Below are 57,671 nucleotides of genomic sequence, written 5' to 3' on the forward strand. Positions count from 1 at the left end.
CCGGTCTGGTCGGTGCCGACGGCGCGACCCATGCGGGCGCGTTCGATCTGGCCTATCTCTGCTGCCTGCCGAACATGACGGTGATGGCGGCCGCCGACGAGGCCGAGCTGGTCCACATGGTGGCGACCGCGCATGCCCACGACAGCGGCCCGATCGCGCTGCGCTATCCCCGCGGCGAGGGCGTCGGCGTCGAGCTTCCCGAGAAGGGCGAGGTTCTGGCCATCGGCCGCGGCCGGGTGGTGCGCCGTCCCGAGGGGGCGCGGGTGGCGCTGCTGTCGCTCGGCACGCGGCTGTCGGAGGCGCTGAAGGCGGCGGACGCGCTGGAGGCCGAGGGCGTGGCGGTGACGGTGGCGGATGCGCGCTTCGCCAAGCCGCTCGACGCGGAGCTGGTGGTGGATCTCGCGGGCAGCCACGAGGTTCTGGTGACGGTCGAGGAGGGCTCGGTCGGCGGCTTCGGGGCGATGGTGCTGCATCTGCTGGCCGAGCGCGGCGTGCTGGATGCCGGCCAGGTCCGGGTGCGGACCCTGACGCTGCCGGACATCTACCAGGACCACGACAAGCCGGAGAAGATGTACGCCGAGGCCGGCCTCGACGCCGAGGGCATCCTCAAAGCCGTGCGTGCCGCGCTGCCGCCGCGCGCGGTGGAGGAGCCGCGCGAGAGCAGCGTGGTGAATCTGAAACGATAAGCTGCCCCCAAGCCCTCCCCCCTCTGCGGGGGGAGGGTGGCCCCCGAAGGGGGTCGGGAGAGGGGAGCGCCGGTGCCGCTTGGTCGCCGTCGACCCGAACTCTCCGGAAGCGTCGTCCCCTCTCCCGCCTCGCATCCGCGAGGCACCCTCCCCCGCGGAGGGGGAGGGTTTGAGCGTTGGCGACCTACTTGATCACCGCGCAGGCGATCCGTGGGCCGGCGCCGCCGATCGGCTGGGTGGTGTGGTCGTCCTCGTTGGCGTGGACGATCAGAGCCGAGCCGTCGCCGTCGCGTAGGCCCCCCTCGCCGGTCAGCGGCGTCTCGCTGGAGACCTCCGCGTTCACCGAGCCGTCGGCGGCGGCGTAGACGTTGGGGAGGTCGCCCTCGTCCGGGCCGTCGGGGTTGAGCAGCCCGTGCTTGCTCTGGTCGTGGTTCACGTGGGACTTCGACTTCTCGAACTTCTCCGGGTCCGAGCAGTCGCCGACCGCGTGGAAATGGATGCCGTGCCAACCGGGGGGCAGGCCGCCGGGCTGGACCGTCACCCGCATGACGAGCGAGTTCGCCCCGTCGCGGATCATGATCTTGCCGATGGTCTCGCCCTTGCCGTTGGTGATGGCGCTCTCGTAGGTCTGCGGCGCCGAGGCCTCCTCCTTCGCGGGTTCCTTCGTAGGCTCCTTGGCGGGCGCCTGCGCCAAGGCGGGCACGCAGAAGGCCGCGAGCGCGGCCGCGGCCAGCGGGAGGCGTCGGTTGGCACGGGTCATGAGACCGCTCATCTGTCCTCGCATGGGTCGTTCGTCTCCCGATGGCGACCGCCCGGCGCGGGGCGACCGCTTGTGACCTTGCTTGTGCCCTCGGGGGGAACCGGATTATCCGACCCCGGCGCGGGCGCTCGAAGCCGCACCGCGCATTGGACCCGCTCAAGGTAAGGCGTGGCGGGGCTGCGCGACAGGGGCACCGGGGCGGCCGCCGTCACGATCCGCCCTTCACGAATCCGCGGGGCCGCGAAGAGAGACTTGAGAGAACGAGGATGACGGGCGAACGCCTCCGTGCCGACCGGGTGCTGGTCGAGCGCGGCCATTTCCGCAGCCGGGCGCAGGCGCGGGCCGCGATCGAGGCCGGCCTCGTCTTCGCCGACGGCTGCCCGGTGACGCGCCCCTCCGCCCCGATCGCCGCGGATGCGCGGATCGAGGCCGCCGCCCCGCATCCCTACGTCTCCCGCGGCGGGCTGAAGCTTAGCCCCGCCCTCGACGCGTTCGAACTCGATCCCGCCGGCCTGCCCTGCCTCGATGTCGGCGCCTCGACCGGCGGCTTCACCGACGTGCTGCTGCGCCGCGGCGCGGCCCATGTCCACGCCGTCGATGTCGGCCGTGACCAGTTCGACGCCGCCTTGCGCACCGACCCACGCGTCAGCTTGCGCGAGGGCACCGACATCCGCGCCCTCGACGCGCTCGACCCGGTCCCGCAATTTGCCGTCGTCGACGTGAGCTTCATCGGCCTGCGCCTCGTCCTGCCGAAGGTCGCGGAGTTGCTGGCGGGGGAGGCGGCGCTGGTGGCGCTGATCAAGCCGCAATTCGAGGCCGGGCGCGAGCGGGTCGGGCGCGGCGGCATCGTCCGCGACGAGGCCGTGCATGCGGATGTCTGCGAGGCGGTGCGGACCCTTCTCACCGATCTCGGCTTCACCCCCCTCGGCCTGATCCCCTCCCCCATCGAGGGCGGCGACGGCAACCGCGAATTCCTGATCGGCGCCAAGAAAACGAATGATGCGAACCCATCATGTCTGAATCTGAGACCCTGACCATCGCCCGTCTCGGCGCCCGCGGCGATGGGATCGCCGAGGACGGCCTGCCCGTGCCCGGCGCCCTGCCCGGCGAGCGCGTGCAGGTGCGCCGCGAGGGCCGCCACGGCACCCTGGTGGCCGTCGAGACGCCCTCCCTTGAGCGCATCGAACCGTTCTGCCCATACTATTCGGCCTGCGGCGGCTGCGCCGTGCAGCACCTCGCGCCCGAGCCCTACGCGGCGTGGAAGCGCGGCATCGTCGAGGGCGCGCTGGCCCAGGCGCGGATCGAGACGGAGTTGGCGCCCCTGCTGGACGCGCGGGGTGAAGGACGGCGGCGCATCGTGCTGCATGTGCGCGAGATCGAGGGCCGGGCCGAGGCCGGGCTGATGGCGGCGCGCAGCCACGCGCTGGTGCCGCTCGACCATTGCCCGATCACCGTGCCGGGTCTGCACCGGGCGCCCGCGGTCGCGGAAGCGCTCGCCGCCCCGCTCGGCCACGGCCGCAAGCCCCTCGACATGGCGGTGACCGCCGCGGGTGCCGGGCTCGACGTGGATATCCGCGGCCACGGGCCGGTGAGCGAGGGCGTGCGCGGCGTGCTGACCCGGCTCGCCGGCGAACTCGACCTCGCCCGGCTGTCGCTGCACGGCGATGTCGTGGTGGAGCGCCGGGGACCCGCCGTCGGCGAGGGCATGGCCCGGCGGGTGCCCCCGCCTGGCGGCTTTCTCCAGGCGACGGCGGCGGGCGAGGCGGCGCTGACCCAGCTCGTGCTGGAGCCGATGGGCAAGGCCAAGCGCGTCGCCGACCTGTTTTGCGGCAGCGGCCCCTTCGCGCTCGCGCTCGCGGCGACCGGCCGCGAGGTTCATGCCGCCGAGGGCGACGCCGCCTCGATCCAGGCGCTGACCCGCGCCTATCGGGCGGCGGCCGGGCTGTCGCGGATCACGGCCGAGGCGCGCGACCTGTTCCGCCGTCCGCTGCTCGGGCCCGAACTCGACCGCCTCGACGCGGTGGTGTTCGACCCGCCGCGGGCGGGCGCGGAGGCGCAGGCGCGCCGGCTCGCCGAATCCAAGGTGCCGCTGGTGGTGGGGGTCGCCTGCGACGCCGGCACCTTCGCCCGCGACGCCGCCATCCTGATCGCGGGCGGCTACCGGCTGGAGCGGGTCACGCCGGTCGATCAGTTCGCGTGGTCGGGCCATGTCGAACTGGTCGGCATCTTTCGCAAGACCGCCCCTAAGCCGAGGCGCCTTCGCTAGGCTCTTGTGCTGCATCGGCTTTTTCCGAAAGCCGGTTCCCACCTTTCGGGCCGATGCTCGAAGTCAGGGGTTCCAAGGGCGAGCCCTCGGCGGGTCCGGGCGGAGCCCGGATTCTTCGAGCGCTTCCGCGAGATCCGCAGGATCGACGCGGAAATCCCGCAGGAAATCCGGCTTCTCCGACACCACCCGCGGCCCGAACACGGCGTGGTAGGCCAGCCCGCAGGCCACCGCGATCTCCCAGTAGAACGGGTCTTCCCAGCCCTCGGGCACGAGGTGGATCACCGGGGTACCGGGGCGGCAGAACACGGTGTTGGCCATGCCGGCGCCGGCGATGCCGACGACGACCTCGGCCTGCGCGAACCGGATCGCCTGCTGGCGCGGGCTCAGGGTCTCGGGGTCGATCACGGTGAAGCCGTGGCGGGCGAGCAGCGTCATCACGCCCTCGCGCGCCACCAGCGCCCGGCCGCGGTCCGGCTGGCGGTCGATGAACAGGCGGCGCTCCGGGGGGCGTCCGAGCCGGCGCAGCCGCTGCCACAGGCGCGGCATCCGGGTGCGGCGGCGGATTTTTTCGCGCAGGAAGCGGAGCGCATCCGGGGACTTGCGGTCGTTCGGCAGGCCGCAGGGGGTGGCGTGGTGAAGGCGGGCGAAGTGGTAGGTCTTGGTGCGGTCGAGGAAGCGCACGGTGACATCGCGCGGATCGCCGAGGAACAGGGCGACGGAGCGCGCCCGCGCGGCATCGACATGGGGCACGTAGGCCACGAGCGCGACGGTGACCGGTTGGCCGGGATAGCGGGCGCGGAGCGGGGCGAGTGCCCGCAGGCGCGGCAGGTCGTCGATCAGCCAGTGGCCATAATTGAACGAGCCGCCGGAGTTGAGGAGGAAGGTCAGGCCGTCCGCGCCGATGGTCTCGTCGTCCTGCTCCGGGTCCGGTCTCGGCCCCGGGGTGACGTGGCGCTCCTGCGGGCGGACCGTCTCGAACAGGATTTCAAGGTGCCCGTCCTCCAGCGTGTAGAGCGCGTTGCCGGAGAGACGGATGTCGCAGGATTCGAGCAGCAGCGTCGGCGGTACGGCCGAGAATTTTTCCGCGAAGCGCGCCGCCTGGGCCCCGCGAAACGCCGCGCCGCCGCCGTGCAGGCGGGGCACGCCGGGATCACGGGCGGGGCAGCCGGGAAAGACCGTGTCGAGGACGCGGGTGTGGCGCGCGATCCGGCCCGAGAGACGGGCCAGCAGGCCGGCATCGCCCGGAAACCCGCCCTCGCCATAGAGACGCGCGGCCTCGCAGGAGAGGACGAGGTTTTGTTCGCTCAGCCAGTTCGGGGGCGCTGGTTGCGTCGGCTCGCCCGTCAACCGTGCCCTCCCCCGTCGGCTTCGCCGCGCGGGTTAGCACGGCGCGAAGCCCAGCGGGACGCGCTCAGAACAGCTCGCCCTGAACCATGGCGCGGGGCGGCGGCTCCGCCCGGGTGCGGCCGACCGGCTCGATCAAGGCCGGATCGTCGTGGCGGGTGCCGTTGACGCGCTCGCTCACGGCGTCGAGCCGCAGCCATTCGTCGGGGCAGGGACGGCAGAGCCGGGCGGCTTCGGGGGCGTCCACCCGGGGGTCGAGCCACGCTTCCACCGCCTCCGGGCTCAGGATCGCGGGCATGCGCTCGTGGATCGCGCTGAGCGTGCCGTTGGCCGAGCAGGTGACGATGGCCCCCGTATCGACCTCCGAGCCGTCGGCCCCGGCCCAGGGCTCCCACAGGCCGGCGAGCGCCATCGGCGCGTCATCCGTTCGACGCACCGCGAAGGGCTGCTTGACCGCGCCCTTGCCGGTGCCCTCGCGGCGCCACTCGTAGAAGCCGTCGGCAAGGAAGACGCAGCGGCGATGCCGCAGCGCCCCGCGGAAGGCCGGCTTCTCGGCGGCCGATTCGATGCGGGCGTTGAACAGCACCGGAAAACCGCTCGGGTCCTTGAGCCAAGTAGGCCACAGGCCCCAGCGCACGAGGCGAAAATGCCGCTCGCCCTGCTCGGTCAGCACGACGGGCACCGGCTGGGTCGGGGCGATGTTGTAGCGGCCGGGGAAGTTCGGTCGCTCGGAATAGCGGTAGACCGTCCGGTAGACCTCCGGTGCCTGGGCGATGAAGAAGCGTCCGCACATTTTTTGGATTTGGGGTGCGGAGGGACCGAGGATCAAGGCGTCACAACGCGCCCCGCACAGAAATGGTTTTTCTTGTTTGGCCTCAAGCGCCGACGGCCGCGTCCGCGTCCTTAGGCTTCTCGCTCCGCTGGACGCCTCGGCTGGCGCCGAGGCCCGCTCCGCGCGGCGCTCTTCGCGCCGGGCATACGGTGCCATCGCTCGGATCGAGCGATGGCTCTCGCTCCGACCATATGTCCCGTTGCGCCCGGCCGCCGCGGCGCTACGTTGGCGGCCATGACATCCCCCGCGACGGCGACCGGTTCCGAGCCCGTCCTGCAGGTGCGGGCCGTGCCGGGCCTCGCCCGGTTCGAGGCCGCCGAGTGGGACGCCTGTGCCACCTCCCCCGAGACCCTCTCGGCCGGTGACGAGACCTTCAACCCGTTCGTCTCCCACGCCTTCCTCTCGGCGCTGGAAGAGTCGGGCTGCGTCTCCCGCCGCACCGGTTGGCTGCCGTTGCATGTGCGGGTCGAGCGCGAGGGCCGGCTCGTCGGCGCCGCGCCCTGCTACCTGAAGTCTCACAGTCAGGGCGAATACGTGTTCGACCACGGCTGGGCCGACGCCTACGAGCGGGCCGGCGGCAATTACTACCCGAAACTCCAGGTCAGCGTGCCGTTCACCCCCGTCACTGGCCCGCGCTTCCTGATCGCGCCGGGCGAGGATGCGGATGCGGCCGCCTCCGCCATCGTTGCGGGCCTTAGGGCGCTGCGCGAGGAGACGCAGGCCTCCTCGATCCACGCCACCTTCCTGCGGGAGCGCGAATCCGATCAGGCGGAAGCCCTCGGGATGTTGCCGCGGATCGACCAGCAGTTCCACTGGATCAACGAGGGTTATTCCACCTTCGACGATTTCCTGAGGGCCCTGGCCTCGCGCAAGCGCAAGGCGATCAAGCGCGAGCGGCGCGACGCGCTCGCCCAAGGCATCACCATCGAGCACCGCACCGGGGCGGAGATCACGGAAGCCGACTGGGACGCGTTCTACGCGTTCTATCAGGACACCGGCGCCCGCAAATGGGGCCGGCCCTATCTCAACCGGCACTTCTTCTCGCTGATCGGCGAGCGGATGGCGGATCGCATCCTGCTCGTCATCGCCCGAAAGGACGGGCGGCCGATTGCGGGCGCCATCAACTTCATCGGCGACACCGCGCTCTACGGGCGCAACTGGGGCTGCCTGGAGGACCACCCGTTCCTGCATTTCGAGGTCTGCTACTATCAGGCGATCGATTTCGCCCTCTCGCGCGGCCTCAAGCGGGTGGAAGCCGGCGCGCAGGGCGAGCACAAGCTTGCCCGCGGCTACCGCCCGGTCGCGATGCACTCGGCCCACGATTTCGCCGATGCGGGCCTCGGCCGCGCGGTCGGCGACTATCTCAAGCGCGAGCGGGCCGCCGTGCGCGCGGCCATCGACGAATACGCGCAGATGTCGCCGTTTCGCCGCGGCGGACAGGACCACGAGGATTCATGAGCCCGATCGACCGCATCCGCACCTACGCCGACGAGTTGACCGCCCTCCGGCGCGACCTCCACGCCCATCCCGAGATCGGCTTCGAGGAGGTGCGGACGTCGGGGATCGTGGCCGAGCACCTCGAACGCTTCGGCATCGAGGTCCACCGGGGCTTGGGGCGCACCGGCGTGGTCGGCGTGCTCCGGGGGCGGCCGGGCGCGCGCCGGATCGGCCTGCGCGCCGACATGGACGCCCTGCCGATCACCGAGGAGACCAACCTCCCCTACCGCTCGACCACGCCGGGCAAGATGCACGCCTGCGGGCATGACGGGCACACCACCATGCTGGTGGGGGCCGCCCGCTACCTCGCCGAGACCCGCGACTTCGACGGCACGGCGGTGTTCGTGTTCCAGCCCGCGGAAGAGGGCTTAGGGGGCGCCCGCGCCATGATCGCCGACGGGCTGTTCGAACGCTTTCCGGTCGATGAGATCTACGCGCTGCACAACGCGCCGCAGGGGCCGCACGGCGTGTTCCAGACCCGCACCGGGCCGATGATGGCGGCGGCCGACTTCTTCGACATCCGCATCACCGGGCGCGGCGCGCACGCGGCGATGCCGCAGCAGGGCATCGACCCGATCGTGATCGCCACCGGTCTCGCCCAGGCGATGCAGTCGATCGTCAGCCGCAACAGCGACCCGCTCAAGGCCGCGGTGGTCTCGATCACGCAGATCCACGCGGGCGCAGCCTACAACGTCATCCCCGAGGGCGCGCATCTGGCCGGCACCGTGCGGACCTTCGACGCCACCTTGCGCAAGCTCGTGGGCGAGCGCATCCGCGAGCTGGCGCAGGGGTTCGCCGCGGCCTACGGCGCCACCATCGAGGTCGATCTGCGCGACGTGTTCTCGGTGCTCGACAACAGCGCCGAGCAGGCGCGAGCCGCGGCCGAGATCGCGAGCGAGCTGTTCGGCGCCGACAAGGTCGATGCCGACACGATCCCGCGCATGGGCAGCGAGGATTTCGCCGACATGGTCGCGGCGGTGCCCGGCGCCTATGCGTGGCTCGGCGCGACGCCGGGGCCGGGCCTGCACAATGCGAGCTTCGATTTCGACGACAGTTTGATTCCGCTGGGCGCGGCGTATCTGGCGCGGGTGGTGGAGCGGCGGGCCAGGGCCTGACTCGGGCTTCTCATCCCCGCGCGGCCGGCCGGATGCGGCGCCTCTCCTCCCCTTTGCGGGGAGGAGCCGGAGGCGGGCCTTCTGCCCGACCCCCACCCCTGACCCCTCCCCGCAAGGGGGAGGGGAACGCGCTCTTCGTGGCTCCCTCTGCCCAGCGGAGACGTTGTGAGGCCTTCAGGCCGGCACGGCCGAGCCGGGCGGGGCCGCCTGCGGGCCGGTGGGGGCGCGGGCCGGGCTTGCGGCGGGCGTTTCCGGGGCCTTCGTCACGACATCCGTCTTCCCGGCATCCGTCGGGGCATTCGTCTTCGCCGCATCCGTCGTCGCGGCGTGGGCCTTGCGGTCCTGGATCTCGATGAACACCCGCTTCACGTCCGGGCTCTTGGCCTTGATGCGCCGCTCCAGCCGGCCCACCGTCTGCTCCACCTCGCCCGCGGGAATCTCGTCGGCGAAGTCGAGGCTGAGGTTCACGAGGATGTCGGAGGGGCCGAGATGCTGGGTCAGCACCTCGTTGACGTGGCGCACCGCCGGCTCCTCGCGCACCGCGGCGTCGATCGAGCGGACCACCTCCGGGTCGGCGGCCTCGCCGATCAGCAAGCCGTGGGTCTCGAACATCAGGAAGATCGACATGCCGATCAGCACGACGCCGATGCCGATCGAGGCCCAGCCGTCGAGCACCGGCATGTCGAGCAGATGCGCCGCCACCACGCCCGTCATGGCGATGAGAAGGCCGATCAGCGCCGCCACGTCCTCGACCAGGATCGTGTAGAGCGACGGGTCCTTGCTGCGCTGGATCGCGGTGATCGCGGTGCGGTCGCCCTTCTCGGCCCAGAAGGCCTTGAGCGCGACCATGCAGGAATAGCCTTCCGCCATGATGGCGAAGCCGAGGATCGAGACGTTCACCCAGAAGCCCGAGAGGTGGAAGCCGAGGAGGGTCGCGTCGGCGGAGGGCTCGGGATGCTGGATCTTGTGGGCGCCCTCGTAGATCGCGAAGATGCCGCCGCCGAGGAAGATGAACAGCGCGACGATGAAGGCGTAGAAATACACCTCGCGGCCGTAGCCGAAGGGGTGCTTGGCATCCGCCGGCTTCTCCGCCCGCTTGAGGCCGACCAGCAGCAGGATCTGGTTGGCGGTGTCGACCAGCGAATGCGCGCCCTCCGCCAGCATCGCCGTCGAGCCGGTCAGGAAGGCGCCGACGAACTTCGCCGCCGCGATGGCGAGGTTGGCCCCCGCTGCCGTGTAGATCGCACCCGTGCTCTCGGCCATTCTCGCGCTCCCGCTCGGCGCCCCGGAAGCGTCGCCGTCGTCATGGGGCATCCAACGCGCGCATGGGCCGCATGGTTCGACGCGGATGGGCCGGGATGATTTTTCGCAGTCGACGGCTCGGGCCGGCCCGTGCAACGTGCCGGGCGAGTGGAGAACGCTGCATGACGTCGCCGTATGATCCCGACAACATCTTCGCGAAAATCCTGCGCGGGGAGATTCCGGCCCATAAGGTCTACGAGGACGCGCACACGCTCGCCTTCATGGACGTGATGCCCCAGGGCGAAGGGCACACTCTGGTGATTCCCAAGGCGCCGAGCCGCGGCCTGCTCGATGCCGAGCCGGCGACGCTCGCCGCGCTGATCGCCAGCGTGCAACGGGTCGGGCGTGCGGTGAGACAAGCGTTCTCGGCCGACGGGCTCACCGTGTTCCAGTTCAACGAGCCGGCGGGCGGGCAGACGGTATTCCACCTGCACGTTCACGTGATCCCGCGCCGCGAGGGCGTGGCGCTCAAGCGCCACGAGGGCGGCATGGCCGACAACGCGGTGCTGGCCGAGCACGCCGCGCGAATTCGCGCCGCACTGGACGAGATGGCGTGACGACCCGCTCAAGCCCGGCGGTCTGATACGGTTTCTGCTTAATTCGAGCGGGGACCGTATCGGCAAGCCCGCGCGGCCCTTGAGCGAAGCCCAAATCCGCCATCCCGAAGGGATCGAGCGGATTCGGTATGAGTCCAACTCATACCAAGCGGCACGGAACCGGACCGATGGTCCTGTTCCGTGCGTCCGGCGCACGCCCGCCGTCGCGGGGGCAATCGGCGATGCGTCAGGATCATCGCCGATGGCTATCAGGCCGCGCTGGCCTTGCCGGCGCTGAGCGTCGTGAGCACCGAGCGCAGGGCCGCGTTCTCGGCTTCCAGCTCGGCGATCCGGCGCAGCAGCACGGTGATGGACGCGTCGGGCATCGGTGCCGGATCGGCGGCGGCCGGTTTCGCCGGGTGTTCGGCGAAGGCGATGCCGACGCCGCCGTCGCGGCGCCAGCGCAGGGTGGCCCGGAAGGTCTCATCCTTCTGCGGGATGTAGAGGTCGAACACCTCGGGCAGGGTGCTGGTCTCGGAGAGCTCCAGTCGTGCGCCGGTCTCCGACATATCGCGGACCAGGCAGTCCATCGAGGACGCGCCCTTGTTGAAGAGGATTCGCCCCTTCAGGAAGGTCCGCTTGCGGATGTCCTGGCGCTGCTCGCTGCTCATGGTGTCGGCCTCCGGCCCCGACGATTCCCGCGAACCTACGACACAGCCCTTAAGGAAAGCTCGACGGAATCCGCGATTCGGCGGTCAGGAGGCCCGGTCGTCGAGCGCCTGGAACAGGTAGAAGCCGTTGAAGCGCACGGCAGTGGCGGCGGCGCGGTCGTCGAAGCCGGGGGGAGGGGCGGCATCCGCGTCGATCTTGCCGCCGAAGATCCAGCGGCGGCCGCCGACGAAGCGCGGCACGGCGCGGCTCTCCGGCACGGCGCAGCAAAGGGCCTCGCCCCCCTTCCGCCGGAACACGTTGTAGCTGCGCATCGGTGGCCTCCGCTTCGCCGCACCCTCGGCCGGGCGGATAGCCCGGCAATCGGTCCGGTTTGTGTCGGCAGGACACAGGCAAGTCGGCAAGACCGGCGGCGCGTGCGCGGGCGCACGGAGCGGGCTCACGGTGCGGAACGGTTTCGCGCGAACTGCTGCTTATCGGGAGGCCTGCTTCCCGCCTTCACCCCGTCGGCACGTTCCGCTCCAATTCGTCCAGCCACGCCCGCGCGGTGGAATCGGACGGCGCGCGCCAGTCGCCCCGAGGCGACAGGGCGCCGCCCGCCGAGACCTTGGGACCGTTGGGGAGCGCCGAGCGCTTGAACTGGCTGAAGCGGAAGAACCGGTCGAGGAACACGGACAGCCAGCGCCGGATCGTCGACAGATCGTAGGCGACCCGCTTGGCCTCCGGGAAATCCGGCGGCCAGTCGCCGGCCCCTGCGTCTCCCCAGGCGTGCAGCGCCAGGAACGCGATCTTGGAGGGCGCGAAGCCGTGGCGCAGCGTGAACCAGAGATTGAAGTCTTGCAGCGCGTAGGGGCCGATCTTGGCTTCCGTGCTCTGCGGCCCCTCCCCCTCGGTGGCCGGCACGAGTTCGGGCGAAATCTCGGTGTCGAGCACGGCCCGCAGCGTCCGGTTCTCGTCCGCGCCGAACTGCCCGGAGGCGATGACCCAGCGGATCAGGTGCTGGATCAGGGTCTTGGGCACGCCGGCGTTGACGCCGTAATGACTCATCTGGTCGCCGACGCCGTAGGTCGACCAGCCGAGCGCCAGCTCCGACAGGTCGCCGGTGCCGATGACGATGCCGCCGTGCTGGTTGGCGAGCCGAAACAGGTAATCGGTGCGAAGCCCCGCCTGCACGTTCTCGAAGGTGACGTCGTAGACCGCCTCGCCCCGCCCGAACGGATGGCCCATGTCGGAGAGCATCTGCCGGGCGGCGGGGCGGATGTCGATCTCCTCGAACGTCGTGCCGATCGCCCGCATCAGCGCGTGGGCGTTGGTCTTCGTCTCGTCCGAGGTGGCGAAGCCCGGCAGGGTGTAGGCCAGGATGTCCTTTCGCGGCAGGCCGAGGCGGTCGAAGGCCTTGGCGACCACGATCAGCGCGTGGGTCGAATCGAGCCCGCCCGAGACGCCGATCACCGCCCGCTTGGTGCCGGTGGCGGAGAGCCGCTGGGCGAGGCCCGCGACCTGAATGTTGTAGGCCTCGTAGCAATCCTGGGCGAGGCGGGCCGGATCGGAAGGCACGAAGGGAAAGCGCTCGACGCGCCGCCGAAGGCCCAGATCGCCGGACGGCGGATCGAGGCGGAAGGGGATCGTGCGGAAGGAGATCGCGCCGCGTGCCCGCGCATTGTCGTCGAGGCTGCCGGCCTGGCGCCGCTCCTGGGTCAGGAGGTCGAGGTCGATGTCGGCGAGCGTCGCCACGGGGCCTTCGGGAAAGCGCTGCCCTTCGGCCAGCCGCACGCCGTTCTCGTCGATGCTGGTCTGCCCGTCCCAGGACAGGTCGGTGGTGGATTCGCCCGTGCCCGCGGCGGCGTAGACGTAGGCGCACAGGCCCCGCATCGAGGCGGCACGGGTGAGGAGCTCGCGGGAATCGGCCCGGCCCACGGTGATCGGGCTGCCCGAGGGGTTTGCGATCACGGTCGCGCCCGCCAGCACCGCCTCCATGCCCGGCGTCTGCGGCACCCACAGGTCCTCGCAGATCTCGATGGCGAGCCGGAAGCCGGGCACGTCGTCGGCCTCAAACAGCAGGTCGGTGCCGAACGGCGCCTCGACGCCGGCGACCCGGATGGTCTCGCCGGTCAGCCCGGCGCCGGAGGCGAAGTGGCGCTTTTCGTAGAACTCCCGGTAGTTCGGCAGGTAGCTTTTGGGCACCACCCCGAGGAGCCGCCCGCCGTGGATCGCGAGCGCGGCGTTGTAGATCCGGTGGCGCCAGCGGACCGGCGCGCCGACGACGAGGACGGGGGTGAGGCGAGCGCTCGCCGCGACCAGCCGGGCGATCCCGGCCTCCACCGCGTCGAGCAGGGCGGTCTGCAGGAACAGGTCCTCGATGGCGTAGGACGAGACGCAGAGTTCGGGGAAGACCGCGAGCGCCGCGCCTTCCGCATGGCACGCCTGGGCCAGCGCCAGGATCGCCTCGACATTGGCCGCCGGGTCGCCCGGATGGCTGCGGCCGGTGCAGGCCGCGACCCGGGCGAAGCCGTGGGCGTAGAGCGAGCGGAAGGGCTTTTGCGGGGTGCTCTGGCTCACCGTAACCTCGACGCTCGCCTCGGGCCTTGCCCTCCCCATGAACGGCGGAAGGCGTAGTCAATCAACGGGTTGGCGGCGTATCCTCACCCTTGCCGGCAGCAGCGAAGGGCAAGTCCCAAAAAAGACCGCCAAGGGTCCAACCGGCCACGAGGATATCCGGTTCGGAGGCGTTGCGCATCGCACCCGCGGGACGGGCGATCCGAGGGGAGGGCAAGCGTTCGTTAACGACGATCCGCCTAACTGGGGGAGAACCGCTCCAGGGGGAGCCGGACCTTGTTTCGAGTCATCTCACAGATCATGCGCGCTTCCGGACGGCCTCCGCATTCGCATCGTGATCCGTCGCGGCCGAGCCGCGGCGGGGATCGCCTGGACCTCTCGGCGGGCGGCCTCGCCCACCGACTCATGAACCTGCGCGCCAACCTCACCCGGCGCCTCGTCGGCGCCCCGCCCGCCCCGCCGCGGGCGCTGCCGCGCGCCCTTCCGCACCCGCACGCCGCCGAAGCGGCCCTGCCCGGCCCGGACGGCTTCGAGGCCGCCGCCATGCCGAGCTGGCTCGTGCCGCCGGGCGCCATGCTCGGCCGCGCCTCTGCCCCCCAGGGCTCGCCGCATTCCTGGGAGCCGCAGGAGCCCGCCTTCGAGATGCCGGCTCCGGCCCGCCCGATGACCGCCTACGCCGATCCGGCCGATCCGGCCTTCGAGAGCCGGATCGACAGCCGCGCTTCCGGACCCGGGGTTCTCGTGCGCACGCCCCGCCGCCCCGCCGCCATCGCGCCCGAGGCGGTGCCGCTGCCGGCGGTCCATGCGATGCAGCAGGGGCTCGCCGAGGCGATGCCGCAGCTCAATCCCGAGCCCGCCGTGCGCTTCACCCGCACGCCCGACCCGGTGCTGATGGAGCGCCGCCGCCGGGCGCTGGAGGCGGAGCGCGAGGCGCAAGATCGCGCCCAGGCCCTGCTCGACGCGCAGATCGCCGCCCAAGCCGCCGCCGAGGCCGCGGCGCGGGAGGCCGAGCAGGCGCGTCTGGCCGCCCTCGAGGCTGCCGAGCGCGAGGCCGCCGAGGCCGCCGCGCGGGCGGAGGAATCGGCGCGCGCCCTTTCGGCACAGTCGGTCGAGGCCCTGCCGAGCTGGCGCCGCCCGTTCGTGCCGCCGCCGGGCGTCAGCTTCTTCCGCACCCCCGACCGTCGCCCGAAGCCCGTCGTGCCCGTCTCCCTGGAGCCCGCCGCCGTCGCGTTCGCGCCGGAGCCCGTCACGATCGACGCGGTCGCCCTCCCCGCCGCGGCGGCGTTCGAGGCACCGTTCATCCCGCCGGTCCCGGCCGAGCCGTCCGATTGGGCCGACGTTCCCGATTGGTCGGAGCTGCACGGCTGGTTCGGCCCCGCCGAGGGGCAGGTGGTCGAGGTCCGGGTCGTCGAGGTGCCGGCGCCCGAGGCCCAGGCTCCCGAATGTCACGCCTCCGCATTCGACGCCCCCGCGTTCGACGCCGTCACCGCGGCGGCTCCTGCCGCGGCGCTGTCCGCCGAGCTGGCTCGGATCGAGCCGGCTCGGGTCGAGGTGGCTCCGGTCGCGGAGCGGCCCGCCTTCCAGGTCGCGCCGCGCCGCCGGCTCCATGCCATGGCGGCCCGCGCGGCGGTCTTCCCCGCCGACGCCTACGAGGCCGCGACCGGTCCGGGCTTCATGACGGCCGCGGCGCCCGCCGCCGTCGCGGAGGCGGCCCCCTCCCCTGCCCCGCAGGATGTCGTCGTCCCGCCGGAGGTGTTCGCCCCGCAGCCGGTCGCCCAGCCGGCGCAGGCTCAGCCCTTCGCCCAACCGGTCGCCCAGCCGGCGGCGGCGGTCCAGCCGCTGACGATCCCGGCCCGCCCGGTCCTCCTGCGCAGCAAGGCCGCGCCCGCCGACGAGGCCGCCCTGATCGCCGAGGCGTTCGAGGAGCCCGTGATCGAGGCGAGCCTCGAGCCCGTCGTCGAGGAGGCCGTCGAGCAAGCCGCGTCTGCCCCCGTCGCCGCCGAGCCCGAGAACCGCCCCCGCGCGTATCTGCCCGAGCGCCCGGCCCTGATCCCGGCCGGTCGCCATCTGGAGATGACCTTCGTCGGCAACGCCGACTACACGCTGCCCTCGCTCGAATTGCTGGCCGAGCCGCCGCTGCCCGACGGCGAGGAGGTCGATGCCGACGAGTTGGAGCAGAACGCCCTCAACCTCCAGCAGACCGTGCAGGATTTCGGCGTGCGCGGCGACATCCTCGCCGTGCGCCCCGGCCCCGTCGTCACCCTCTACGAGCTGGAGCCGGCTCCGGGCACCAAATCCTCGCGCGTCATCGGCCTGTCGGACGACATCGCCCGCTCGATGTCCGCCGTCTCCGCCCGCGTCGCCGTGGTGCCGGGCCGCAACGTCATCGGCATCGAGCTGCCGAACCCGGTGCGCGAGACCGTCTACCTGCGCGAACTGCTGGCCTCGGTCGATTTCGTCGAGACCAAGCACAAGCTCGCTTTGTGCCTGGGCAAGAACATCGGCGGCGAGCCGATCATCGCCGACCTCGCCCGGATGCCGCACCTGCTCGTCGCCGGCACTACCGGCTCGGGCAAGTCGGTCGCCATCAACACCATGATCCTGTCGCTGCTCTACCGGCTCAAGCCCGAAGAGTGCCGCCTGATCATGGTCGATCCCAAGATGCTGGAACTGTCGGTCTATGACGGCATCCCGCACCTGCTCTCCCCCGTCGTCATCGACCCCAAGAAGGCGGTCATCGCCCTCAAATGGGCCGTGCGCGAGATGGAGGAGCGCTACAAGAAGATGTCCAAGATCAGCGTGCGCAACATCGACGGCTACAATGCCCGCATGAAGGAAGCCCGCAACCGCGGCGAGACCATCACCCGCACGGTCCAGACCGGCTTCGACCGCACCACCGGCGAGGCGGTCTACGAGGACCAGGACATGGACCTCAACCCCCTCCCCTACATCGTCATCGTGGTCGACGAGATGGCCGACCTGATGATGGTGGCCGGCAAGGACATCGAGGGCGCGATCCAGCGTCTCGCCCAGATGGCGCGCGCGGCGGGCATCCACCTGATCATGGCGACGCAGCGTCCCTCGGTCGACGTCATCACCGGCACGATCAAGGCGAACTTCCCGACCCGCATCTCCTTCCAGGTGACGAGCAAGATCGACTCGCGCACGATCCTGGGCGAGATGGGCGCCGAGCAGCTACTGGGCCAGGGCGACATGCTGTTCATGGCCGGCGGCGGCCGCACCACCCGCGTCCACGGCCCGTTCTGCTCGGATTCGGAAGTCGAGACCGTCGTGGCGCATCTCAAGCGCCAGGGCCGGCCCTCCTATCTCGAAGCCGTCACCGCCGACGACGGCTCCTCCGACCAGCCGGAAAAGCCCGCCAAGGGCTCCAAGGCCGCGGCCAAGGCCGAGAAGGACGATTTCGCGGAAGTCGAGGAGGCCGACGCCCCGGTCTTCGACATCGGCGCCTTCGCGGCGACCGCCGGGGCCGAGGGTGGCGAACTCTACGAGCAGGCCATCGCCGTGGTGCTGCGCGACCGCAAGGCCTCGACGAGCTACATCCAGCGCCGTCTCCAGATCGGCTACAACCGCGCCGCCTCGATCATGGAGCGGATGGAGATCGAGGGCATCGTCGGCCCGGCCAACCACGCCGGCAAGCGCGAGATCCTGGTCGAAGGCCTCGCCGGTGCGCCGTCCGGCGGTTACGACGACGAGTGACATCAAATCCGGCCCCCGTCGCATATTCGCCACAGGGGCCGGCTCTATCGCAGGCCACGATTTCGGACCCTCCGTGCCGAGGCCTGCCCGCCCCGGCCGGGGCCGCACCGCCCGGCCCCCCGCCCGCACCCTGGGAGATGCCCACACGATGACTGGCCGACGCTTCCGCCCCGCCGCCGGTCCGCTGCTCGTGATGGCCGCGCTGGCGCTCCAGCCGCAGCCCGCGAGCGCCCAGGTCTCGTCCTTCCTCGACGGCCTGTTCGGCCGCAAGGAAGAGCCTCCGGCCCCGCCCGCGGCGCCGGAGCCCGAGCCGGAAGCGGCCCCCGCGGCGCCGGCCAAGAAGGCGGACAAGGCGTCCAAGCCCGCCAAGGAGAAGGCGGCGGCGACCGACAAATCCCAGGACAAGACCGGCAGCATCAAGGCGGCGGGCAAGCCCGCCGCGCCCGCCCCTGCCGCGGCGCCCGCCGGCACCCGCGTCGCGGCGGTCGGCGCGCCCAATCTCGGCGCCTCGTTGCAGGATGCCGACCCGGCCCAGATCGTCGCCGGGGCCAACGCCTACTTCAACAGCTTCCAGACGCTGACCGGCTCGTTCATCCAGATCGGCGCCGACGGGCGGCGCATCGGCGGCAAGCTCTCGCTGGTGAAGCCCGGGCGGCTGCGCTTCGAGTACGACCAGCCCTCCCCCCTCGAAGTGGTGGCCGACGGCACCTCGGTGGCCGTGCGCGACCGCAAGCTCGGCACCCAGGATCTCTACTTCATCTCGCAGACGCCGCTGAAATTCCTGCTGCGCGAGAAGATGGACCTCGCCCGCGACCTGACGGTCACGGAAGTGACGAACGATCCGGGCGGCGTGCGCATCGCGCTGGAAGACCGCTCGACGCTCGGCGGCACCTCGAAGATCCAGCTCTACTTCGACGCCGAGATGAAGACCCTGTCGCAGTGGCGGATCACCGATCCGCAGGGCTACCTCACCACGGTGCAGCTCACCAACCTGCAGAAGGGCAAGGCGGTCGACGGATCGCAGTTCTTCATCAATTACGGCCGCGCCGAGGACAAGGCGATCCAGCGCCAGCTCCAGAGCCAGAATCCCTGAGAGCGGTCCCCGGGTGATCGGCCCGGCTCCGAGCCGCGCCGTCATCGCCGAGGGGCGGACGCAATCCATGGCCTCGCCCCTTCGCTGGGGCGCGGCGATGACCGAGCGGACGCCGCCGCCTGGCCGTCCCCGCCGATGGCACGCTCTCGATGGCGTGCGCCCTCCCTCGCAAGGACGGATGAATCGAGCCTCGAGCGAGAGCATCGGCCGGTGGGATGAGGACCGGCTTTCGGAGATGCCGATGCATCACGGAATCGGGGCGCATCGTGCCGAAGACGCGACCCGGCCCAATGCGCTCGGGTGATGTCGAAATATCATCGGCGCCGTAACATAGGCTATAGTCCCTCCGGGGCGCATCATAGGTTATCGTCAAGACTGCGGCAAAACGGTGGGAGGGCCGCATTCCTCTAGGAATACGCTCGGTCTGGTGGTCTAGCTTAAGATTCTCTTCAAGTCTCGGCCGCTCAATGAAGCGTCGCCGCTGAGGGCGGCGTCATTCGAGACGCGAGCCGGCCCTATGCCCGTCCCTTCCGCCGCGCCGGTCCCTCCCCTCGATCCCGTCGGGGCGGCGCTGGCCGAGATGGCGACGCCGCTGCTTCTGCTCGACGCGGGCGGGACCGTGACCTTCGCCAACGTGCGGGCCGCGTCCCTGTTCGCGGGCGCTGCCTCGGCCGGGCCCGTCCTCGCCGCGCTGCTCATGTCCCAAGGGGCGGTCAAGCCCCGTGCCCTGGACGACGCCCTTCGCGCCGGCCGCCCGGCCCGGGAGCGCCTCGCCTTCGCGGACGGGCGCCTCGTCGAGGCGGCGCTCGCGCCTCTCTCCAGCGGCGGCTTCGCACTGACCTTCGACGACGTGACCGAGCATGTGCGCAGTGCGGCGCTCGCCCGGCTGGAGCCGCTGACCGGCTTGTGCAACCGGGCCGAGCTGCACGAGCGGCTGGGCGCCGCCCTCACCGAGGCGGAGCGGGCCGGCGCGCCGCTCGCCGTGCTGCTGCTCGACCTCGACCGGTTCAAGGCCGTCAACGACACGCTGGGCCATCCGGCCGGCGACGCCCTGCTGCGCAAGGTCGCCGAGCGCCTGCGCAACGCCGCCCGCCAGGAGGATGTGATCGCCCGCCTCGGCGGCGACGAGTTCGCGATTCTCCAGATCGGCCGGGCCGGGGCCGACGCCCTGCGAGCGGCCGAGGCGCTGGCCGCCCGCCTCGTCGAACTCGTCGGGCGCACCTACGTGCTCGACGGCCAGATGCTCAATGTCGGCGCGAGCGTCGGCATCGCCCTCTATCCCGCCGATGGGCGCGGCGCGGACGACCTGATGAAACACGCCGACCTCGCGCTCTACCGCGCCAAGGCCGATGGGCGAGCCACCTACCGCTTCTTCGAGCCGGCGATGAACGCCGCAGTGCAGGCCCGCCGCAGTCTGGAGATCGACCTGCGCCGGGCGCTGGCGCTGAAGCAGTTCAGCCTCGCCTTCCAGCCGCAGGTCAGCCTGGAGACCGGCACGGTGTCCGGCTTCGAGGCGCTGCTGCGCTGGCACCATCCCGAGCGCGGCCCGATCTCGCCCGCGACCTTCATCCCGCTGGCGGAGGAAATCGGCGTGATCGTCGGCATCGGCGAGTGGGCCCTGCGCACCGCCTGCCGCGAGGCGGCGTCCTGGGCGCAGCCGGCCTCGATCGCCGTCAACCTGTCGCCGGTCCAGTTCCGCGGCGGCAAGCTCGTCGAGACGGTGACGCTGGCTCTGGCCCAGACCGGCCTCGATCCCGCCCGCCTCGAACTCGAGATCACCGAAGGCGCCCTCCTCGACGACACCGACGGCGTGCTCACCGTGCTGAACGGCTTGCGCGGGCTCGGCGTGCGGATCTCGATGGACGATTTCGGCACCGGCTACTCGTCCTTGAGCTACCTGCAGAAATTCCCCTTCGACAAGATCAAGATCGACCAGTCCTTCGTGCGCGGCATGGCCGGCAGCGCCGAGTGCGGGGCGATCGTGCGGGCCATCGCCCGCCTCGGCGCCAGCCTGGGCATGCGCACCACCGCCGAAGGGGTCGAGACCGCCGACCAGCTCGACGCGATCCGGGCCGAGGGCTGCTCGGAAGTCCAGGGCTACCTCACCGGCCGCCCGATGCCCGCCGACCAAGCCGCCGCCCTCCTGACCTGACCCGCCCCGCGAGGCCCTCATGACCGACGATCTGCGCCGTCTCGTCTATTACAGCCGCAACCGCACCGCGGGCGCGCCCGAGGCCGTGGACGGCACGATCCGCGGCATCCTCGAGACGAGCCGCGTCAACAACGCCCGCGTCGGCGTCACCGGCGCGCTGATGTTCAATGCCGGCTGCTTCGCGCAGGTGCTGGAAGGCCCGACCTCGGCGGTGGAGGCGACTTTCGAGCGTATCCAGCAGGACGAGCGCCACGGCGACGTCGCGCTGCTCGCCTACGACGTGGTCGAGAACCGTCTCTTCACCGACTGGTCGATGGCCTATGTCGGCGCGAGCCAGGCCGAGGTCGCCCGCTACGGCGACCTCGCCGATTCCAGCGGCTTCGACATCGCCCGCATGACCGGCGACCGCCTCTGCGCCGTGCTGCACGGCCTCGCCCTGGAGGAGGAAGCCGCGGCGGCGGCCTGAAGCCCGGCGGTTCCCGATTCCTGCGGCCTCGGCTATCGGAGCGGATCGCCACCGCTCCTCAGGCTGTCCCCGTGCGCCTCACCGTCACGACCTGGAACATCAACTCGGTGCGGCTGCGCATCGAGTCCGTGCTGCGCTTCCTGCGCGAGGTGCGGCCCGATGTGCTGTGCCTGCAGGAGACCAAGTGCCCGGACGAGCTGTTTCCGCTGAAAGCCTTCGAGGGAACGGGCTACGAGAACGTCGTCTACGCCGGCCAGAAGGGCTATAACGGCGTCGCCATCCTCTCGCGTTTCCCGCTCCTGACCCGCGAGGTCATGAGCTTCTGCGGCAAGCCGGATGCCCGCCACATCTGCGCGGCGCTCGGGCCCGAGGCGGGCCAGGCCGCCGGCCTCGTGCTGCACGATTTCTACGTTCCGGCCGGGGGCGACGTGCCCCATCGCGAGCTGAACCCGAAATTCGCGCACAAGCTCGACTTCTTGGCCGAACTGCGCGCCTGGGGCGGGCGCCGCGTCGCCGGCCCGGCGATCCTCGTCGGCGACCTCAACGTCGCGCCGCTGGAGCACGATGTCTGGTCGCACAAGCAGCTGCTCGACGTGGTGAGCCACACCCCCGTCGAGACCGAGGCGCTGGAGACGCTGCGGGGCGAGGCCGGCTGGATCGATGCGGCCCGCCTCCTCACCCCGGAGCCGGAAAAGATCTACACGTGGTGGAGCTACCGCTCGCCCGATTGGGCCGCGGCCAACAAGGGAAGGCGCCTCGACCACGTCTGGGTCTCGCCCGATCTCGCCGGCACGGTGCGCAAGGTCGAGGTGTTTCGCGCGGCGCGCGGCTGGGACAAGCCGTCCGACCATGCCCCGGTGACGCTGACCCTGGAGCTGTGAGGCGGAACGCAGGGGCCCCCTTCGGCATTGGACTTTCAACCCAACAGTCCAAACGGAGACAAGCCCCGCATGCGTGGCATCCTGCGCCAGATCCTCGTCGTGTTCCTGCTGCCCAAGGCCATTTCCTGGGTCCGCCGTCGCTACGGCGGGGGCCGCCACGTCGGTCCGTCCCACCGCTCCTACTGATCGCCGTCTCCGGCCCGGATCGCCCGATCCGGGCCGTTTCGATTTCGACGACGGCCGTAGCCGAACCAGATCGCCAGCCCCACGGCGAGCCAGAGGGCTAGCCGCAGCCAGGTGTCGCCCGGCAGGCTCGCCATCAGCGCGAGGCAGGCGAGGATGCCGAGCACCGGCACGATCGGCCCGCCCGGCACCCGGAACGGGCGCACCCGCTCCGGCTTGGTGTGGCGCAGGATCAGCACGCTGGCGCAGACGAGGATGAAGGCCAGCAGCGTGCCGATGCTGACGAGTTCGCCGAGCACGTCGATCGGCAACAGGGCCGCCACCAGCGCGGTCGCGATCCCGATCAGCGCTTGCGACGCCCACGGCGTCTGCCATCGCGGATGCACACTCGCAAAAAAATCCGGCAGCATCCGGTCGCGGGCCATGGCGTAGAAGATGCGGGCCTGCCCGTAGAGGGCGGTGAGCGTCGCGGTGGTGAGCCCGAGCAGCGCCCCGACCTTGATGGCGAGCGCGAAGCCGGTGAGCCCGGTGGCGTCGATCGCCTTGGCGATCGGGTCCGGCACGGCGAGGTCCCGGTAGGGCACGAGCCCGGTCAGCACCCCCGCGACCGCGATGTAGAGCAGGCTCGTGACGATCAGCGCCCCGATGATGCCGATGGGCGCGTCGCGCTGCGGATTGCGGGTCTCGCCCGCCGCGGTGGCGATGGTCTCGAAGCCGACATAGGCGAAGAACACGACGCCGGCCCCGCGGAAAATCCCGCTCCAGCCGAAGGCGCCGAACGTGCCCTCGTTCGGCGGCACCAGCGGCGACCAGAGTTCGGGCCGGAGATGGCCTACGCCGATTCCGACGAAGGCCAGGATGATCGCGACCTTCAGCGCGACGAGCATCGCGTTGACCCGCGACGCCCCGCGGTTGCCCGCGATCAACAGGACGGTGAGCGCCAGCACGATTCCGGCCGCGGGCAGGTTGACGACCCCGCCCTCCCCCGGCGCGGCCGCGAGCGCCGCGGGGAGCTTCCACCCCGCATCCGCCATCAGGCTCTGGGCGTAGCCCGACCAGCCGACCGCGATCGTGGCGGCGGCGAGCGCGAATTCGAGCACGAGGTCCCAGCCGACGATCCAGGCCGCCAGCGCCCCGAAGGTGACGCGCGCATAGGAATAGCTCGACCCCGCCACTGGCATCGTCGCGGCGAGCTCTGCGTAGCAGAGCCCGACCAGCCCGCTCGCGATCCCACCGAGCACGAAGGACAGCATCAGGCCGGGCCCGGCGTAATGCGCGGCCGCCGTGCCGGTCAGCACGAAGATGCCGGCCCCGACCGTGGAGCCGATGCCGATGCAGATCAGGCTGAGCGCAGAAAGAGTTCTGGCGAGGTCCGGCTCGGCCCTCGGGGCCTCGGCGACACGTTCGCCCGCATTCAAGGAGGTGTCGGTCATGCAGTCCTCGATTTCTGCCGACACCAAGCAAATTCCGCGACAGGCTGCATCCGGCGCGGGACAGGTCCCGCTCTTTTGTGAGCGCCGCCCACCCCTGGCGCTTCCCGCGGTTTCGTGTATGGTCCGCCCGCCTCGACCCGGCTGACGGGCGGGGCTTGTGCCGCTTGCGGCTGACCGTGCTGGACGACATCCCGGCACCGGCCCGACCGCGAGCTTTCGAGCGCCAAAAAACCCCGTTGCGGGCGGCGCTCCCGACCAAACCCCATCTGAAAGGCAAGCCGATGTCGATCACGGCCGAGCGCAAGACCGCGCTCATCAAGGAATACGCGCAGGGCGGCAAGGACACCGGTTCGCCGGAGGTCCAGATCGCGCTGCTCACCGAGCGGATCACCAACCTGACCGCCCACTTCAAGACCCACGGCAAGGACAACCATTCCCGCCGCGGCCTCCTGAAGCTGGTCTCGCAGCGTCGCTCGCTGCTCGACTACCTCAAGCGCAAGGAAGAGAGCCGCTACCGCTCTCTGATCGAGCGCCTCGGCATCCGCCGCTAAACCCTCCGCGCGGTCCCTCGGGACCGCGTTTCACTATGGATCGTCCGGGCATGGGGCTCGGCCGGTCCGCCAGGGCGGCTTCGAGGCGCGAGGCGCCGGGGCAGGATCGCGAGACGCTTCTTTCTGAACGGAAGCGTCTCGCCGTCTTGCCTCTGGCGGCACCGGGCCAGCCCCGCACGCATGAAGGCAGGAAGACAAGAATGTTCGACGTACAACGCGAAGAGCTGATCTGGGGCGACCGCAAGCTCGTTCTGGAAACCGGCAAGACCGCCCGGCAGGCCGACGGCGCCGTGGTCGCCACCTACGGCGAGACCACTGTGCTGGCGACCGTGGTCGCCGCCAAGGAGCCCAAGGCCGGCATCGATTTCATGCCGCTCACGGTCAACTACCAGGAGCGCGCCTATGCCGCCGGCCGCATTCCGGGCGGCTACTTCAAGCGCGAGGGCCGTCCCTCCGAGAAGGAGACGCTGGTCTCCCGCCTGATCGACCGGCCGATCCGCCCGCTCTTCGTCGAGGGTTGGCGCAACGACACCCAGGTCGTCGTCACCGTCCTCTCCCACGATCTCGAGAACGATCCGGACGTGGTCGCCATGGTCGCGGCGTCCGCCGCGCTCACCATCTCCGGCGTGCCGTTCATGGGCCCGATCGGCGCCGCCCGCGTCGGCTACCTCAACGGCGGCTACAAGCTGAACCCGCTGGTGACCGAGGTCGCCGAATCGACCCTCGACCTCGTCGTCGCCGGCACCCAGGACGCCGTCCTGATGGTCGAGTCGGAGGCCAAGGAGCTCTCCGAGGACGTGATGCTCGGGGCCGTGATGTTCGGCCACAAGCACTTCCAGCCGGTCATCGAGGCGATCATCCGTCTCGCCGAGAAGGCCGCCAAGGAGCCGCGCGACTTCTCCCCGCCGGAGAACGCCGATGTCGAGAAGGCGGTGCTCGACATCGCCGAGACGGAGCTGCGCGACGCCTACAAGATCACGGTCAAGCAGGACCGCTACAAGGCCGTCGACGCGGTGAAGGCGAAGGTCGTCGCCGCGCTCTGCCCGGCCGAGGGTGAGCAGAAGTTCTCGCCTGAGAAGGTCAAGGCCGCCTTCAAGGAGGCCCAGTCGAAGGTGGTCCGCTGGAACATCCTCGACACCGGCTCGCGCATCGACGGCCGCGACGTGAAGACCGTCCGCTCGATCGTCTCCGAGGTCGGCGTGCTTCCGCGCGCCCATGGCTCGGCGATGTTCACCCGCGGCGAGACCCAGGCCCTCGTGGTCGCCACCCTCGGCACCGGCGAGGACGAGCAGTTCATCGACGCGCTGGAAGGGACCTACAAGGAGCGCTTCCTGCTCCACTACAACTTCCCTCCCTATTCCGTCGGCGAGACCGGCCGCATGGGCTCGCCCGGCCGCCGCGAGATCGGCCACGGCAAGCTCGCCTGGCGCGCGATCCGTCCGGTTCTGCCGCCGGCCCACGAATTCCCGTACACGATCCGCGTCGTGTCCGAGATCACCGAGTCGAACGGCTCGTCGTCGATGGCCTCGGTCTGCGGCGGATCGCTGTCGCTGATGGATGCGGGCGTGCCCCTGCGCCGTCCGGTCGCCGGCATCGCCATGGGCCTCATCCTCGAGGGTGAGCGCTTCGCGGTGCTGTCCGACATCCTCGGCGACGAGGATCACCTCGGCGACATGGACTTCAAGGTGGCCGGCACGGACGAGGGCATCACCTCGCTCCAGATGGACATCAAGATCGCCGGCATCACCGAGGAGATCATGAAGATCGCCCTCGCCCAGGCGAAGGACGGTCGCGCCCACATCCTCGGTGAGATGGCGAACGCCCTGACCGCGGCCCGTCCGGAGCTCGGCGAGTACGCGCCGCGCATCGAGACGATGCAGATCCCCACCGACAAGATCCGCGACGTGATCGGCACCGGCGGCAAGATCATCCGCGAAATCGTCGAGAAGACCGGCGCCAAGATCAACATTGAGGACACCGGCATCGTCAAGATCGCCTCGTCCGACGGCAAGGCGATCAAGGCGGCCTACAACTGGATCCGCTCCATCGTCGCCGAGCCGGAGGCCGGCACGATCTACGACGGCACGATCGTCAAGATCATGGAGTTCGGCGCCTTCGTGAACTTCTTCGGCGCCAAGGACGGCCTCGTCCACATCTCGGAGCTGGCCCCGCAGCGCGTCGCCAAGGTCGGCGACGTCGTCAAGGAAGGCCAGAAGGTCAAGGTGAAGTTCCTGGGCGCCGACGAGCGCGGCAAGATCCGCCTGTCGATGAAGGTCGTCGATCAGGAGACCGGCGAGGACATCACCGAGCGGCTCAAGGCCGAGCGCGCGGAGCGCGGCGAGCCGGAGCGCGAGGAGCGCTCCGACCGGGGTGATCGCGGCGACCGCGGCCCCCGCCGCGACCGCGGCGAGCGCCGCCGCGAGGCGGGCGAGTAAGCCTCCTCCCTCGGATCATCCGACGACAGTGAAAGGCGCGGTCCCGAAAGGGGCCGCGCCTTTGTCGTTCGAGCGGGCGCCCCGTCGAAGCCGCAGCGCCTGTAACAGCGGCCGAAGCTTGGACTTGCGGCTGTGCTCGATCCGGCCGCGCGAGGCCGGTGCGCCGAACGGCGACCGCTTCCGCGCGCCCAGGCGGGTCGGTAGAAGAACCTCCCTTTCTCGCAGGAGCGCGCCATGGCCGACGACCTCGTCTTCTACACCTCGCCGATGTCCCGCGGCCGGATCGTGCGGTGGATGCTGGAGGAGGTGGGGCGGCCCTACCGCACGGAACTCGTCGGCTTCGGCCCGGCGATGAAGGCGGAGGCCTACCGGGCGATCAATCCGATGGGGAAGGTGCCCGCGCTGACCCACGGCGCGACGGTGGTGACCGAGTGCGCGGCGATCCTGACCTATCTCGCCGACGCCTTCCCCGAGGCTGGGCTCGCGCCGGAGCCGGCGGCACGGGCCCGGGGTGATTATTACCGCTGGCTGTTCTTCTGTGCCGGCCCGGTCGAGGCGGCGGTCACCAACACGGTTCTCGGCGTGACCGTGCCGGACGATCCCCGCAAGCGCGGCATGGTCGGCTACGGCAGCCTGGAGGCGGTGCTCGACACCCTCGAAGGTGCGGTCTCGGGCCGGGAGTTCATCGCGGGGGAGCGCTTCAGCGCCGCCGACCTGTATCTCGCCGCCCATCTCGGCTGGGGCATGCAGTTCGGCACGATCCCGCGGCGCCCGGCCTTCGAGGCCTATGCCGACCGCCACGCCGCGCGACCCGCGGCGGTGCGGGCGCGGGAGATCGACGACGGCCTGCTCGCCCAGCAGGCCGCGTCATAGCTGCATTGTTGGCAGCCTTGCAGGAACGCCCGCGCCTGCGCCGCGTTCGCCCCGCGAATCCTGACCCAACGAGGACGCGGATAGAACCATGAACGAGATGATCGAAGACATCTTCAGCGGCACGCCGAACCTGAGCATGACCGAGCGGGCGGTGTCCGTGGCGCTCGGGCTCGGCATTGCGGCGGCGGCCGCCCAGCCCCGGCCGAACAAGTGGTTGTCGCTGGCCGCCCTCGTGGTCGGCGTCGGCCTCGCCGTGCGCGGCGCCACCGGCCACTGCGCCGTCAAATCGCTCACCCACGGCGATCACGACCGCCTCGCCTGAGTTGGTCTGAAGCACGTAACGAGAAAGGGGCGCTCCTCGCGGGGCGCCCCTTTTTCTTGTCCGGATCGTTCGGCTCCGCCGCAGGGCGGAGCCGGGATCGCCTCAGTAGGTCCGGCTGCTGGTGCGGCTGGCGATGAAGCCGTAGATCGCGAGCACCACGCAGGCGCCGACGATGGACCCGATGAAGCGGGCGCCTTCGTTCGGGCCGTACCAGCCGACCGCCTGACCGATGAAGGTCGCCAGGACGGCGCCGACGATGCCGAGGATCGTCGTCATGATGAAGCCGGTCGGCTCGAACCGGTTGCCCGGCATGATGAACTTCGCGATCACGCCGGCGACGAAGCCGATGATGATGGTCCAGAGAATGCTCATGTGCGACCTCTAAAAGCCTGGAACGCTTGCCGAATCGAGGATTGGACGAGGCCGGGCGGCCTAGCCCGGCATCAGCCTTGGCCGTTGTCGGTTGACAAACGCGCGAGCGGAGCGGGCGGTTGCCTCGGACGCTGCGCGGTGCAGCAAAAATCGCGAGGCCTTTACGCGGAACCGCTCCCGGCGGCAGAAGGGGCCGGGCATTTTCGCCGACCAGAGGCCATCGCCGACATCATGACCATCGAGCGCTACGAGACCGGACCCCGCATGTGCCAAGGCGCCGCCCATGGCGGGCTGGTGTTCCTGGCGGGCCAAGTGGCCGCCGACCCGGTCGGCAACGGCGTCACCGTTCAGACGCAAGCCGTGCTGGAACAGATCGACCGGCTGCTGGCGCAGGCCGGCAGCCACAAGTCCCGCATCCTCTCGACCACGATCTATCTCGCCGACATCGCCACTTTCGCCGAGATGAACGCCGCCTGGGACGCCTGGGTCGATCGCGAGAACCCGCCGGCGCGTGCCACCGTCGAGGCGAAGCTCGCCGCCCCCGAATATCTCGTCGAGATCGTGGTGGTGGCCGCGCGGGGCGAGCCGTGATCCGGCGGAGCCTCCTGCGAGGGCTTTCGGCCGCTCTCGCCGCCCTCCCCCTCCTCGTTGCCGGCGGCGCGCGGGCGGAGGAGCGCGTCGTCAACATCTACAACTGGTCGGACTATATCGACCCGAAGGTGCTGGAGGACTTCACCAGGGAGACTGGCATCAAGGTCGTCTACGACACCTACGACAACAACGAGGTGCTGGAGACCAAGCTGCTCGCCGGCAAGTCCGGCTACGACGTGGTGGTGCCGTCCGGTCCCTTCCTCCAGCGGCTGATCAAGGCGGGCGTGTTCCTGCCGCTCGACAAGACCAAGATCCCGAACCTGAAGAACGTGTGGCCGGAGATCGCCAACCGGCTCCAGGCCTACGACCCCGGCAACACCTTCGCGGTCGATTACATGTGGGGCACGACCGGGCTGGGCGTGAACGTCGCGGCCGTGCGCGAGCGGCTCGGCCCCAACGTCCCTCTCAACAGCTGGAGCGTCGTGCTCAATCCGAGCACGATGGCCAAGCTGAAGGATTGCGGCGTCATGCTCCTCGATTCGCCCGAGGACCTGATCCCGTCGATCCTGCCGTTCTACGGCTACAAGGTCGATTCCAAGCGCTGGGACGACATCACCACGGTGACCGACGCCCTCTACAAGGTTCGCGGCGCCGTTCGGAAGTTCCATTCGTCCGAATACATCAACGGGCTCGCCAACGGCGATCTGTGCCTCGCGGTCGGCTATTCGGGCGACGTGCTGCAAGCCAAGAAGCGGGCCGAGGAATCGAAGAACGGCGTCGAGATCGCCTACTTCATCCCGAAGGAGGGCACGCAGATGTGGTTCGATACCTTCGCGATCCCGAAGGATGCGGCCCATCCTACGGAGGCCTATGCCTTCATCGACTACATGATGCGGCCCGAGGTGGCGGCGGCCAACACCAACTTCGTGTCCTACGCCAACGGCAACCTGCCCTCGCAGAAGTTCGTGAAGCCGGAGATCCTGAAGGACCCCGGCATCTATCCGGACGAGGCGACGATGCAGCGGCTCTCCACCAACACCGCCTGGAACGACACGACGCAGCGCTTCGTCACGCGGGCGTGGACGCGGGTGCGGACGGGGCGCTGAGCCCCTCCTCGTGACGGGGTTCCCAAAGGATATCATCCCTTTGGCGGGGCGCTGGGGCAGACCCCCGGCCAACGAAAAGGCCCCGGCTCTCACGAGCCGGGGCCTTTTCGTTAGGTTCGATCCTCCCGAAGGAGCGGCCGATTACTCGGCCGCCGCCGGGGGCAGTTCGCTGAGTTCGGCGGCGTTGGCCGCGTTCTCGGAGGAGCGCTGCTGCAGGATCAGGCTGTCGCGGCGGCGCGCGATGGAGCGGATGTCCGCCGCGAGCGAGCCGGTGCCGGCCGGGATGAGCGAGCCGACGATGACGTTCTCCTTGAGGCCTTCCAGGGTGTCGACCTTGCCGTTGACCGCCGCCTCGGTGAGGACGCGGGTGGTCTCCTGGAACGAGGCCGCCGAGATGAACGACTTCGTCTGCAGCGACGCCTTGGTGATGCCGAGCAGGACGGGCACGCCCTGGATCGGCTTCTTGCCCTCGGCGAGCAGCTTCTCGTTGAAGTCGGCCAGTTCCGTGCGGTCGATCTGGTCGCCCGTGAGGATGTCCGAATCGCCGCCGTCGGTGATCTCGACCTTCTGCAGCATCTGGCGAACGATCACCTCGATGTGCTTGTCGTTGATCGACACGCCCTGCAGTCGGTAGACCTCCTGGATCTCGTTGACGAGGTAAGCGGCGAGCTCCTCCACGCCCTTGATCGCCAGGATGTCGTGCGGCGCCGGGTTGCCGTCGACGATGTAGTCGCCGAGCTCGACCACGTCCCCGTCCTGAAGGTGGATGTGCTTGCCCTTCGGGATCAGGTACTCGACCGGATCGGATCCGTCATGCGGCGTCAGCGTGAGCCGGCGCTTGTTCTTGTAGTCGCGGCCGAAGGCGATCGAGCCGGACTTTTCGGCGATGATCGCCGCATCCTTCGGGCGACGCGCCTCGAACAGCTCCGCCACCCGCGGCAGACCGCCGGTGATGTCGCGGGTCTTGGCCGAGTCGGTCGAGACGCGGGCGAGCACGTCGCCAGCCTTCACCTTCGCGCCGGGATCGAGGCCGATGATGGCATCGACGGGCAGGAAGTAGCGGGCATCCGAGCCGCGCGGCAGCTTGATCGGCTTGCCGTCGCGGTCGAGCACGAGCATCGCCGGCTTGAGGTCGGACGTGCGCGAGGAACCGCGCCAGTCGATGACCACGCGCTTGGCGATACCGGTCGACTCGTCGGTGGTCTCGGTGATGGACTGGCCATCGTAGAGATCCTCGTAGCCGACGATGCCGTCCACCTCGGCCACGATCGGACGGGTGTAGGGATCCCATTCGGCGATCCGCTGGCCGCGCTTGATCGTGTCGCCCTCGTCGACCCGCACCTTGGCGCCGTATTGCAGGCGGTGGACCGCCCGCTCGGCGCCGTCGGGGCCGACGATCACTACCGCGACCGAGCGGCCGGTGGCGATGAGGTCGCCGTCCGAGTTCTTGGCGAGCGCCCGGTTGCGGATCTTGATCGTGCCCTCGAAGCTCGATTCGACGAAGGACGAATCCGCGATCTGCGCCGCGCCGCCGATGTGGAAGGTGCGCATGGTGAGCTGGGTGCCCGGCTCGCCGATCGACTGCGCCGCGATGACGCCGACGGCCTCGCCCATGTTGACGGGCGTGCCGCGGGCGAGATCGCGCCCGTAGCAGGTGGCGCAGACGCCGCTCTTGGTCTGGCAGACCAGCACCGAGCGGATCTTCACCTCCTGGATGCCCGCGGCGGCGATGGCCGGCAGGTGCTTCTCCTCGATCGTCTCGTTCGTCTTGACGATGACGCTGCCGTCCTGCGCGATCAGATCCTCGGCCGTGGCGCGGCCCAGGATGCGGATGGCGAGGGGGGCGACGACCTGGCCGGCATCGATGATGGCGCGCATCTTGATGCCGTTGGTGGTGCCGCAATCGACTTCGCGGATGACGGCGTCCTGCGCCACGTCCACGAGGCGGCGGGTGAGGTAACCCGAGTTCGCGGTCTTCAGCGCCGTGTCCGCGAGGCCCTTGCGGGCGCCGTGGGTGGAGTTGAAGTACTCGAGAACGTCGAGGCCTTCCTTGAAGTTCGAGATGATCGGGGTCTCGATGATCTCGCCCGAGGGCTTGGCCATGAGGCCGCGCATCGCCGCGAGCTGCTTCATCTGCGCGGGCGAGCCACGGGCGCCCGAGTGGCTCATCATGTAGATCGAGTTGACCTGCTTGTCCGCGCCCTTCTCGTCCTTACGGACGGCGGAGATGCGGCCCATCATCTCGGCGGCGAGCTTGTCCGAGCACTTGGCCCAGGCATCGACCACCTTGTTGTACTTCTCACCCTGGGTGATCAGGCCGTCGTTGTACTGCTGCTCGTAGTCCTTCACCAGCGTGCGGGTGTCGTCCACGATCTGCCACTTGTTCTCCGGCACGACCATGTCGTCCTTGCCGAACGAGATGCCGGCGCGGAAGGCGTGGCTGAAGCCGAGCGCCATGATGCGGTCGCAGAAGATCACCGACTCCTTCTGACCGCAATGGCGGTAGACGGTGTCGATCATCGCCGAGATTTCCTTCTTGGTCATCAGCTTGTTGACGACGTCGAAGGGCACCTTCGGGTGCATCGGCAGCACGCCGGACAGGATCACGCGGCCCGGCGTGGTGTCGTAGATGCGGGAGACCGGCTCGCCGTCCGGCCCGAGGCCGCGCCAGCGCCACTTGATCTTGGAGTGCAGCGAGACGGTCTTGGCCGCGAGCGCATGCTCGAGCTGACCGATATCGCCGAACACGCCCTGCATCGGGTTGGTCTTGTCGTCGGGAATATGCGCGCCGACCGCGCCGTCGGCGACGATCGACAGGTAGTAGAGGCCGAGCACGATGTCCTGCGACGGCACGATGATCGGCTGACCGTTGGCCGGGTGCAGGATGTTGTTGGTCGACATCATCAGGACGCGCGCTTCCAACTGAGCCTCGAGGCTCAGGGGCACGTGCACGGCCATCTGGTCGCCGTCGAAGTCGGCGTTGAACGCAGCGCAGACCAGCGGGTGCAGCTGGATCGCCTTGCCCTCGATCAGCTTCGGCTCGAAGGCCTGGATGCCGAGGCGGTGGAGCGTCGGCGCGCGGTTCAGCATCACCGGGTGCTCGCGGATCACCTCATCGAGGATGTCCCAAACCTCCGGCTTTTCCTTCTCCACGAGCTTCTTGGCCTGCTTGACGGTGGCCGAGAAACCCTTGGCGTCGAGGCGCGCGTAGATGAACGGCTTGAACAGCTCCAAGGCCATCTTCTTCGGCAGGCCGCACTGGTGCAGCTTCAGCTCCGGGCCGACCACGATGACCGAGCGGCCCGAGTAGTCGACGCGCTTGCCGAGCAGGTTCTGGCGGAAGCGGCCCTGCTTGCCCTTCAGCATGTCGGCGAGCGACTTCAGCGGACGCTTGTTGGCACCCGTGATGACGCGGCCGCGGCGACCGTTGTCGAACAGCGCATCGACCGCTTCCTGAAGCATGCGCTTCTCGTTGCGGATGATGATGTCCGGCGCGCGCAGCTCGATCAGCCGCTTGAGGCGGTTGTTGCGGTTGATGACGCGGCGATACAGGTCGTTGAGGTCGGAGGTGGCGAAGCGGCCGCCGTCGAGCGGGACCAGCGGGCGCAGGTCCGGCGGGATCACCGGCACGACCGTCAGGATCATCCACTCGGGCCGGTTGCCCGACATCTGGAACGCCTCGATGATTTTGAGGCGCTTCATCAGCTTCTTGGGCTTCAGCTCGGAGGTCGTCGTCGCGATCTCCTCCTTGAGCGAGGCCGCGATGCCCTCGAGATCGAGCTCCATCAGGATGCGCCGGATCGCCTCGGCGCCGATCATCGCCGTGAAGCTGTCCTCGCCGTATTCCTCCTGCGCGCGCAGGTACTCTTCCTCCGAGAGGAGCTGACGCTCCTTGAGGGGCGTGAGGCCCGGCTCGATGACGACGTAGGACTCGAAGTAGAGGATCCGCTCGAGGTCCTTGAGGGCCATGTCGAGCAGGAGGCCGATGCGGGAGGGCAGCGACTTCAGGAACCAGATGTGGGCGACGGGGGCGGCCAGCTCGATATGACCCATGCGGTCGCGCCGGACGCGCGCGAGGGTGACCTCGACGCCGCACTTCTCGCAGATGACGCCCTTGTACTTCATGCGCTTGTACTTGCCGCACAAGCACTCGTAATCCTTGATCGGCCCGAAGATGCGCGCGCAGAACAGGCCGTCGCGCTCGGGCTTGAAGGTGCGGTAGTTGATCGTCTCGGGCTTCTTGATCTCACCGTAGGACCACGAGAGGATCTTTTCCGGCGACGAGATCGAGATCTTGATCTGGTCGAAGCTTTGCGGCTGAGCCTGCTGGTTGAAAAGGTTCATGACCTCTTGGTTCATGATCCGCTCCTTGCTCGCACGACGCCCCGCGCCTGGGCTGCCGTGACTGAAATCTTCTGATGCGCCGCGCCTTCGCGGGCACCGCCGGCCGTCCTTGGGAGGCCCTGCCCCTCCCGGCTCGACCGCGGCGGCTCATCGCCGCCGCGGGAGGTGTCGTTCGCCTTACTCGGCCGCCTCGGCCGGCGGCTCGATCTGGTCGTTGTTGGCGTTCTGCTTCGAGGAGGTGAGCTCGACGTTGAGGCCGAGCGAGCGCATCTCCTTGACCAGCACGTTGAACGACTCGGGGATACCCGCCTCGAAGGTGTCGTCGCCGCGCACGATCGCCTCATAGACCTTGGTGCGGCCGGCCACGTCGTCCGACTTCACCGTGAGCATCTCCTGCAGCGTGTAGGCCGCGCCGTAGGCCTCCAGCGCCCAGACCTCCATCTCGCCGAAGCGCTGGCCGCCGAACTGCGCCTTGCCGCCCAGCGGCTGCTGAGTGACGAGCGAGTAGGGGCCGATCGAGCGGGCGTGGATCTTGTCGTCCACGAGGTGGTGGAGCTTCAGCATGTAGATGTAGCCCATGGTGACCTTGCGGTCGAAGGGCTCGCCGGTGCGCCCGTCGTAGAGCGTCGACTGCGCCGAGCGGTCGAGCCCGGCCATCTCCAGCATCGTCTCGATGTCGGCTTCCTTGGCGCCGTTGAACACCGGGGTCGCCATCGGCACGCCGCGCCGCACGTTGTTGCCGGCCTCCGCCAGATCCTCGTCCGACAGGCCTTCCAGCTCCGCCGGGGAGTAGATCGCCTGCATCTCCTCCTTCAGCGGACCGATGTCCTGCGTCTTCAGATAGGCATCGACCGCCTTGGACACCTTGCGCCCTAAGCCCGCAGCCGCCCAGCCGAGGTGGGTCTCGAGGATCTGGCCGACGTTCATGCGCGAGGGCACGCCGAGCGGGTTGAGCACGATGTCGGCATGCGTGCCGTCCTCGAGGAACGGCATGTCCTCGATCGGCACGATGCGCGACACCACGCCCTTGTTGCCGTGGCGGCCGGCCATCTTGTCGCCGGGCTGGATCTTGCGCTTCACCGCCACGAAGACCTTGACCATCTTCATGACGCCGGGGGGCAGCTCGTCGCCGCGCTGCAGCTTCTCGACCTTGTCGAGGAAGCGCTGCTCGAGGCGCTTCTTCGACTCGTCGTACTGCTTCTGCATCGCCTCGATTTCCGTCATCAGACGGTCCTCGACGACGGCGAACTGCCACCATTGCGAGCGCGGATACTCGTTGATGATCTCCCGCGTCAGGGTGGTGTCCTTGCGGAAGCCCTTCGGGCCGGCGATCGGCGACTGGCCGATCAGGACGTCGGCGAGACGCGCATAGGTGTTGCGGTCAAGGATGGTCTGCTCGTCGTCGCGGTCCTTGGCGAGACGCTCGATCTCCTCGCGCTCGATGGCCTGGGCGCGCTCGTCCTTGTCGACGCCGTGGCGGTTGAACACCCGCACCTCGACGATCGTGCCGGTGACGCCCGGCGGCACCCGCAGCGAGGTGTCGCGCACGTCCGAGGCCTTCTCGCCGAAGATGGCGCGGAGCAGCTTCTCCTCCGGCGTCATCGGGCTCTCGCCCTTCGGCGTGATCTTGCCGACCAGGATGTCGCCCGCGTGGACCTCGGCGCCGATATAGACGATGCCGGCTTCGTCGAGGTTCTTGAGCGCCTCTTCCGAGACGTTCGGGATGTCGCGGGTGATCTCCTCCGGACCCAGCTTGGTGTCGCGGGCCATCACCTCGAATTCCTCGATGTGGATCGAGGTGAACACGTCATCCTTCACGATCCGCTCGGAGAGCAGGATCGAATCCTCGAAGTTGTAGCCGTTCCACGGCATGAACGCGACGAGCACGTTGCGGCCGAGCGCGAGCTCGCCGAACTCGGTCGAGGGACCGTCGGCGATGATCTCGCCCTTCTTCACCTGCTCGCCGACGCGCACCAGCGGCTTCTGCGTGATGCAGGTCGACTGGTTGGAGCGCTGGAACTTCTGCAGGCGGTAGATGTCGACGCCGGGCTTGGTCGGGTCGGTCTCCTCGTTGGCGCGGATGACGATACGGGTGGCGTCCACCTGATCGATGATGCCCGAGCGGCGCGCCGCGATGGCGGCACCCGAATCGCGGGCGACCACGGCTTCCATGCCGGTGCCGACGAAGGGCGCATCGGCGCGAACCAGCGGCACCGCCTGGCGCTGCATGTTCGAGCCCATCAGCGCGCGGTTGGCGTCGTCGTTCTCAAGGAACGGGATCAGCGCCGCGGCGACCGAGACGAGCTGCTTGGGCGACACGTCCATGAGATCGACGCGCTCGGGGCCGACGACGATCACTTCACCGGCGCGGCGGCAGACCACGAGTTCCTCGGTGAGGCGCTTGTCGGCGTCCATCTGCGCGTTGGCCTGGGCGACGTAGTACTTCGCCTCCTCCATCGCAGAGAGGTACGACACCTCGTTGGTGACGACGCCGTCCTTCACCTTGCGGAACGGCGTCTCGATGAAGCCGTACTTGTTCACGCGGGCGAAGGTCGCGAGCGAGTTGATCAGACCGATGTTCGGGCCTTCCGGCGTCTCGATCGGGCAGATGCGGCCATAATGCGTCGGGTGCACGTCGCGCACCTCGAAGCCGGCGCGCTCGCGGGTCAGACCGCCCGGGCCGAGCGCCGACAGGCGGCGCTTGTGCGTCACCTCGGAGAGCGGATTGGTCTGGTCCATGAACTGCGACAGCTGCGACGAGCCGAAGAACTCGCGCACGGCCGCGGCGGCCGGCTTCGCGTTGATCAGGTCCTGCGGCATCACCGTGTCGATATCGACCGACGACATGCGCTCCTTGATGGCGCGCTCCATGCGCAGGAGGCCCAGGCGGTACTGGTTCTCCATCAGCTCGCCGACCGAGCGGACGCGGCGGTTGCCGAGGTGATCGATGTCGTCGATCTCGCCCTTGCCGTCGCGCAGGTCCACCAGCGCCTTGACGACCGCCAGCATGTCCTCCTTGCGGAGCGTGCGCACGGTGTCGGCGGCGTCGAGGTCGAGGCGCATGTTCATCTTCACGCGGCCGACCGCCGAGAGGTCGTAGCGCTCGGCGTCGAAGAACAGCGAGTGGAACATCGCCTCGGCCGTGTCGAGGGTCGGCGGCTCGCCCGGGCGCATGACCCGGTAGATGTCGAACAGCGCGCCCTCGCGGCCGGAATTCTTGTCCACGGCCAGGGTGTTGCGGATGTAGGGGCCGACATTGACGTGGTCGATGTCGAGCACCGGCAGCTCGGTGACGCCGACATCGTCGAGCGCCTTGAGCAGCTTCTCGGAGATCTCGTCGCCGGCCTCGGCCCAGATCTCGCCCGTCTTCATGTTGACGAGGTCCTCGGCGATGTACTGCCCGACGAGGTCCTCGTCGGTCGCCTTGAGGAACTTGGTGCCCTTCTCGCCGATGAGGCGGGCGTTGCGGGCGTTGAGCTTCTTGCCGGCCTCCAGCACCACCTCGCCGGAATCGGCGTCGATGAGATCGACCGAGGCCTTGAAGCCCTTCAGCCGCTCGGCATCGAACGGCACGCGCCAGTCGGCGCCGTCGCGGACGTATTCCACGCGGTTGTAGAAGGTCGAGAGGATCTCCTCGCCGTCGAGGCCCAGCGCGAACAGCAGCGAGGTGACCGGCAGCTTGCGCTTGCGGTCGATGCGCACGTGCACGATGTCCTTGGCGTCGAACTCGACGTCGAGCCAGGAGCCGCGATACGGGATGATGCGGGCGGCGAACAGCAGCTTGCCCGAAGAGTGCGTCTTGCCCTTGTCGTGGTCGAAGAACACGCCCGGCGAGCGGTGCATCTGCGAGACGATGACGCGCTCGGTGCCGTTGACGATGAAGGTGCCGTTGTCCGTCATGAGCGGCATGTCGCCCATGTAGACATCCTGCTCCTTGATGTCCTTGACGGACTTGGCGCCGGTATCCGGGTCCACGTCGAACACGATCAGGCGCAGCGTCACCTTGAGCGGGGCCGCGAAGGTGATGCCGCGCTGGCGGCACTCGTCGACGTCGTATTTCGGCTGCTCGAAGGTGTAGCGGACGAATTCGAGCAGAGCGGTCGAGGCGAAGTCGGAGATCGGGAAGACCGACTTGAAGACGCTCTGCAGGCCCTCGTCGCCGCGCCCGCCCTCCGGCTCGTCCACCATCAGGAACTGGTCGTAGGACGCCTTCTGAACCTCGATGAGGTTCGGCATCTCGGCGACTTCCCGGATCTTGCCGAAGAACTTGCGAATGCGCTTGCGACCGACCAGCGTGTTGGCCATGAGACCTCGCTCCACCATTCCCGCGTCCTGGTTGCCCGGGGAAGGCGTCTCGCCTCCCGCGCCGGGCCGGCAGACGCGTCCCGCCGGACCGCCTGCCCCGTATCAAAAATTCCCGCCCTCGCTGCGGACCTGATCCGGGGTCCGCCGGTCGCCTGAATTCCAGCTTGCGCCAGAAGCGACCTTAGCCCGCGGGCGAGGCACCCGCGGGCTCCGGTCACGGAAGGCTCGAAAGAACCGTCCGTGCGGTGATGGGCCGGAGGCGGCCCATCGTGGACTTACTTGAGCTCGACCTTGGCGCCGGCCTTCTCGAGCTGGGCCTTGAGCTTCTCGGCCTCTTCCTTGGTCGCGCCTTCCTTGACGGGCTTGGGCGCGCCCTCGACGAGGTCCTTGGCTTCCTTGAGGCCGAGGCCGGTGATCGCGCGGACCTCCTTGATGACCTCGATCTTCTTGTCGCCGGCCGAGGCCAGGACGACGGTGAACTCGGTCTGCTCCTCGGCGGCCGGGGCAGCGGCGCCACCAGCGGCCGGGCCGGCAACGGCGACGGCGGCAGCGGCGGAGACGCCCCACTTCTCCTCGAGGAGCTTGGCGAGCTCGGCGGCCTCGAGAACGGTCAGCGAGGAGAGGTCCTCGACGATCTTGGCGAGATCAGCCATGTGCGTATTCCTTCAGGTATATCGGTTCGAACGGATGGTTTTGCGAGGGGGAGAAACGGCTCAGGCCGCCTCGTCCTTCTTGGCATAGGCCCCGAACACGCGGGCGAGCTTGGCCGCCGGCGCGTTGACGACCTGGGCGATCTTGGTCGCGGGAGCCTGGATGAGGCCCACGAGCTTGCCGCGCAGTTCGTCGAGGGACGGCAGGGTGGCCAGAGCCTTCACGCCGTCGGGGTTCAGGGCAGTCGTTCCCATGGCGCCGCCGAGAATCACGAGCTTGTCGTTCGTCTTGGCGAAGTCCACCGCAACCTTGGCGGCCGCGACCGGATCGCTCGAATAGGCGAGCAGGGTCGGGCCCTTCAGGAGGGGCTTGATGGAGGCGACGTCCGTGCCATCGAGAGCGATGCTGGCGAGCCGGTTCTTGGCGACCTTCACGGTGGCGCCGGCCTGCTTCATCTGCGCGCGCAGCTTCTGCATGTCGGCGACCGTGAGGCCCTTGTAGTGGGCCACGACGACGACGGCGTTCGTGGTGAACACGCCGTTGAGCGTCGAGACGAGATCAGCTTTAGCTGTCCTGTCCACTGGTGCTCTCTCCGGTTGGCGGAACCTGGAGCGGGTCCGCCGGTTGCACATGCCGCCCGGAACGGATCTGGCGCGAAGCCGGATCCGTCGGGCGACGTCTCACGGCCCTGTCCCCTTGAAGCGCCGAGCGGCCCCTCGCAGGTGAGATTGGTTCAAACCGAGGCCTCTCCGTTGCGCTGTCGCGCCCCGGCGAGGGTCTAGAAGTTCGGTCTTCCCCGTCTGTGCAGGCTGTCGCCGATTAAGCCGGTCGCCCGGCGCCTGCAGTCTCGGACAGGACATGGCCGGACGAAGGCTCCGCGGCAGAGATGCCCCGAAGACCCTTCCGGCCATCGCCGCCCGGTTGCCCGAGCGGCATCTCGAATGGAAACCGACCGATCGGTCGATCCCTTATCCATGGGTGAATCTGTGGAGCGCGGTCTATAGCGGCGTGCAAGCTCCCTGCCAAGTCCCGCCCCGCGACTTTTCCGTCGCAGGCAAGCGGGATCGGCGAGCGCGGCCGGGGCGCCTTGCGACGCTGCGGCATTGCCGCGCTTTTCCTGAAGGCCTGCCGAAGACTACGCTGCCCCGATGACGCCCGCCACCGTCGCCATCGTCATCGCTACGCCCAGGGGCCTGCGCCACCTCGCAAGCTCCTCCGAGCGCGCCGCGGCGGGCCCGGCGGAAGACGTGCTGCGCGGCCTCGGGGCTGCGGTGCGGAGCGCGAGTTTCTGGGTCCAATGCGCCGACCCGGCCGCGCAGGCGCGGCTGACGAGCTATTTGTGGGACGTGAAGGCGGAAATTCTGGCGGAGCCCACGGAGTAGAGCGCCGATCCATCTCTCCTCCGCGGGCGAGGGTCGGGAGAAGGGAGCGATGCTTCCGGCGAATTCTCTGTCGACGGCGGTCAAGCGGAGCCGTGGTTCCCTTCTTCCGTCCGCTCCGCTGACACCCTCCCCCGCAGAGGGGGGAGGGTTATTCTCGTCAGCCCCTCACGCCGCCTCGCGCTCCGGGGTGAGCCGGCGCCGGGCGTTCTCCCACCAGCTGCGTTGGCGGGCGGCCTCCTGCTCGGCGGCCTTGGCCGCGTAGAACGAGGCGTTGTGCTCGCCGCGCAGCGCCTCGCGGGTGAAGCGGATCAGGTGGTGGGCGACGAAGCCCATGTTGAACACTGCCTCGATCTGGCCCTTGCGGAGGGCATGGCCCGCCGCCCGCCAGAACGGCTTGCGGTAATCCGAGAAGATCCCGACCCGGGTGATGATGTTGAAGCCGAGGATCAGGCCACGGCGCAGGTTGGTGAAGGTGAGCTTGCCCGCCGTCGGCGTGACGATTCGGTTGCCGTAGGTCACGTCGCACTGGTGCTTGAAGCGCTCGAACAGGTTTTCCGGCCCGTAGGCGTGGGCGATGGCCCGGCGCCAGCTCGCCACCACGGTGTCGTGCGGGCGCTTGAACAGCACGTTCGATTCGAGGCTGGCGTCGTGCAGCAACCGGCCCTCACGCTCCAGCCGGTCCCAGAGCGGCGTCTTGGGCAGCGCCTGCAGCAGGTTGATCGTCAGCACCGGGATCGCCGACTTGTCGATGAAGTCGATCAGGTTCTGCTCCGACTTGTCGGTGTCGGAATCGAGCCCGAGGATGATGCCCGAGGTCACCTCCAGGCCGTAGGAGTTCAGCGTCGCGATCGCCTCGTACATCGGCACGGCGGCGTTGTGGGTCTTGTCGATGCCCTTGAGCGCGTCCGCCTCCGGCGTCTCGATGCCGACGAACACGGTCATGAAGTTGGCCTGCCGCATCAGCTCGAGGATCTCGGGCTGCTTGGCCATGTTCAGCGTCGCCTCGCAGGCGAACTGGAGCGGGTAGTTGTTCTTCTTCTGCCATTCGACGAGGTGCGGCAGCATCTCGCGGGTCGCCTTGCGGTTGGCGATGAAGTTGTCGTCGACGAAGTAGACCACCGCCGGGTGCCCCGGCTGGCTGATGATGGCGTCGAGCTCGGCGCACATCTGCTCCGGCGACTTCAGCCGCGGCTGGCGGCCGTAGAGCTGCGGGATGTCGCAGAACTCGCAGCGGTAGGGGCAGCCCGAGGAGAACTGGAGCGACCCGATCAGGTAGCGCTTGAGCGGCACCGCCCCATAGGCGGGGGCCGGGAACTCGGAGAGCGCGAGCCGGTCCTTGGTGTCGAGCACGATTTGGGCGTCGGGCCGGGTGAGGTCGCGGTCCAGAATCTCGATCAGGCGGTCGGTGGCGTCGCCGATCTCGCCGACATGGAGATAGTCGAAATCCGGATATTTTTCCGGGGCGCCGGAGACCGAGGGTCCGCCGAGCACCGCGACCTTGCCGGCGGCGTGCGCGCGGCGGCCGATGTCGTGGATCTGCCCCTCTTGGATGTGCATGCCGGAGACGAACACCGCGTCGGCCCAGGCGAACTCTTCCGCCGAGGCCGGCTTGATGTTCTCATCGACGAAGCGGCACTCCCAGGTCTCGGGCATGTAGGCCGCGATGACGAGGAGACCCTGGGGCGGCATGAACGCCTTCACGCCGCCCATCAAAGGATAGGCGTGTGAGAACGTCCCGAAGGACGGCGTATAGGCGGGGAAGACGCAGAGAATGCGCCGGCGGGACGAGATGGGAAGGGTGCAACGCATGGCGGCTTATCTAGCACAGCCGCGGGCGTTGGCCTCCCCCTTCCGCGTCACGTTGCGGTGCGACGCGATGCACCCAGGAACGCGATGGGTGGGGCGGCCTCGCGCTCCAGCGGCACGTCGATGATGCAGCGCAGGCCGTCGGGGGCGAAGTCGAGGCGCACGTCGCCGTCGAGTTCGCGGGCGATGCCGCCGGTGATGAGGCGGCTGCCGAAGCCCCGGCGCCGGGGCTGGGATACGGGCGGACCGCCGGTCTCGCGCCATTCAATATGCAGGCGCTCCCGGCCCGACTCGCCCCGGCTCACCCGCCACGCGACGCTGACGCGGCCCGCCTCGGTCGAGAGCGCGCCGTACTTGGCCGCGTTGGTGGTGAGTTCGTGCGCGGTCATGCCGAGCGCCAGCACGTAGCGCGGCGGCAATTCCAGCTCTTCGCCGGTGAGCGTCACATGGTCCGCGCCCGACCGATAGGGCGACAACTCGTTCTCCAGCACCTGCCGCAGGGGCGCGCGGGTCCAATCGCGGCGCGTCAGCAGATCGTGGGTCTTGGACAGCGCCAGAATGCGGTTTTCGAGCTGCACCACCTGCTCCTCGCCCCCGCGCGACTGGCGGGCGAGCGACTGCACGGTGGCGAGCGTGTTCTTCACCCGGTGGTTCAGTTCGTGCAGCATGGTGATCTGCTGCTCCTGCAACGCCCGGCTCTTCGCGAGTTCGGCCTTCAGGCTCTCCTCGTGGTGCTGGAGGTCGGCGGCCATCCGGTCGAAGGCCCGGCCGAGCTTTCCGAATTCCGAGGGGCCGGTCAGCCCCGATCGGACGCTTAGATCGCCCGCGCTCCAGGCGCCGGCCGCGTCGAGGAGTTGGCGCACGGGGCGGCGGATGAAGCGGCGCCCGCCCCAGAGCGCGGCCAGCACCGCGATCAGGGTGCCGAGGGCGATCAGCACCGCGCCGCGCTTCGTCGCCGCGTCGATGTCGGCGAAGGCGAGTTCGCGGCTCAGGCCCACCACGACGGTGAGGCCGTCCAGCGCCCCGTCCGGCCGCACCAGGCCGGTGATGCGCCGGTCCCCGAGCAGGCCTTGAAGCTCCCACACCCCGCCGCCGGCGGCGGCGCGTTCGAGGCCGTCCGCGAAAGCCTTGGGCACGGCGCGCCCGAGCCAGGTCTCCGTATCGGGCAAGCGCACCAGCACGATGCCGTTGTGGTCGGTCACCGTGACGGTCGCGTCGCGCGGCAGTCCGGCCGTGCCGAGCCGGCGCCCGAGCCAGTCGGGGTCGAAGCCGAGGGCGATCAGGCCGACGATGTCGTCCGAGGGGTCCCGCAGCGGATGGGCGAACTGGATCGTCGGCAGACCGGTGCCACGGCTGATGACGTATTCGCCGACCGCCGAACGGCCGGTCGCCATCACGCGCTTGAAGTAGGCGCGATCGGCCAGCGAGTAGGCGCCGGGCGCCGCGCCGCGGCTGTTGCAGACGAGGTTGCCCTCGCGGTCGGTCACGACGATGATCCGCGAGCCGGAGATCCGCCCGGCGACCGCACGCAGGAAGGGCGTGCAGGCGGCGGCCTCCCGGTTCCGGATCACGGGTTCCTCGGCCAGGATGTCGAGGGTCTGGCGGGCGCCGTCGGCGAAGTCGGCGAGGTCGGCGGCGACAGCCTGCGCGCCGCGCAAAGCCGCCGCCCGCACGGCGTCGGAGCGGGATTCCCGCAGGGCCTGCTCGTTGTAGACCTGCACGGCGACCGCGGGCGCGAGCGCCAGCAGCACGAGCAGAAGGATGCGCCCCGTAAGGGTCACGGTGCCGGCCCTCCGGCAGGCGGCATCCCGCGCATCTCGGCCCCTCCCATATCCGGTCTCTCCGCCGGTCGTCCGGCGACCGTCCCGGTTGCGGGCCGATGCCCGAAGCGGGCGTGGCCCGCCGCCATGGGTTATCAAATCATGGGATCGGGGCAACCGCAGGGCTCGGTCAAAAGGAAGAGGGCGCCCGGCCTTGCGGCCGGACGCCCTCGTTCAAAGGACCCGTGAGACGGATCGATCAGGCGGTGAGCACCGTCGAGGGCTCGACCTTCACGCCCGGGCCCATCGTCGAGGTGACGGCGATGCGCTGGATGTAGGTGCCCTTGGCGCCGGTGGGCTTCGCCTTGGCGACCGCATCGGCGAAGGCCTTGATGTTCTCGACGAGCTTCTGCTCGTCGAAGGACACCTTGCCGACGCCAGCGTGGATGATGCCGGCCTTCTCGACGCGGAACTCCACCGCGCCGCCCTTGGCGGCGGCGACGGCGCCCTTCACGTCCATGGTGACGGTGCCGACCTTCGGGTTCGGCATCAGGCCGCGCGGGCCCAGCACCTTACCGAGACGGCCGACGAGCGGCATCAGGTCCGGGGTCGCGATGCAGCGGTCGAACTCGATCTTGCCGCTCTGGACGATCTCGAGGAGATCCTCGGCGCCGACGATGTCGGCACCGGCCGCCTTGGCGTCGTCCGCCTTGGCGCCGCGGGCGAAGACCGCCACGCGGACCGTACGGCCGGAGCCGTTCGGCAGGTTGCAGACGCCGCGGACCATCTGGTCGGCGTGGCGCGGATCGACGCCGAGATTCATCGAGATCTCGACGGTCTCGTCGAACTTGGCGTTGGCCTTGGCCTTCACCAGCTTGATCGCCTCGTCGATGGCGTAGAGCTTGGCCGGCTCGATGCCCTCGCGGGCGGAGCGGATGCGCTTTCCTTCGCGTGCCATATCGCCCTCCCCTTACGCGACGACTTCGAGACCCATGGCCCGCGCGGAGCCACGGATCATCGCGACCGCCGAATCGACGTTGTCGCAGTTGAGGTCGGGCATCTTCTTCTCGGCGATCTCACGAAGCTGAGCCTCGGTGATCTTGCCGACGGTCGGGCCCTTGCCGGGGGTCTTGGAGCCGGAGGCCGGCTTCTTGCCGAGCTTCAGGCCCACCGCCTTCTTGAGGAAGTAGGTGACCGGCGGCTGCTTCATCTCGAAGGTGAAGGAACGGTCCTGATACGCGGTGATGATCACCGGGATCGGGGTGCCCTTCTCCATCTGCGCGGTCTTCGCATTGAAGGCCTTGCAGAATTCCATGATGTTGAGGCCGCGCTGACCGAGCGCGGGGCCGATCGGCGGCGACGGGTTGGCGGCGCCGGCCGGGACCTGAAGCTTCACGTAGCCCGTGATCTTCTTCGCCATGGGACTGCTCCCAAAGTGTGCGCGTCCCCGCGCTGCCTAGGCACGGTCGGACGGGCGGTTGCAGGTCGCGGTGCGATCCGTGGATCCCGGAGGCGAAGCCGGGCGGATCTCCCGCGGATGACGACGGGCCGAACGGCGCCGCCGATTTTTTCGGCCGGCGCGAAGCGCGAGCCGAAAATCAGGATGAGATCAAGTCAGGACCGACTCACCTCGAAAGTCGAAAAATCAGGCCTTCTCGACCTGCCCGTATTCCAGCTCGACCGGGGTGGCGCGGCCGAAGATCGAGACCGCGACCTTGAGGCGGGAGCGGGCCTCGTCGATCTCCTCCACCGTGCCGTTGAAGGAGGCGAAGGGACCGTCGGCGACGCGCACCGTCTCGCCGATCTCGAAGGAGACGGTGTGCTTGGGGCGCTCCACGCCCTCCTGCACCTGCCCCTTGATCCGCTCGGCCTCGGCGTCCGGGATCGGTACGGGCTTGGCCTTGTCGGCGCCCAGGAAGCCGGTGACCTTGGGGGTGTTCTTGATGAGGTGGTAGACCTCGTCGGTCAGGTCGCACTTCACCAGCACGTAGCCGGGGAAGAACTTGCGCTCCGCATCGACCTTGCGGCCGCGGCGCACTTCCGTGACCTTCTCGGTCGGGACCATGACCTCGTCGAACAGTTCGGTCAGCCCACGCTGGGCCGCCTGGTCCTTGATGGACTGGGCGACCTTGTTCTCGAAGTTCGAGTAGGCGTGGACGATGTACCAGCGCTTCGACACGGGTCTTCTCAACTCCTCGGCGTCCGGGGACGGCCGTAAAAATTCAGGCGGCCGAAAATCAGGCGCCGATGCCCAGGATCAGGCCGACGGCGATGCGCAGGACCTGATCGACGGCGACGAAGAACAGGCTCGCGACCACCACCATGATGAACACCATCACGGTGGTGATGGTGGTCTCCTTGCGGGTCGGCCACGTGACCTTGCGGGCCTCGTCGCGCACTTCGCCGAAGAACTGCGCCGGGCTCGTCCGCTTGGGGGCGGGGCGCGCGGGCGGCGTCGGGCGCTGGGGCGACGTGGAGGGGGCTCCACGGGCTGGCATGCGCGCCGCGTCGGCTTTCTTGGTCGCTTCGTTCGATGCCATGGCGCACTTGAGACGAAAAGGGATCCGGGAACCGCGTATCGCGGTGCGAGGACCTTCAAGGTCCGGCACCGACGGTCTCTGACGATCTCGGGATGAGCCCGCTCTAGCGCAAGAGATGCGGCTTGTCGATGGGCCGGACGTCGAGGCGGGAAGGAAGGTGGAGGCGCCCGTGGCAGGAGTGGAGGGACTCGAACCCCCAACCCCCGGTTTTGGAGACCGGTGCTCTGACCAGTTGAGCTACACTCCTACGGCGCGCGGGGCGCGGCTCGCGTCATGCCGTAACACGGGCGCCGACGCAAGAGATTTGCGAGGGGGATGCGCACCGGCGTGGTGCGGCCCTCGCGAGGCAGGGGGCCGATTCCCGGCGCCCTGCCCTGTTCGAAGCGGTTCCGGGCTCAGCCCGCGTCGCTGGCGCCCTCGCCCGCGAGCTGCGGGTTGCGGGTGGCCGGGCGCACGGGGCTGTCGGTCGTGGGGCGGCCTTCGAGCGCCTTCTGCACCAGCGGGTCGAGCCGGTCGCCGGCCTCCTCGGCATAGCCTTCGAGGTCGCGGCGCATCTTCGGCGTCCAGAAGGCGACGATGTGATTGTGCACGCCCGCCACCGCCTCGTCCTCCGGGTAGGACCGGAAGAACAGGGCGATCTGGTTGGCCATGCGCACCAGCTTGTCGTTGGGATTCGTCGCGCTCATCGCCCGCTCAAAGTGTCCGTGTGCTGAACTGATACCGCTCCGGTCCGAACCGGCAGGCCGGGCGCGGGCCGTGGCCCGCGCCCCAACTCCCAGGAAATCACTCCGCCGCTTCGGCGATGCGGGTGAGCGAGAAGTCCTCTTCGTAGAACTTCGCCTGCCAGTCGGAGGGCCGGTTGGTGCGCCGGACCTGCACCGCCGTCACCTTGTACTCGGGGCAGTTGGTGGCCCAGTCCGAGTAGTCGGTGGTGATGACGTTGGCGCCGGTCTTGGCGTGGTGGAAGGTCGTGTAGACGATCCCCGGCTGCATCCGGTCGGTCACCTTGGCCTTCAGGGCGATGTCGCCGGAGCGGCTCTCCAGGGCGACGAGATCGCCGTCGACGATGCCGCGCAGCTCCGCGTCGAAGGGATGGATCTCCAGCACGTCCTCCTCGTGCCAGCGCGAATTCTCGGTGCGCCGGGTCTGCGCGCCGACATTGTACTGGGAGAGGATGCGGCCGGTGGTGAGGATCAGCGGGAACTTGCCCGTGGTCCGCTCGTCGGTGGCGACGTACTCGGTGATCATGAAGCGGCCCTTGCCGCGCACGAACCGGTCGACGTGCATCATCGGGGTGCCGAGCGGCGCCTTCTCGTTGCACGGCCACTGGATCGAGCCCATCTCCTCCAGCTTGGCGTAGGAGACGCCCGCGAAGCTCGGGGTCAGCGCGGCGATCTCGTCCATGATCTCGGAGGGATGGGTGTACTCCATCTTGTAGCCGAGCGCGTTGGCGAGCAGCACCGTGCCCTCCCAGTCGCCGTAGCCGCCCATCGGGGCCATCACCTTGCGCACGCGGCTGATGCGGCGCTCGGCGTTGGTGAAGGTGCCGTCCTTCTCGAGGAAGGAGGCGCCCGGCAGGAAGACGTGGGCGTACTTGGCGGTCTCGTTCAGGAACAGGTCCTGGATCACGATGCACTCCATGGCCCTGAGGCCGGAGGTGACGTGATGGGTGTCGGGGTCGGACTGCGCGATGTCCTCGCCCTGGATGTACATGCCCTTGAAGGTGCCGGAGACGGCCTCGTCCAGCATGTTGGTGATGCGCAGGCCCGGCGCGTTGTCGAGCTTGGCCCCCCAGATCGCCTCGAAGCTCTCGCGGGTAGCGTCGTCCGAGACGTGGCGGTAACCCGGCAGCTCGTGCGGGAACGAGCCCATGTCGCAGGAGCCCTGCACGTTGTTCTGGCCGCGCAGCGGGTTCACGCCCGCGCCCACCATGCCGATATTGCCGGTGGCCATGGCGAGGTTGGCCATGCCCATGACCATGGTCGAGCCCTGGCTGTGCTCGGTGACGCCGAGACCGTAGTAGATCGCGGCGCGGCCGCCGGTGGCGTAGAGGCGGGCGGCCTCGCGGATCGCCTGCGGATCGACGCCGGTGATGGCCTGGGCGGCCTCGGGCGAGTTGCGCTCCTCGGCGATGAAGCGGGCCCAGGACTCGAACTCCGCCAGATCGCAGCGTTCGCGGACGTAGTCCTCGGCGATCAGACCCTCGGTCACGATGACGTGGGCGAAGGCGTTGACGAAGGCGACGTTGGAGCCGGGCTTGAGCGGAAGGTGGTAGTCCGCCTTCACGTGGGGCGACTTCACGAGGTCGATCTTGCGCGGGTCGGCGACGATGAGCTTGGCGCCCTCGCGGATGCGCTTCTTCATGCGCGAGCCGAAGACCGGGTGACCGTCGGTCGGGTTGGCGCCGATGACGAGGATCACGTCGGATTCCTCGACCGATTTGAAGTCCTGCGTGCCGGCCGAGGTGCCGAGCGTGGACATCAGGCCGTAGCCGGTCGGCGAGTGGCAGACGCGGGCGCAGGTGTCGACGTTGTTGTTGCCGAAGGCGGCGCGCACGAGCTTCTGGACGAGGTAGGCCTCCTCGTTGGTGCAGCGCGACGAGGTGATGCCGCCGACCGAGTCGCGGCCGTATTGGGCCTGGATGCGCTTGAACTCGCTGGCCGCGTGGTTGATCGCCTCCTCCCAGGAGACTTCGCGCCACGGATCCGTGATCTTCTCGCGGATCATCGGCTTGGTGATGCGGTCCTTGTGGGTGGCGTAGCCGTAGGCGAAGCGGCCCTTGACGCAGCTATGGCCTTCGTTGGCCTTGCCGCCCTTGTAGGGTACCATGCGGACGACCTTGTCGCCCTGCATCTCGGCCTTGAAGGCGCAGCCGACGCCGCAATAGGCGCAGGTCGTCACCGCCGAATGGTCGGGCTGGCCGTACTGGTGGACCGTCTTCTCCTGCAGGGTCGCGGTCGGGCAGGCCTGGACGCAGGCGCCGCAGGACACGCATTCGGACTGCATGAAGTTGGTCGGGCCCGCCGCCACGCGGCTGTCGAAGCCGCGGCCTTGAATCGTGAGCGCGAAGGTGCCCTGCGTCTCCTCGCAGGCGCGGACGCAGCGGTTGCAGACGATGCACTTCGACGGGTCGTAGGTGAAGTAGGGGTTCGACTCGTCCTTGGGCAGGTAGCGCTCGGAGGTCGGCCGGACGTGGTTGTCGCCCTCGTAGCCGTAGCGCACGTCGCGCAGGCCCACTTGGCCGGCGGTGTCCTGCAACTCGCAATCGCCGTTGGCCGCGCAGGTCAGGCAGTCGAGCGGGTGGTCGGAGATGTAGAGCTCCATCACGCCCTTGCGCAGGCGATGCAGCTTCTCGTTCTGGGTGTGCACGACCATGCCGTTCTCGGCCGGGGTGGTGCAGGAGGCCGGGGTGCCGCGGCGGCCCTCGATCTCGACGAGGCACATGCGGCAGGAGCCGAACGGCTCCAGCGAATCGGTGGCGCAGAGCTTCGGGATCTTGGTGCCCATCTGCATCGCGGCGGCCATCACCGAGGTGCCCGCCGGCACCGTCACGCTCTCGCCGTCGATGGTCAGCGTCACCGTCTGCTCGGAGAGCCGGATCGGCGTGCCGTAATCGATTTCCTTGATGAGGGTCATCGGTGGCCTCCTCACTCGGCCGCGACGGGCAGATCGCCCGTGCGCCGGAAGTCGTCGGGGAAGTTGGTGATCGCGCTCATGACGGGCATCGGCGTGAGGCCGCCCATGGCGCAGAGCGAACCGTCGGTCATGACCTCGCAGAGGTCCTCGACGAGCTTGAGGTTGGCCTCCGGGCGGATGCCGGCGATGACCTTGTCCATGGTCTCGACGCCGCGGGTCGCGCCGATGCGGCAGGGGGTGCACTTGCCGCAGGATTCGGTGGCGCAGAACTCGAAGGCGAAGCGGGCTTGCTTGGCCATGTCCACGGTGTCGTCGAACACCACGATGCCGCCATGGCCGACGAGGCCCTTCTTGGCCGCCATCGCCTCGTAATCGAGGGGCGTGTCGAGGAGTTCGTCGGGGAAGTAGGCGCCCAGCGGACCGCCGACCTGCACCGCGCGCACCGGACGGCCCGAGGCCGTGCCGCCGCCGAACTCCTCGATCACCTGACGGATGGTGATGCCGAAGGCGTACTCGATCAGGCCGCCGTGCCGGATGTTGCCGGCGAGCTGGATCGGCAGGGTGCCGAGCGAGCGGCCCATGCCGTAATCGGCATAGGCCTTGGCGCCGTGCTCGAGGATGTAGGGCACGGCCGTGAAGGTCATGACGTTGTTGACCAGCGTCGGCTTGCCGAGGAAACCCTTGAGCGCCGGGATCGGGGGCTTGGCCCGCACGATGCCGCGCTTGCCTTCCAGGCTCTCCAGCAGCGAGGTCTCCTCGCCGCAGATATAGGCGCCGGCCCCGAGGCGGACTTCGAGGTGGAAGGCCTTGCCGCTTCCCAGGATGTCGTCGCCGAGCACGCCGGCCTTGACGCCGTTGGCGATGGCCTCGCGCAGGGTCTTGAACGCCTGCGGGTATTCGGAACGGCAGTAGATGTAGCCCCGGGTCGCCCCCGTGGCGACCGCCGCGATGGTCATGCCCTCGATCAGGTTGAAGGGGTCGCCCTCCATCATGATGCGGTCGGCGAAGGTGCCGGAATCGCCCTCGTCGGCGTTGCAGACCACGTATTTCTGCTCGGACTTGGCGAGCATCACCGTGTTCCACTTGATGCCCGCCGGGAAGCCGGCGCCGCCGCGCCCGCGCAGGCCCGAGTCGCGCACCTCCCCGACGATGCCCTCGGCGTCGCGCTTCAGCGCGGCTTCGAGCCCGCGATAGCCGCCATGGGCCCGGTAATCCTCGACCGAGACCGGATCGACCACGCCGCAGCGGTGGAAGGTCAGCCGATGCTGCTTCGCCAGAAACGGAATTTCTTCCGGGTTTCCGAGGCGGAGCGCGTGTTCGCCGCCCTCGACGAAATTCGCATCGAGCAGGCCCTCGACATCGGCCGGGGTGACCGGGCCGTAGGCGATGCGGCCCTCAGCCGTGCCGACTTCGACCATCGGCTCCAGCCACAGCATCCCGCGGGTGCCGGTGCGGACGATGCGGACATCGAGGCCGCGGGCTTCCGCGCCCTTGAACAGGGCACGGGCGACGCGGTTGGCGCCGAGCCCGAGGGCGACGGCGTCCTGCGGGACGTAGATCGTGATGCTCACGCCCGGGTCTCCTTCAGCGCGGCGTCGAGGGAATCGGCGGTCAGCCGGGCGAGCGGCTCGTCGTCGATGAGGGCGGCCGGCGCGTTGGCGCACAGGCCGAGGCAGTAGACCGGCTCGACGGTTACGCCGTCGGCGCTGGTGCCGTGCCAGTCGCAGCCCATGCGGGAGAGGATCTCGCCGTGCAGCCGGTCGCAGCCCATCGCCTGGCAGGCCTCGGCCCGGCACAGCTTGACGTGGTGGCGACCGGCCGGGGGCTCGCGGCGGAAGTCGTGATAGAACGTCAGGCAGCCATGCACTTCGGCGCGCGAGAGGTTCAGCGCGTCGGCGATCATCGGCACGGCCTCGGCGTCGACGTAGCCGAAGGTCTCCTGGAGCGCGTGCAGAATCGGGAGCGTCGCGCCCTCGAGCGTTTGCAGCTCGGCGACGATTCCGGCCGCCCGCGTGGCGTTCCAAGGCTCAAGAGGGGCCATCGGTTTCCTGCCCAGATTGGTCTCGTTCTTGGAACCGATCCAACCAAGGCTGGCACTAAAGTTCAATCAAGCAGTCGCGTCGATCGACAAAACTTTTTGATCACGAGCGCTGGTTTGCATTGCAAAAGCATGGCAATGCAGGGCAAATTTTTTTTGATATCGGATCAAAAAGGTTTGCCGGGTCGGGGTCGGAACTTTCCTGCCAAGTTATTCGGATGGGGTGTTCGTCGTTCCCGAAGATACTGGGCACACTCGGCTTATGCTCTTTTCGGCCGATGATGAGGGTCGCTTATGCCATCGGCGCCGGTGGCGGTGACGGGGCTCGATCCACACCCATGAGCGGTGGACCATGCGCCGGTTTGCCTCCCGTGATCCGGCACTGCCATGCCAGGGGAGCAACCCTATCGGCAGGATCGTGCAGGTCTCCAAGGGCTTCCTTTAAGGGGATCGGGCCTCGTTTCTCCCGTCATTGCGCGGCGCAGCCGAGCCATCCGGCGCTCCGAACGCACCGAAATGGGGGCCTAACGGCACCGTCTGGTCGGCACGGTGTCGCCCTCTCTGGAAAAGTCGCGCCCCGGATCGCTTCGGCTCCGCCTCGCGATGACGGCATGGGGCGGAGCGACCAGAGATGTCCTCAATCCACCAGCGCGGCGTAGGTCAGCACCCGCAATTCCCGCCGCAGCGGTAGCGCCGAGGACGGCACGAGTTGGGCCTGGAGCACCACCGCCATGTCCTCGGCGGGGTCGATCCAGAAGGAGGTGCTGGCGACCCCGCCCCAGGCGACTTCGCCCGGCGTGCCGACGATCTGCGCGGCGGCCGGGTCGAGCATCACCGAGAAGCCGAGGCCGAAGCCGATGCCGGCATAGGACGATTCGGCGAAGCGCGGCTGGCCCATCGCGGCGAGGTCGCCGGGCAGGTGGTTCGTCAGCATCAGGTCGACGGTCTTGCGCCCGAGGAGCCGCACGCCGTCGAGCACGCCGCGGTTCAGGATCAGCCGGCAGAAGCGGAGATAGTCGTGCGTGGTCGAGACCAGCCCGCCGCCGCCCGAGGCCAGGGGCGGCACCCGCAAGAACTTGCTGTCGGTGCTGTCGTCGTAGAGCTTGAGCTTGCCTTCGCGGTCGAAGATGTAGTTGGCGGCAAAGCGCGGCCGCTTCTCCTCCGGCACGGAAAAGTCGGTGTCCAGCATGGCGAGCGGGTGCAGGATGCGCTCCCGCATGAACGCGGCGAAGTCGAGGCCGGAGACCACCGCGACGAGGTGGCCGAGGACGTCGGTGGCGACCGAATAGTTCCACTCAGTCCCCGGCTGGGCCAAGAGCGGCTGCTGCGCCAGCCGGCCGACGAGGTCGCCGAGGCTGAGCTTCGAGGTCTGGAAGTCGATCTCGTTGGCCCGGTAGAGGGCATCGACCAGCGTCGCCTCCATGAAGCCGTAGGTCAGGCCGCTGGTGTGGGTGAGGAGGTCGCGGATCGTGATCGGGCGGAGCGCCGGCACGGTCTCGAGCTTGGCCCGGTTGCCGCCGACCATCACCCGCATCTCGGCGAATTCCGGCAGGAAGCGCGCGACCGGATCGTCGAGCTGAAACCGGCCCTCCTCGTAGAGCATCAGCACCGCGAGCGAGGTCAGCGGCTTCGTCATCGAGTATATGCGGGTGATGGTGTCGGCGGCAAAGGGCTTTTGCCGTGCGAGGTCGGCATGGCCGTGGGCGCGGAAGAACGCGGTCTTGCCGCCGCGCATCACCGCGACCGAGAGTCCGGCGAGCCGCCCCGTCTCGACATAGCCGCGCATCCAGGCATCGACCCGCTCCAGCCGGTCGGGGCACAGGCCGACGGCTCTTGGATCGGTCTCGACCGGCATGGGCGGCTCCTTGCGTTGAGGTCTGCGCGGCCGGTGTAGCGGCCACGGCCGGATCGGCGCCAGCCCGAATTCCGTCACCACCCCATCGTGCCGGGCCCGCCCTTGAACGGGCCGACGAGGCCCGGCGTGATCCAGCCGCCGTAGAAGCCGCCGGGCTGCGGCTCGGCCCGCACGTCGCCGACGAGACAGGAATCCATGGGTCCGGCATAGAAGGCGATGGCGCCGGCGATTCTGCGGAAGTCCGGCGTCGGGTCCGGGTAGGCCCAGGCGGCGCCCGGCGCCTGTCGACCGCCGCCGGTCACGTCGAACAGCACCGCCCGCCCCTTCCACTCGCAGATCCCGGCCCGGCGCGGCGGCCCCAGCACGCCCAGGGCGACGTCTTCGGGCGGAAAGTAGTAGGTCGGCGGGTGGCTGGTCTCCAGCACGCGAAAACCCGCCGTCGTCGAGGCGATGGTCTGCCCGCCGAGGACGACCGTCAGCCGCTCCTTCACCGGCTCCAGCCGGGGTGGGCGAGGATAGTCCCAGACGCTTTCCTGTCCGGGGCCGGGGCGGATGGGGATGGGCCGCACGGGCGCCTCCGTTGATGGTGGAACACCGGTTTGTCGCGGCTCGCCCTCATGCTAGCGCGAAGAGACCTCGGGAGAAGGACGACGCCTTGAGCGAGCTTGCAGACTACGCCCTGTTCCTCGATTTCGACGGCACCCTGGTCGAGATCGCGCCGCGGCCCGACGCGGTGCGGGTCGATCCCGGCCTCGTGCCGACGCTGGAGCGGCTGCGCACCCGGCTCGGCGGGGCGCTCGCCATCGTGACCGGGCGGCCGGTCACGGTGATCGACGATTTCCTGGCGCCCGCCCGGTTCGACGTCGCCGGCCTGCACGGCGTCGAGCAGCGGGTGGACGGGCGTTTGAGCGGCGGACGTCCCGAGGACCATCCGGCCCTGCGCGCGGGCGTCGAGCGGCTGCATGCCGAGACCGCCCGCTACGAGGCGGTGCTGATCGAGGACAAGGGCGCCTCGGTGGCGGTCCATTGGCGCCTCGCCGCGACCGCCGACGCCGAGGCCGCGGAGACGATCGTCAAGGCGGTGGCGGCCGATCTCGGCGGCGCCTACCGGCTCCAGCTCGGCAAGGCGGTGGGCGAGATCGTGCCGGCCGCCGCCACCAAGGGCCACGCGATCCGGGCCTTCGGGGAGGCCGCCCCCTATGCCGGCCGTCGCGCGATTTTTTTAGGCGACGACCGCACCGACGAGATCGCCTTCGCCTCGGTCAACGCGGACGGCGGCATCAGCGTCCGCATCGGCGACGGCGAGACCGTCGCGCCTTACCGCCTCGCTACGCCCGCCGACGTGCGGGCGCTGCTGACTGCCTGGGCCGAGGGCGGCGCCGTCGACCCGGAGGCGCTGCCGCGGGCTTGAGGTGTTGGCTGAATTGCTCCCCGCCGTCATTCCGGGTTCGCCTGCGGCGCCCCGGACGGACGGCGGAGGGTTTGGGCAGCCGGGCCATGAACGGCCATGAAGGCAACCCGCCCCTGATCCCACGCTTGTCGACCGGATCGCGGACCCTCTGTTAGGGTCGCCGCAGCAGAACACGGCGAGAGACGACGGCAGACGCATGTTCGAATTTCCGGTGCTGGTCGGGGATATCGGCGGGACCAATGCCCGCTTCGGCCTGATCGAGACGAAGGGGGCGGCGCCCCGGGTCCTCGCCCACGAGCCGACGGCGGGCTATGCCGATCCCAGCGCGGCGATCCGCGCCGCCCTCGACAAGAGCGGTGCGCCGGCTCCCCGCTCGGCGATCCTGGCCATCGCCGGCCGGGTCGATTCGCCTGCGGTGCAGCTCACCAACGCCCATTGGGTGGTCGCCGGAGAAGCGATCGGCCGGGATTTCGACTTGGCGCGGGTCACGGTGGTCAACGATTACGTGCCGGTGGCGGCGGGGGCGGCGGCCATCGCCCCCGACGATCTGACGCTGATCGGCCCCCAGGCGAGCGACGCGCGGGGGCCGCGGGTGGTGCTCGGGCCCGGCACCGGCTTCGGCGCGGCGGCGCTGGTGCCCTACGAGGATCGCCTCGCCATCGTCTCGACCGAGGCCGGTCACACCGATCTCGGGCCCTCCGACGCGGCCGAGACCGAGATCTGGGCCGCCGTCGAGCGCACCGACGACCGGGTCACCGTCGAGACCCTGCTCTCCGGCCCCGGCCTATCGCGCCTCCATGCGGCGATTCGGCGGGTGCGGGCGGGCGGCGATGCCCCCCCGCTCGACCCCGCCGCCATCACCCGCACCGGCCTCTCGGGCGAGGATCCCCACGCTCGGGAAGCGCTCGACCTGTTCGCCCGGCTGCTCGGCCGCGTTTGCGGCGACCTCGCCCTCACCTTCCTGGCGACCGGCGGCGTCTATATCGGCGGCGGCATCGCCCCGCGGATCGTGCCCGTGCTGCGGGCGGGCGGGTTCCGGGCCGCGTTCGAGCGCAAGGCGCCGTTCGCGGCCGAGATGCGCGCGGTCCCCACCAGCGTCATCACCGTGAAGGACCCGGCCTTCGGCGGTCTCGCCGCGCTCGCCAGCGAGGGCGGGCGCTTCGTCTATCACGGGCAGGTCTGGACGCCGCGCGGCTGACCGCCCGCGGCCGAAGATCGTTCCTTACGGCCGGGCGCGAAGGGCGCCCCGCCGAGCGGGCCGTGGGCGCCCGAGCGGGGCGCCGGAGGCAGGCACGATCAAGCGCGCGTGCGCGCGGCCACGAGGCCGAGATGGGCCGTGAAGGCGTCGGCCGACATCGGGCGGCCGAACAGGTAGCCCTGGAGCTGGCGGCAGCCCAGATGGATCAGCCAGAGGGCCTGCGAGGAATCCTCCACGCCCTCGGAGACCAGGCGTAGATCGAGCGCCCGGGCGATCTGCACCATGGCACTGAGAATGCAGCGGGCCTTGTGGTCGGTCGCCACGTCCTGGGTCAGCAGGCGGTCGAGCTTGAGCGTGTGGATCGGCAATTGGCGCAGGTAGCCGATATTCGAGTAGCCGACCCCGAAATCGTCCAGCGCGACGCGCACGCCGTGGGCGGCGAGCCGCTCCAGCTGCGCCCGCGCCCGGTCGAGATCGGCGAGCAGCACCTCCTCGGTGATCTCCACGGTGAGCGCGCGGGCGGGGAAGTCGAGTTCGGCGAGCAGCGCGATCACCTCGTCGGCGACCGATCCGGCCTTGAACTGGCTCGGCGAGAGGTTGACCGAGAGGTAGTCGAGCCGCCCCGCGGCGATCCAGCGGCGGGCCGGCGGGCAGGCCCGGCGCATCATCGCGGCGAACAGGTCGGGCATCAGCCCGCGCTCCTCGGCCAGTCCGAGGAAGGCGCCGGGCGCGAGGAAGCCGAGGGTCGGATGGATCCAGCGGGCGAGGGCCTCGGCCCCCACCGGGCGGCAATCGGCGCCCTCGACGATCGGCTGGAACCACGGTTCGATGCCGCCCTCCCGGATCGCCCGGACGAGGTCCTCGCCGAGCGCGTGGCGCGCCTCGACCGCGCGGCCCATGGCTCCGTCGAACAGAGTCGTGGCGAGGCGGGTCGTCTTCGAGCGATAGAGGGCGATGTCGGCGAAGCGCTGCAGCTCGCCCCCCGTCCGCGCGTCGTCGGGGACGAC

Annotated in this window: 46 protein-coding genes and 1 tRNA gene (1 of these 47 running past the window's edge); 20 read left to right on the forward strand and 27 right to left on the reverse strand. The window is 69.5% G+C overall.

Translation table 11 applies throughout. The features are described from left to right. The coding region (locus BM140_RS21540; RefSeq protein WP_280142621.1) for a transketolase C-terminal domain-containing protein at nucleotides 1-686 on the forward strand (686 nt) is incomplete at its 5' end. A 184-nt stretch (nucleotides 687-870) separates the two neighbouring features. Here BM140_RS21540 and BM140_RS21545 read toward each other — a convergent pair. Next, a complete protein-coding gene (locus tag BM140_RS21545) occupies nucleotides 871-1,446 on the reverse strand; it encodes a superoxide dismutase family protein (protein ID WP_425287078.1) in 576 nt (191 codons plus the stop codon). Nucleotides 1,447-1,712: 266 nt separating this feature from the next. Between BM140_RS21545 and BM140_RS21550 the strand changes: the two genes are divergently transcribed. Next, a complete protein-coding gene (locus BM140_RS21550) occupies nucleotides 1,713-2,480 on the forward strand; it encodes a TlyA family RNA methyltransferase (RefSeq protein ID WP_091950981.1) in 768 nt (255 codons plus the stop codon). Beyond that, a complete protein-coding gene (locus BM140_RS21555) occupies nucleotides 2,459-3,712 on the forward strand; it encodes a class I SAM-dependent RNA methyltransferase (protein ID WP_091950983.1) in 1,254 nt (417 codons plus the stop codon). The genes BM140_RS21550 and BM140_RS21555 overlap by 22 nt, the downstream gene beginning before the upstream one ends. 63 nt (nucleotides 3,713-3,775) lie before the next feature. Here BM140_RS21555 and BM140_RS21560 read toward each other — a convergent pair whose 3' ends face one another. Both BM140_RS21560 and BM140_RS21565 read right to left on the reverse strand, forming a co-directional pair. Then, nucleotides 3,776-5,059: a glycosyltransferase family 61 protein gene (locus BM140_RS21560; protein WP_091950985.1), complete on the reverse strand. Its 1,284-nt coding sequence runs from the start codon at nucleotides 5,057-5,059 to the stop codon at nucleotides 3,776-3,778. A gap of 64 nt (nucleotides 5,060-5,123) precedes the next feature. Next, nucleotides 5,124-5,849: an SOS response-associated peptidase gene (locus BM140_RS21565; protein WP_091950987.1), complete on the reverse strand. Its 726-nt coding sequence runs from the start codon at nucleotides 5,847-5,849 to the stop codon at nucleotides 5,124-5,126. A 273-nt stretch (nucleotides 5,850-6,122) separates the two neighbouring features. Here BM140_RS21565 and BM140_RS21570 point away from each other — a divergent pair, with 273 nt between their 5' ends. Further along, entirely contained in the window at nucleotides 6,123-7,346 is a 1,224-nt protein-coding gene (locus BM140_RS21570; protein WP_091950989.1) for a GNAT family N-acetyltransferase, read from the forward strand. Continuing rightward, nucleotides 7,343-8,500 carry a M20 aminoacylase family protein gene (locus tag BM140_RS21575; RefSeq protein ID WP_091950991.1) on the forward strand — a complete coding sequence of 386 codons (1,158 nt, stop codon included), beginning with the start codon at nucleotides 7,343-7,345 and terminating at the stop codon, nucleotides 8,498-8,500. Before BM140_RS21570 ends, BM140_RS21575 begins: the two co-directional genes overlap by 4 nt. Nucleotides 8,501-8,674: 174 nt before the next feature. On the opposite strand, the gene BM140_RS21580 is transcribed toward BM140_RS21575, so the two are convergent. Continuing rightward, nucleotides 8,675-9,763 carry a cation diffusion facilitator family transporter gene (locus BM140_RS21580; protein WP_091950993.1) on the reverse strand — a complete coding sequence of 363 codons (1,089 nt, stop codon included), beginning with the start codon at nucleotides 9,761-9,763 and terminating at the stop codon, nucleotides 8,675-8,677. Between the two features lie 161 nt (nucleotides 9,764-9,924). Between BM140_RS21580 and BM140_RS21585 the strand changes: the two genes are divergently transcribed. Further along, the gene (locus tag BM140_RS21585) at nucleotides 9,925-10,359 is read left to right on the forward strand and encodes an HIT family protein (RefSeq protein ID WP_091950995.1); all 435 of its coding nucleotides are present in this window, start codon (nucleotides 9,925-9,927) and stop codon (nucleotides 10,357-10,359) included. 248 nt (nucleotides 10,360-10,607) lie between these two features. On the opposite strand, the gene BM140_RS21590 is transcribed toward BM140_RS21585, so the two are convergent. The 3 genes from BM140_RS21590 to BM140_RS21600 form a co-directional block, all read right to left on the reverse strand. Next, entirely contained in the window at nucleotides 10,608-11,009 is a 402-nt protein-coding gene (locus BM140_RS21590) for a PilZ domain-containing protein (RefSeq protein WP_091950997.1), read from the reverse strand. Nucleotides 11,010-11,093: 84 nt separating this feature from the next. Further along, nucleotides 11,094-11,321: a hypothetical protein gene (locus tag BM140_RS21595; protein ID WP_091950999.1), complete on the reverse strand. Its 228-nt coding sequence runs from the start codon at nucleotides 11,319-11,321 to the stop codon at nucleotides 11,094-11,096. A 184-nt stretch (nucleotides 11,322-11,505) separates the two neighbouring features. Further along, complete coding sequence (locus tag BM140_RS21600) at nucleotides 11,506-13,605, reverse strand: NAD(+) synthase (protein WP_091951001.1); 2,100 nt, start codon at nucleotides 13,603-13,605, stop codon at nucleotides 11,506-11,508. Nucleotides 13,606-13,968: 363 nt separating this feature from the next. Here BM140_RS21600 and BM140_RS21605 point away from each other — a divergent pair, with 363 nt between their 5' ends. The 5 genes from BM140_RS21605 (at nucleotide 13,969) to BM140_RS21625 (ending at nucleotide 21,872) form a co-directional block, all read left to right on the forward strand. Then, nucleotides 13,969-17,280, forward strand: coding sequence for a DNA translocase FtsK (locus BM140_RS21605; RefSeq protein WP_091951003.1), 3,312 nt, complete (start codon nucleotides 13,969-13,971; stop codon nucleotides 17,278-17,280). Between the two features lie 148 nt (nucleotides 17,281-17,428). Beyond that, nucleotides 17,429-18,373: a LolA family protein gene (locus tag BM140_RS21610; RefSeq protein WP_091951005.1), complete on the forward strand. Its 945-nt coding sequence runs from the start codon at nucleotides 17,429-17,431 to the stop codon at nucleotides 18,371-18,373. Nucleotides 18,374-18,890: 517 nt separating this feature from the next. Then, complete coding sequence (locus tag BM140_RS21615; protein WP_091951007.1) at nucleotides 18,891-20,525, forward strand: putative bifunctional diguanylate cyclase/phosphodiesterase; 1,635 nt, start codon at nucleotides 18,891-18,893, stop codon at nucleotides 20,523-20,525. A 19-nt stretch (nucleotides 20,526-20,544) separates the two neighbouring features. Next, the gene (locus BM140_RS21620) at nucleotides 20,545-20,991 is read left to right on the forward strand and encodes a BLUF domain-containing protein (protein ID WP_091951009.1); all 447 of its coding nucleotides are present in this window, start codon (nucleotides 20,545-20,547) and stop codon (nucleotides 20,989-20,991) included. A 71-nt stretch (nucleotides 20,992-21,062) separates the two neighbouring features. Then, on the forward strand, nucleotides 21,063-21,872 hold the full coding sequence (locus BM140_RS21625) for an exodeoxyribonuclease III (protein WP_091951011.1): 810 nt from the start codon (nucleotides 21,063-21,065) through the stop codon (nucleotides 21,870-21,872). A 179-nt stretch (nucleotides 21,873-22,051) separates the two neighbouring features. Here the strand turns inward: BM140_RS21625 and BM140_RS21630 are convergent, their stop codons facing one another. Next, the gene (locus BM140_RS21630) at nucleotides 22,052-23,488 is read right to left on the reverse strand and encodes an amino acid permease (protein ID WP_091951013.1); all 1,437 of its coding nucleotides are present in this window, start codon (nucleotides 23,486-23,488) and stop codon (nucleotides 22,052-22,054) included. A 281-nt stretch (nucleotides 23,489-23,769) separates the two neighbouring features. On the opposite strand from BM140_RS21630, the gene rpsO reads away from it, so the two are divergent. The 4 genes from rpsO to BM140_RS21650 all read left to right on the forward strand — a co-directional run bounded on the left by rpsO (nucleotide 23,770) and on the right by BM140_RS21650 (nucleotide 27,669). After that, nucleotides 23,770-24,039, forward strand: coding sequence for a 30S ribosomal protein S15 (gene rpsO / locus BM140_RS21635; RefSeq protein ID WP_091951075.1), 270 nt, complete (start codon nucleotides 23,770-23,772; stop codon nucleotides 24,037-24,039). A 200-nt stretch (nucleotides 24,040-24,239) separates the two neighbouring features. Then, nucleotides 24,240-26,474, forward strand: coding sequence for a polyribonucleotide nucleotidyltransferase (pnp, locus tag BM140_RS21640; protein WP_091951015.1), 2,235 nt, complete (start codon nucleotides 24,240-24,242; stop codon nucleotides 26,472-26,474). Between the two features lie 234 nt (nucleotides 26,475-26,708). Further along, nucleotides 26,709-27,347 (forward strand): glutathione S-transferase family protein, encoded by a 639-nt coding sequence (locus tag BM140_RS21645; protein ID WP_091951017.1) that lies wholly within the window; start codon nucleotides 26,709-26,711, stop codon nucleotides 27,345-27,347. Nucleotides 27,348-27,435: 88 nt separating this feature from the next. Next, nucleotides 27,436-27,669: a YgaP-like transmembrane domain gene (locus BM140_RS21650; RefSeq protein ID WP_091951019.1), complete on the forward strand. Its 234-nt coding sequence runs from the start codon at nucleotides 27,436-27,438 to the stop codon at nucleotides 27,667-27,669. 102 nt (nucleotides 27,670-27,771) lie between these two features. Here BM140_RS21650 and BM140_RS21655 read toward each other — a convergent pair whose 3' ends face one another. Next, entirely contained in the window at nucleotides 27,772-28,041 is a 270-nt protein-coding gene (locus BM140_RS21655) for a GlsB/YeaQ/YmgE family stress response membrane protein (RefSeq protein WP_091951021.1), read from the reverse strand. Nucleotides 28,042-28,272: 231 nt separating this feature from the next. Here BM140_RS21655 and BM140_RS21660 point away from each other — a divergent pair, with 231 nt between their 5' ends. Further along, nucleotides 28,273-28,632: a RidA family protein gene (locus tag BM140_RS21660; protein ID WP_056237534.1), complete on the forward strand. Its 360-nt coding sequence runs from the start codon at nucleotides 28,273-28,275 to the stop codon at nucleotides 28,630-28,632. Then, nucleotides 28,629-29,738: a polyamine ABC transporter substrate-binding protein gene (locus tag BM140_RS21665; RefSeq protein ID WP_091951023.1), complete on the forward strand. Its 1,110-nt coding sequence runs from the start codon at nucleotides 28,629-28,631 to the stop codon at nucleotides 29,736-29,738. The genes BM140_RS21660 and BM140_RS21665 overlap by 4 nt, the downstream gene beginning before the upstream one ends. 141 nt (nucleotides 29,739-29,879) lie before the next feature. Here the strand turns inward: BM140_RS21665 and rpoC are convergent, their stop codons facing one another. The 4 genes from rpoC to rplJ form a co-directional block, all read right to left on the reverse strand. After that, nucleotides 29,880-34,097, reverse strand: coding sequence for a DNA-directed RNA polymerase subunit beta' (rpoC, locus tag BM140_RS21670; RefSeq protein WP_091951025.1), 4,218 nt, complete (start codon nucleotides 34,095-34,097; stop codon nucleotides 29,880-29,882). Nucleotides 34,098-34,259: 162 nt separating this feature from the next. Further along, complete coding sequence (gene rpoB, locus BM140_RS21675) at nucleotides 34,260-38,387, reverse strand: DNA-directed RNA polymerase subunit beta (protein ID WP_091951027.1); 4,128 nt, start codon at nucleotides 38,385-38,387, stop codon at nucleotides 34,260-34,262. Nucleotides 38,388-38,662: 275 nt separating this feature from the next. Further along, nucleotides 38,663-39,040 carry a 50S ribosomal protein L7/L12 gene (gene rplL, locus BM140_RS21680; protein ID WP_091951029.1) on the reverse strand — a complete coding sequence of 126 codons (378 nt, stop codon included), beginning with the start codon at nucleotides 39,038-39,040 and terminating at the stop codon, nucleotides 38,663-38,665. A gap of 60 nt (nucleotides 39,041-39,100) precedes the next feature. Beyond that, nucleotides 39,101-39,619: a 50S ribosomal protein L10 gene (gene rplJ, locus BM140_RS21685; RefSeq protein ID WP_091951031.1), complete on the reverse strand. Its 519-nt coding sequence runs from the start codon at nucleotides 39,617-39,619 to the stop codon at nucleotides 39,101-39,103. 567 nt (nucleotides 39,620-40,186) lie between these two features. On the opposite strand from rplJ, the gene BM140_RS21690 reads away from it, so the two are divergent. After that, nucleotides 40,187-40,420 (forward strand): hypothetical protein, encoded by a 234-nt coding sequence (locus tag BM140_RS21690; RefSeq protein ID WP_091951033.1) that lies wholly within the window; start codon nucleotides 40,187-40,189, stop codon nucleotides 40,418-40,420. 165 nt (nucleotides 40,421-40,585) lie between these two features. Here BM140_RS21690 and BM140_RS21695 read toward each other — a convergent pair whose 3' ends face one another. From BM140_RS21695 to BM140_RS21755, 13 genes are all read right to left on the reverse strand, one after another. Beyond that, nucleotides 40,586-42,229 carry a B12-binding domain-containing radical SAM protein gene (locus tag BM140_RS21695; protein WP_091951035.1) on the reverse strand — a complete coding sequence of 548 codons (1,644 nt, stop codon included), beginning with the start codon at nucleotides 42,227-42,229 and terminating at the stop codon, nucleotides 40,586-40,588. 47 nt (nucleotides 42,230-42,276) lie between these two features. Next, nucleotides 42,277-44,007 carry a sensor histidine kinase gene (locus BM140_RS21700; RefSeq protein WP_091951037.1) on the reverse strand — a complete coding sequence of 577 codons (1,731 nt, stop codon included), beginning with the start codon at nucleotides 44,005-44,007 and terminating at the stop codon, nucleotides 42,277-42,279. A 238-nt stretch (nucleotides 44,008-44,245) separates the two neighbouring features. Further along, the gene (gene rplA, locus BM140_RS21705; protein ID WP_091951039.1) at nucleotides 44,246-44,944 is read right to left on the reverse strand and encodes a 50S ribosomal protein L1; all 699 of its coding nucleotides are present in this window, start codon (nucleotides 44,942-44,944) and stop codon (nucleotides 44,246-44,248) included. A gap of 12 nt (nucleotides 44,945-44,956) precedes the next feature. Then, a complete protein-coding gene (gene rplK, locus BM140_RS21710) occupies nucleotides 44,957-45,406 on the reverse strand; it encodes a 50S ribosomal protein L11 (RefSeq protein WP_091951041.1) in 450 nt (149 codons plus the stop codon). A 225-nt stretch (nucleotides 45,407-45,631) separates the two neighbouring features. Next, nucleotides 45,632-46,165 (reverse strand): transcription termination/antitermination protein NusG, encoded by a 534-nt coding sequence (gene nusG / locus BM140_RS21715; protein WP_091951043.1) that lies wholly within the window; start codon nucleotides 46,163-46,165, stop codon nucleotides 45,632-45,634. Between the two features lie 58 nt (nucleotides 46,166-46,223). Next, entirely contained in the window at nucleotides 46,224-46,526 is a 303-nt protein-coding gene (secE, locus tag BM140_RS21720) for a preprotein translocase subunit SecE (protein WP_091951045.1), read from the reverse strand. Between the two features lie 170 nt (nucleotides 46,527-46,696). After that, nucleotides 46,697-46,773: transfer RNA gene (locus tag BM140_RS21725), tRNA-Trp, on the reverse strand. Nucleotides 46,774-46,921: 148 nt separating this feature from the next. Beyond that, a complete protein-coding gene (locus BM140_RS21730) occupies nucleotides 46,922-47,212 on the reverse strand; it encodes a formate dehydrogenase subunit delta (protein WP_091951047.1) in 291 nt (96 codons plus the stop codon). A gap of 97 nt (nucleotides 47,213-47,309) precedes the next feature. Continuing rightward, on the reverse strand, nucleotides 47,310-50,162 hold the full coding sequence (fdhF, locus tag BM140_RS21735) for a formate dehydrogenase subunit alpha (protein ID WP_091951049.1): 2,853 nt from the start codon (nucleotides 50,160-50,162) through the stop codon (nucleotides 47,310-47,312). An 11-nt stretch (nucleotides 50,163-50,173) separates the two neighbouring features. Then, the gene (locus tag BM140_RS21740) at nucleotides 50,174-51,733 is read right to left on the reverse strand and encodes a formate dehydrogenase beta subunit (RefSeq protein WP_091951051.1); all 1,560 of its coding nucleotides are present in this window, start codon (nucleotides 51,731-51,733) and stop codon (nucleotides 50,174-50,176) included. Continuing rightward, nucleotides 51,730-52,203, reverse strand: coding sequence for a formate dehydrogenase subunit gamma (locus BM140_RS21745; protein ID WP_091951053.1), 474 nt, complete (start codon nucleotides 52,201-52,203; stop codon nucleotides 51,730-51,732). Before BM140_RS21745 ends, BM140_RS21740 begins: the two co-directional genes overlap by 4 nt. A 634-nt stretch (nucleotides 52,204-52,837) precedes the next feature. Continuing rightward, complete coding sequence (locus tag BM140_RS21750; RefSeq protein WP_091951055.1) at nucleotides 52,838-54,055, reverse strand: serine hydrolase domain-containing protein; 1,218 nt, start codon at nucleotides 54,053-54,055, stop codon at nucleotides 52,838-52,840. A gap of 74 nt (nucleotides 54,056-54,129) precedes the next feature. Continuing rightward, the gene (locus BM140_RS21755; RefSeq protein ID WP_091951057.1) at nucleotides 54,130-54,624 is read right to left on the reverse strand and encodes a DUF427 domain-containing protein; all 495 of its coding nucleotides are present in this window, start codon (nucleotides 54,622-54,624) and stop codon (nucleotides 54,130-54,132) included. A gap of 86 nt (nucleotides 54,625-54,710) precedes the next feature. Here BM140_RS21755 and otsB point away from each other — a divergent pair, with 86 nt between their 5' ends. Together otsB and BM140_RS21765 are read left to right on the forward strand one after the other, a co-directional pair. Beyond that, nucleotides 54,711-55,466, forward strand: a complete 756-nt coding sequence (otsB, locus tag BM140_RS21760) for a trehalose-phosphatase (protein ID WP_091951059.1) — start codon at nucleotides 54,711-54,713, stop codon at nucleotides 55,464-55,466. Nucleotides 55,467-55,662: 196 nt separating this feature from the next. Further along, a complete protein-coding gene (locus tag BM140_RS21765) occupies nucleotides 55,663-56,664 on the forward strand; it encodes a glucokinase (RefSeq protein WP_091951061.1) in 1,002 nt (333 codons plus the stop codon). Between the two features lie 98 nt (nucleotides 56,665-56,762). Here BM140_RS21765 and BM140_RS21770 read toward each other — a convergent pair whose 3' ends face one another. Next, a protein-coding gene (locus BM140_RS21770; protein ID WP_091951063.1) for a putative bifunctional diguanylate cyclase/phosphodiesterase crosses the window boundary here: on the reverse strand, nucleotides 56,763-57,671 show its 3' portion. 657 nt of this gene lie beyond the right edge of the window; only the last 909 of its 1,566 coding nucleotides appear in the window; its start codon lies beyond the right edge, outside the window; its stop codon occupies nucleotides 56,763-56,765.

Origin of the sequence: Methylorubrum salsuginis (assembly GCF_900114375.1) — a bacterium.
Classification (GTDB): domain Bacteria; phylum Pseudomonadota; class Alphaproteobacteria; order Rhizobiales; family Beijerinckiaceae; genus Methylobacterium; species Methylobacterium salsuginis.

Bases quoted from the DNA above. Each gene is read 5' to 3' on its own strand.
- BM140_RS21545 (WP_425287078.1), bottom strand. From the start codon at position 1,446: ATGACCCGTGCCAACCGACGCCTCCCGCTGGCCGCGGCCGCGCTCGCG.
- BM140_RS21550 (WP_091950981.1), top strand. From the start codon at position 1,713: ATGACGGGCGAACGCCTCCGTGCCGACCGGGTGCTGGTCGAGCGCGGC.
- BM140_RS21555 (WP_091950983.1), top strand. From the start codon at position 2,459: ATGTCTGAATCTGAGACCCTGACCATCGCCCGTCTCGGCGCCCGCGGC.
- BM140_RS21565 (WP_091950987.1), bottom strand. From the start codon at position 5,849: ATGTGCGGACGCTTCTTCATCGCCCAGGCACCGGAGGTCTACCGGACG.
- BM140_RS21570 (WP_091950989.1), top strand. From the start codon at position 6,123: ATGACATCCCCCGCGACGGCGACCGGTTCCGAGCCCGTCCTGCAGGTG.
- BM140_RS21575 (WP_091950991.1), top strand. From the start codon at position 7,343: ATGAGCCCGATCGACCGCATCCGCACCTACGCCGACGAGTTGACCGCC.
- BM140_RS21580 (WP_091950993.1), bottom strand. From the start codon at position 9,763: ATGGCCGAGAGCACGGGTGCGATCTACACGGCAGCGGGGGCCAACCTC.
- BM140_RS21585 (WP_091950995.1), top strand. From the start codon at position 9,925: ATGACGTCGCCGTATGATCCCGACAACATCTTCGCGAAAATCCTGCGC.
- BM140_RS21590 (WP_091950997.1), bottom strand. From the start codon at position 11,009: ATGAGCAGCGAGCAGCGCCAGGACATCCGCAAGCGGACCTTCCTGAAG.
- BM140_RS21595 (WP_091950999.1), bottom strand. From the start codon at position 11,321: ATGCGCAGCTACAACGTGTTCCGGCGGAAGGGGGGCGAGGCCCTTTGC.
- BM140_RS21600 (WP_091951001.1), bottom strand. From the start codon at position 13,605: ATGGGGAGGGCAAGGCCCGAGGCGAGCGTCGAGGTTACGGTGAGCCAG.
- BM140_RS21605 (WP_091951003.1), top strand. From the start codon at position 13,969: ATGAACCTGCGCGCCAACCTCACCCGGCGCCTCGTCGGCGCCCCGCCC.
- BM140_RS21610 (WP_091951005.1), top strand. From the start codon at position 17,429: ATGACTGGCCGACGCTTCCGCCCCGCCGCCGGTCCGCTGCTCGTGATG.
- BM140_RS21615 (WP_091951007.1), top strand. From the start codon at position 18,891: ATGCCCGTCCCTTCCGCCGCGCCGGTCCCTCCCCTCGATCCCGTCGGG.
- BM140_RS21620 (WP_091951009.1), top strand. From the start codon at position 20,545: ATGACCGACGATCTGCGCCGTCTCGTCTATTACAGCCGCAACCGCACC.
- BM140_RS21630 (WP_091951013.1), bottom strand. From the start codon at position 23,488: ATGACCGACACCTCCTTGAATGCGGGCGAACGTGTCGCCGAGGCCCCG.
- rpsO (WP_091951075.1), top strand. From the start codon at position 23,770: ATGTCGATCACGGCCGAGCGCAAGACCGCGCTCATCAAGGAATACGCG.
- pnp (WP_091951015.1), top strand. From the start codon at position 24,240: ATGTTCGACGTACAACGCGAAGAGCTGATCTGGGGCGACCGCAAGCTC.
- BM140_RS21645 (WP_091951017.1), top strand. From the start codon at position 26,709: ATGGCCGACGACCTCGTCTTCTACACCTCGCCGATGTCCCGCGGCCGG.
- BM140_RS21650 (WP_091951019.1), top strand. From the start codon at position 27,436: ATGAACGAGATGATCGAAGACATCTTCAGCGGCACGCCGAACCTGAGC.
- BM140_RS21655 (WP_091951021.1), bottom strand. From the start codon at position 28,041: ATGAGCATTCTCTGGACCATCATCATCGGCTTCGTCGCCGGCGTGATC.
- BM140_RS21660 (WP_056237534.1), top strand. From the start codon at position 28,273: ATGACCATCGAGCGCTACGAGACCGGACCCCGCATGTGCCAAGGCGCC.
- rpoC (WP_091951025.1), bottom strand. From the start codon at position 34,097: ATGAACCAAGAGGTCATGAACCTTTTCAACCAGCAGGCTCAGCCGCAA.
- rpoB (WP_091951027.1), bottom strand. From the start codon at position 38,387: ATGGCCAACACGCTGGTCGGTCGCAAGCGCATTCGCAAGTTCTTCGGC.
- rplL (WP_091951029.1), bottom strand. From the start codon at position 39,040: ATGGCTGATCTCGCCAAGATCGTCGAGGACCTCTCCTCGCTGACCGTT.
- BM140_RS21690 (WP_091951033.1), top strand. From the start codon at position 40,187: ATGACGCCCGCCACCGTCGCCATCGTCATCGCTACGCCCAGGGGCCTG.
- BM140_RS21695 (WP_091951035.1), bottom strand. From the start codon at position 42,229: ATGCGTTGCACCCTTCCCATCTCGTCCCGCCGGCGCATTCTCTGCGTC.
- rplA (WP_091951039.1), bottom strand. From the start codon at position 44,944: ATGGCACGCGAAGGAAAGCGCATCCGCTCCGCCCGCGAGGGCATCGAG.
- rplK (WP_091951041.1), bottom strand. From the start codon at position 45,406: ATGGCGAAGAAGATCACGGGCTACGTGAAGCTTCAGGTCCCGGCCGGC.
- secE (WP_091951045.1), bottom strand. From the start codon at position 46,526: ATGGCATCGAACGAAGCGACCAAGAAAGCCGACGCGGCGCGCATGCCA.
- BM140_RS21730 (WP_091951047.1), bottom strand. From the start codon at position 47,212: ATGAGCGCGACGAATCCCAACGACAAGCTGGTGCGCATGGCCAACCAG.
- fdhF (WP_091951049.1), bottom strand. From the start codon at position 50,162: ATGACCCTCATCAAGGAAATCGATTACGGCACGCCGATCCGGCTCTCC.
- BM140_RS21745 (WP_091951053.1), bottom strand. From the start codon at position 52,203: ATGGCCCCTCTTGAGCCTTGGAACGCCACGCGGGCGGCCGGAATCGTC.
- BM140_RS21750 (WP_091951055.1), bottom strand. From the start codon at position 54,055: ATGCCGGTCGAGACCGATCCAAGAGCCGTCGGCCTGTGCCCCGACCGG.
- BM140_RS21765 (WP_091951061.1), top strand. From the start codon at position 55,663: ATGTTCGAATTTCCGGTGCTGGTCGGGGATATCGGCGGGACCAATGCC.